49 protein-coding genes, 4 tRNA genes and 1 riboswitch are annotated in these 40,848 nt (G+C 47.8%); of the genes, 2 read left to right on the top strand and 51 right to left on the bottom strand.

The window, feature by feature from the left end; translation table 11 throughout:
* Window positions 1–319: 319 nt before the first annotated feature.
* The 32 genes from ACR0QT_RS11980 to ACR0QT_RS11825 form a co-directional block, all read right to left on the bottom strand.
* On the bottom strand, window positions 320–856 hold the full coding sequence (locus ACR0QT_RS11980) for a bL17 family ribosomal protein (RefSeq protein WP_177977835.1): 537 nt from the start codon (window positions 854–856) through the stop codon (window positions 320–322).
* A 126-nt stretch (window positions 857–982) separates the two neighbouring features.
* Window positions 983–1,942, bottom strand: coding sequence for a DNA-directed RNA polymerase subunit alpha (locus tag ACR0QT_RS11975; protein WP_308451370.1), 960 nt, complete (start codon window positions 1,940–1,942; stop codon window positions 983–985).
* 155 nt (window positions 1,943–2,097) lie between these two features.
* Window positions 2,098–2,691 carry a 30S ribosomal protein S4 gene (gene rpsD / locus ACR0QT_RS11970; protein ID WP_308451368.1) on the bottom strand — a complete coding sequence of 198 codons (594 nt, stop codon included), beginning with the start codon at window positions 2,689–2,691 and terminating at the stop codon, window positions 2,098–2,100.
* Between the two features lie 18 nt (window positions 2,692–2,709).
* Window positions 2,710–3,111, bottom strand: a complete 402-nt coding sequence (gene rpsK / locus ACR0QT_RS11965; RefSeq protein ID WP_177978761.1) for a 30S ribosomal protein S11 — start codon at window positions 3,109–3,111, stop codon at window positions 2,710–2,712.
* A 91-nt stretch (window positions 3,112–3,202) separates the two neighbouring features.
* A complete protein-coding gene (gene rpsM / locus ACR0QT_RS11960; RefSeq protein ID WP_177978763.1) occupies window positions 3,203–3,571 on the bottom strand; it encodes a 30S ribosomal protein S13 in 369 nt (122 codons plus the stop codon).
* Between the two features lie 35 nt (window positions 3,572–3,606).
* Window positions 3,607–3,720, bottom strand: a complete 114-nt coding sequence (rpmJ, locus tag ACR0QT_RS11955) for a 50S ribosomal protein L36 (protein WP_003497809.1) — start codon at window positions 3,718–3,720, stop codon at window positions 3,607–3,609.
* Between the two features lie 151 nt (window positions 3,721–3,871).
* Window positions 3,872–4,090: a translation initiation factor IF-1 gene (gene infA / locus ACR0QT_RS11950; protein ID WP_021869270.1), complete on the bottom strand. Its 219-nt coding sequence runs from the start codon at window positions 4,088–4,090 to the stop codon at window positions 3,872–3,874.
* A gap of 298 nt (window positions 4,091–4,388) precedes the next feature.
* Entirely contained in the window at window positions 4,389–5,138 is a 750-nt protein-coding gene (gene map, locus ACR0QT_RS11945) for a type I methionyl aminopeptidase (RefSeq protein WP_432630962.1), read from the bottom strand.
* A 3-nt stretch (window positions 5,139–5,141) separates the two neighbouring features.
* Window positions 5,142–5,786, bottom strand: a complete 645-nt coding sequence (locus ACR0QT_RS11940; protein WP_432630961.1) for an adenylate kinase — start codon at window positions 5,784–5,786, stop codon at window positions 5,142–5,144.
* Window positions 5,787–5,910: 124 nt separating this feature from the next.
* The gene (gene secY / locus ACR0QT_RS11935; protein WP_432630960.1) at window positions 5,911–7,227 is read right to left on the bottom strand and encodes a preprotein translocase subunit SecY; all 1,317 of its coding nucleotides are present in this window, start codon (window positions 7,225–7,227) and stop codon (window positions 5,911–5,913) included.
* Window position 7,228: 1 nt separating this feature from the next.
* The gene (rplO, locus tag ACR0QT_RS11930) at window positions 7,229–7,669 is read right to left on the bottom strand and encodes a 50S ribosomal protein L15 (RefSeq protein ID WP_177978771.1); all 441 of its coding nucleotides are present in this window, start codon (window positions 7,667–7,669) and stop codon (window positions 7,229–7,231) included.
* Between the two features lie 26 nt (window positions 7,670–7,695).
* Window positions 7,696–7,878, bottom strand: coding sequence for a 50S ribosomal protein L30 (gene rpmD / locus ACR0QT_RS11925; RefSeq protein WP_177978773.1), 183 nt, complete (start codon window positions 7,876–7,878; stop codon window positions 7,696–7,698).
* A 13-nt stretch (window positions 7,879–7,891) separates the two neighbouring features.
* The gene (gene rpsE / locus ACR0QT_RS11920; protein WP_177978775.1) at window positions 7,892–8,401 is read right to left on the bottom strand and encodes a 30S ribosomal protein S5; all 510 of its coding nucleotides are present in this window, start codon (window positions 8,399–8,401) and stop codon (window positions 7,892–7,894) included.
* A 16-nt stretch (window positions 8,402–8,417) separates the two neighbouring features.
* Window positions 8,418–8,786 carry a 50S ribosomal protein L18 gene (rplR, locus tag ACR0QT_RS11915; RefSeq protein WP_177978777.1) on the bottom strand — a complete coding sequence of 123 codons (369 nt, stop codon included), beginning with the start codon at window positions 8,784–8,786 and terminating at the stop codon, window positions 8,418–8,420.
* Between the two features lie 17 nt (window positions 8,787–8,803).
* Complete coding sequence (gene rplF, locus ACR0QT_RS11910) at window positions 8,804–9,346, bottom strand: 50S ribosomal protein L6 (protein ID WP_177978779.1); 543 nt, start codon at window positions 9,344–9,346, stop codon at window positions 8,804–8,806.
* Between the two features lie 142 nt (window positions 9,347–9,488).
* Entirely contained in the window at window positions 9,489–9,890 is a 402-nt protein-coding gene (rpsH, locus tag ACR0QT_RS11905; RefSeq protein WP_177978781.1) for a 30S ribosomal protein S8, read from the bottom strand.
* 192 nt (window positions 9,891–10,082) lie between these two features.
* Window positions 10,083–10,268 carry a type Z 30S ribosomal protein S14 gene (locus ACR0QT_RS11900; protein ID WP_002566501.1) on the bottom strand — a complete coding sequence of 62 codons (186 nt, stop codon included), beginning with the start codon at window positions 10,266–10,268 and terminating at the stop codon, window positions 10,083–10,085.
* A 15-nt stretch (window positions 10,269–10,283) separates the two neighbouring features.
* Complete coding sequence (gene rplE, locus ACR0QT_RS11895) at window positions 10,284–10,823, bottom strand: 50S ribosomal protein L5 (RefSeq protein WP_177978783.1); 540 nt, start codon at window positions 10,821–10,823, stop codon at window positions 10,284–10,286.
* A gap of 22 nt (window positions 10,824–10,845) precedes the next feature.
* Window positions 10,846–11,145 (bottom strand): 50S ribosomal protein L24, encoded by a 300-nt coding sequence (rplX, locus tag ACR0QT_RS11890; protein WP_432626862.1) that lies wholly within the window; start codon window positions 11,143–11,145, stop codon window positions 10,846–10,848.
* A gap of 13 nt (window positions 11,146–11,158) precedes the next feature.
* Window positions 11,159–11,527 carry a 50S ribosomal protein L14 gene (gene rplN, locus ACR0QT_RS11885; protein WP_177978786.1) on the bottom strand — a complete coding sequence of 123 codons (369 nt, stop codon included), beginning with the start codon at window positions 11,525–11,527 and terminating at the stop codon, window positions 11,159–11,161.
* A 20-nt stretch (window positions 11,528–11,547) separates the two neighbouring features.
* Complete coding sequence (gene rpsQ / locus ACR0QT_RS11880) at window positions 11,548–11,802, bottom strand: 30S ribosomal protein S17 (RefSeq protein ID WP_349061731.1); 255 nt, start codon at window positions 11,800–11,802, stop codon at window positions 11,548–11,550.
* Between the two features lie 15 nt (window positions 11,803–11,817).
* Entirely contained in the window at window positions 11,818–12,024 is a 207-nt protein-coding gene (rpmC, locus tag ACR0QT_RS11875; protein ID WP_177978790.1) for a 50S ribosomal protein L29, read from the bottom strand.
* On the bottom strand, window positions 12,014–12,451 hold the full coding sequence (gene rplP / locus ACR0QT_RS11870; protein ID WP_177978792.1) for a 50S ribosomal protein L16: 438 nt from the start codon (window positions 12,449–12,451) through the stop codon (window positions 12,014–12,016). Before rplP ends, rpmC begins: the two co-directional genes overlap by 11 nt.
* Window positions 12,451–13,107: a 30S ribosomal protein S3 gene (gene rpsC, locus ACR0QT_RS11865; protein WP_432630959.1), complete on the bottom strand. Its 657-nt coding sequence runs from the start codon at window positions 13,105–13,107 to the stop codon at window positions 12,451–12,453. Before rpsC ends, rplP begins: the two co-directional genes overlap by 1 nt.
* A gap of 13 nt (window positions 13,108–13,120) precedes the next feature.
* Complete coding sequence (rplV, locus tag ACR0QT_RS11860; protein WP_177978804.1) at window positions 13,121–13,507, bottom strand: 50S ribosomal protein L22; 387 nt, start codon at window positions 13,505–13,507, stop codon at window positions 13,121–13,123.
* Between the two features lie 30 nt (window positions 13,508–13,537).
* Complete coding sequence (rpsS, locus tag ACR0QT_RS11855; RefSeq protein ID WP_177978806.1) at window positions 13,538–13,816, bottom strand: 30S ribosomal protein S19; 279 nt, start codon at window positions 13,814–13,816, stop codon at window positions 13,538–13,540.
* Between the two features lie 19 nt (window positions 13,817–13,835).
* A complete protein-coding gene (rplB, locus tag ACR0QT_RS11850; RefSeq protein WP_177978809.1) occupies window positions 13,836–14,681 on the bottom strand; it encodes a 50S ribosomal protein L2 in 846 nt (281 codons plus the stop codon).
* 151 nt (window positions 14,682–14,832) lie between these two features.
* The gene (rplW, locus tag ACR0QT_RS11845; protein ID WP_177978811.1) at window positions 14,833–15,132 is read right to left on the bottom strand and encodes a 50S ribosomal protein L23; all 300 of its coding nucleotides are present in this window, start codon (window positions 15,130–15,132) and stop codon (window positions 14,833–14,835) included.
* Window positions 15,132–15,752 carry a 50S ribosomal protein L4 gene (gene rplD, locus ACR0QT_RS11840; protein ID WP_177978813.1) on the bottom strand — a complete coding sequence of 207 codons (621 nt, stop codon included), beginning with the start codon at window positions 15,750–15,752 and terminating at the stop codon, window positions 15,132–15,134. The genes rplW and rplD overlap by 1 nt, the downstream gene beginning before the upstream one ends.
* Window positions 15,753–15,780: 28 nt before the next feature.
* On the bottom strand, window positions 15,781–16,416 hold the full coding sequence (rplC, locus tag ACR0QT_RS11835; RefSeq protein WP_177978815.1) for a 50S ribosomal protein L3: 636 nt from the start codon (window positions 16,414–16,416) through the stop codon (window positions 15,781–15,783).
* 52 nt (window positions 16,417–16,468) lie between these two features.
* Window positions 16,469–16,786, bottom strand: coding sequence for a 30S ribosomal protein S10 (rpsJ, locus tag ACR0QT_RS11830; protein WP_118533463.1), 318 nt, complete (start codon window positions 16,784–16,786; stop codon window positions 16,469–16,471).
* Between the two features lie 882 nt (window positions 16,787–17,668).
* Entirely contained in the window at window positions 17,669–19,042 is a 1,374-nt protein-coding gene (locus tag ACR0QT_RS11825; protein WP_432630958.1) for a cell wall-binding protein, read from the bottom strand.
* 407 nt (window positions 19,043–19,449) lie between these two features.
* Between ACR0QT_RS11825 and ACR0QT_RS11820 the strand changes: the two genes are divergently transcribed.
* Window positions 19,450–20,310, top strand: a complete 861-nt coding sequence (locus tag ACR0QT_RS11820) for a class I SAM-dependent methyltransferase (protein WP_432626857.1) — start codon at window positions 19,450–19,452, stop codon at window positions 20,308–20,310.
* A gap of 150 nt (window positions 20,311–20,460) precedes the next feature.
* Here the strand turns inward: ACR0QT_RS11820 and yajC are convergent, their stop codons facing one another.
* The 6 genes from yajC to ACR0QT_RS11790 all read right to left on the bottom strand — a co-directional run bounded on the left by yajC (window position 20,461) and on the right by ACR0QT_RS11790 (window position 26,729).
* Entirely contained in the window at window positions 20,461–20,733 is a 273-nt protein-coding gene (gene yajC, locus ACR0QT_RS11815) for a preprotein translocase subunit YajC (RefSeq protein WP_177978860.1), read from the bottom strand.
* A gap of 33 nt (window positions 20,734–20,766) precedes the next feature.
* The gene (gene tgt / locus ACR0QT_RS11810) at window positions 20,767–21,900 is read right to left on the bottom strand and encodes a tRNA guanosine(34) transglycosylase Tgt (protein ID WP_432630957.1); all 1,134 of its coding nucleotides are present in this window, start codon (window positions 21,898–21,900) and stop codon (window positions 20,767–20,769) included.
* Window positions 21,897–24,059 (bottom strand): protein translocase subunit SecD, encoded by a 2,163-nt coding sequence (secD, locus tag ACR0QT_RS11805; RefSeq protein ID WP_432630955.1) that lies wholly within the window; start codon window positions 24,057–24,059, stop codon window positions 21,897–21,899. The genes tgt and secD overlap by 4 nt, the downstream gene beginning before the upstream one ends.
* A gap of 64 nt (window positions 24,060–24,123) precedes the next feature.
* Window positions 24,124–25,524, bottom strand: coding sequence for a thioether cross-link-forming SCIFF peptide maturase (scfB, locus tag ACR0QT_RS11800; protein ID WP_432630954.1), 1,401 nt, complete (start codon window positions 25,522–25,524; stop codon window positions 24,124–24,126).
* A 114-nt stretch (window positions 25,525–25,638) separates the two neighbouring features.
* Complete coding sequence (scfA, locus tag ACR0QT_RS11795; RefSeq protein ID WP_177978829.1) at window positions 25,639–25,785, bottom strand: six-cysteine ranthipeptide SCIFF; 147 nt, start codon at window positions 25,783–25,785, stop codon at window positions 25,639–25,641.
* 386 nt (window positions 25,786–26,171) lie between these two features.
* Window positions 26,172–26,729, bottom strand: a complete 558-nt coding sequence (locus ACR0QT_RS11790; protein ID WP_432630952.1) for a VanZ family protein — start codon at window positions 26,727–26,729, stop codon at window positions 26,172–26,174.
* A gap of 262 nt (window positions 26,730–26,991) precedes the next feature.
* Between ACR0QT_RS11790 and ACR0QT_RS11785 the strand changes: the two genes are divergently transcribed.
* Window positions 26,992–27,483 carry a VanZ family protein gene (locus ACR0QT_RS11785; RefSeq protein WP_432630950.1) on the top strand — a complete coding sequence of 164 codons (492 nt, stop codon included), beginning with the start codon at window positions 26,992–26,994 and terminating at the stop codon, window positions 27,481–27,483.
* Between the two features lie 286 nt (window positions 27,484–27,769).
* Here the strand turns inward: ACR0QT_RS11785 and ACR0QT_RS11780 are convergent, their stop codons facing one another.
* The 13 genes from ACR0QT_RS11780 to ACR0QT_RS11720 form a co-directional block, all read right to left on the bottom strand.
* Window positions 27,770–29,293, bottom strand: a complete 1,524-nt coding sequence (locus tag ACR0QT_RS11780) for a 4Fe-4S dicluster domain-containing protein (RefSeq protein ID WP_308451359.1) — start codon at window positions 29,291–29,293, stop codon at window positions 27,770–27,772.
* Window positions 29,294–29,478: 185 nt separating this feature from the next.
* Complete coding sequence (locus tag ACR0QT_RS11775; RefSeq protein WP_432630949.1) at window positions 29,479–30,678, bottom strand: MalY/PatB family protein; 1,200 nt, start codon at window positions 30,676–30,678, stop codon at window positions 29,479–29,481.
* Window positions 30,679–31,329: 651 nt separating this feature from the next.
* Complete coding sequence (gene metK, locus ACR0QT_RS11770) at window positions 31,330–32,517, bottom strand: methionine adenosyltransferase (protein ID WP_432630948.1); 1,188 nt, start codon at window positions 32,515–32,517, stop codon at window positions 31,330–31,332.
* Window positions 32,518–32,615: 98 nt separating this feature from the next.
* Window positions 32,616–32,755: riboswitch (SAM riboswitch) on the bottom strand.
* A 185-nt stretch (window positions 32,756–32,940) separates the two neighbouring features.
* Window positions 32,941–34,248: an ATP-binding protein gene (locus ACR0QT_RS11765; RefSeq protein WP_432630947.1), complete on the bottom strand. Its 1,308-nt coding sequence runs from the start codon at window positions 34,246–34,248 to the stop codon at window positions 32,941–32,943.
* A gap of 164 nt (window positions 34,249–34,412) precedes the next feature.
* Window positions 34,413–34,643 (bottom strand): HPr family phosphocarrier protein, encoded by a 231-nt coding sequence (locus tag ACR0QT_RS11760; protein WP_432630946.1) that lies wholly within the window; start codon window positions 34,641–34,643, stop codon window positions 34,413–34,415.
* 471 nt (window positions 34,644–35,114) lie between these two features.
* Window positions 35,115–36,650, bottom strand: coding sequence for a response regulator transcription factor (locus ACR0QT_RS11755; RefSeq protein ID WP_432630945.1), 1,536 nt, complete (start codon window positions 36,648–36,650; stop codon window positions 35,115–35,117).
* Complete coding sequence (locus tag ACR0QT_RS11750; protein ID WP_432630944.1) at window positions 36,625–38,349, bottom strand: cache domain-containing sensor histidine kinase; 1,725 nt, start codon at window positions 38,347–38,349, stop codon at window positions 36,625–36,627. The genes ACR0QT_RS11755 and ACR0QT_RS11750 overlap by 26 nt, the downstream gene beginning before the upstream one ends.
* The gene (locus ACR0QT_RS11745; RefSeq protein WP_432630943.1) at window positions 38,336–39,682 is read right to left on the bottom strand and encodes an ABC transporter substrate-binding protein; all 1,347 of its coding nucleotides are present in this window, start codon (window positions 39,680–39,682) and stop codon (window positions 38,336–38,338) included. The genes ACR0QT_RS11750 and ACR0QT_RS11745 overlap by 14 nt, the downstream gene beginning before the upstream one ends.
* Window positions 39,651–40,067 carry a DUF3783 domain-containing protein gene (locus ACR0QT_RS11740; RefSeq protein ID WP_432630942.1) on the bottom strand — a complete coding sequence of 139 codons (417 nt, stop codon included), beginning with the start codon at window positions 40,065–40,067 and terminating at the stop codon, window positions 39,651–39,653. Before ACR0QT_RS11740 ends, ACR0QT_RS11745 begins: the two co-directional genes overlap by 32 nt.
* 156 nt (window positions 40,068–40,223) lie before the next feature.
* Window positions 40,224–40,297: transfer RNA gene (locus ACR0QT_RS11735), tRNA-Asp, on the bottom strand.
* Between the two features lie 31 nt (window positions 40,298–40,328).
* Window positions 40,329–40,402, bottom strand: a tRNA-Ile gene (locus tag ACR0QT_RS11730).
* 21 nt (window positions 40,403–40,423) lie between these two features.
* Window positions 40,424–40,495 (bottom strand) — tRNA-Glu (locus ACR0QT_RS11725).
* A 26-nt stretch (window positions 40,496–40,521) separates the two neighbouring features.
* A tRNA-Asn gene (locus ACR0QT_RS11720) sits at window positions 40,522–40,594 on the bottom strand.
* Window positions 40,595–40,848: the final 254 nt, after the last annotated feature.

Raw genomic sequence — 40,848 nt, 5'->3', positions numbered from 1 at the left:
TTAAATTGGTCGGTAAATGAGGGAGGCTTATTTGGCATGCCCAAAAACAGGATGTATCAGAGCTGTATATAAAAATGGCTCCAACGTCAACAATCGGGCGGGATTTCAAAGAATCCCACCCCAACTATTGACATAGAGCCGGAAGAAAATACAGGGATTCTGCCCCTTATAAAGAGGATTTTGGTAGATTTCCTACCAAACAAAAAAGCCTGCCTGAAAGAATGACTCTCTCACGCAGGCTTTCTTTGCAAAACCGATCAGTTAGACTGACAGGTCTCTATGCGAAAATCTACACTCGGATTCTCATGCAAGCGGTCTATTAAACCAGCTCAAGCAGAACCTCCATAGCGCCGTCACCGTGACGAAGACCGATCTTTACCAGACGGGTGTAACCACCGTTACGGGAAACGTACTTCGGAGCGATCTCATCGAACAGCTTTGCCGGAAGATCAACACTCTTGGTGTTCTTCTTCTTGCCTGCTGCTGCGGTCGGAACCTCAGTTACATCGTACAGAACCTTCAGCATCTGACGACGAGCGTGAAGTCTGGACGGCTTATCCTTCTTGATCTCCTTCTGAACCTCATCATAAACGGTAACCTTCTTGCCGTTTACAACTTCCTTTACGCGCTTGCCGTTCTCGTCCTTGCGAGCAACCTTAGCGGTAACGGTAACAGTCTCGAAGTTGTCTTTCTCTTTAACAGCCAGAGCGATCAGACCCTCAGCAACCTTGCGGATCTCCTTTGCTCTTGCCTCGGTGGTAACGATCTTTCCATGATACAGCAGAGCTGTAACCTGGCTACGGATCAGTGCCTTTCTCTGATTGGAAGTTCTTCCAAGCTTTCTGTAACCTGCCATTTTATTTTCCTCCATATAATGTGGAGTGCAGCCTCATGCACATCGGACTTACCGGGCCGCAGCATCCAAGATATTTTTCGTACCCGCCCCTGCCCTATGGACTTACGGGGTATGGCACATCGTTTCTTATTCCTCGCTAGGATTCAGCTGAAGTCCCAGCTCTTTCAACTTGGCAAGAACTTCCTCAAGGGACTTTCTTCCCAGGTTACGAACCTTCATCATATCCTCCGGAGTTCTGTTGCACAGTTCCTCCACGGTGTTGATGCCGGCACGCTTTAAGCAGTTGTAGGAACGAACGGAAAGCTCCAGTTCGTCAATGTTCATTTCCAGAACTTTTTCCTTCTCGTCATCTTCCTTCTCTACCATGATCTCAGCGGTCTTGGCATTCTCGGAAAGGTCGATGAAGAGGTTCAGATGCTCGCTGAGCACCTTAGCCGCAAGGCTGACAGCCTCATCCGGAGCAAGCGTTCCATTGGTGTAAACATCCAGAGTCAGCTTATCGTAATCGGTAACCTGTCCCACACGGGTGTTCTCGATGGACATATTGACACGCTCAACCGGGGTGTAGATGGAATCTACTGCGATCACGCCGATCGGAAGATCCTCGCCCTTATTCTTGTCAGCGCTCACATAGCCACGGCCCTTGGTGATTGTCAGCTCCATGTAGAAGCGACTATCAGCACCGCCACTCAGTGTTGCGATGACCTGATCCGGGTTCATGATCTCGATGTCCGGGTCAGCCTGAATATCAGCAGCAGTGATCACGCCCTCGCCCTCATGCTCAATGTATGCGGTCTTGACTTCGTTGCTGTCGCTGTTATTCTTAATAGATAAGCTCTTGATGTTCATGATGATCTCAGTTACATCTTCCTTTACGCCAGGAATAGAACTGAACTCATGCAAAACTCCGTCGATTTTCACCTGACTGACAGCTGCGCCCGGTAAGGAAGAAAGCATAATCCTTCTCAGGGAGTTGCCCAATGTGGTGCCGTAGCCTCTCTCAAGCGGTTCAACTACAAACTTGCCATATTTCTTGTCATCTGAAATTTCAACAATCTCAATGTTTGGTTTTTCAAAATCGAACACGATTATAGCCCCTCCTTCTGGGTATATGATTCGAGGGATTTCTGTATTCCGTAAAATCGCTTTTTCCGTGTTGGAAAAGAAAGCCCTTTAGACAAAGCACAGCCAGAACCTCTCGGCCTGGCTTTGCCCTGTATTCAGGCTCACGCGCTTACATCTTACTTGGAGTACAGCTCGACGATAAGCATCTCGTTTACCGGAACATCAATCTCTTCTCTGTTCGGCAGTTCCTTAACGGTACCGCGCAGGTTCTCCTGGTCAACCTCGATCCAGGCCGGAACCAGACGTCCTGCAGTTACTTCCAGGATGTCTTTGTATCTCTGAGAGGACTTAGCCTTCTCTTTGATCTCGATTACATCGCCAGCCTTTACCAGGTAGGACGGAATGTTTACGCACTTGCCATTAACAAGTACATGCTTGTGATCAACGATCTGTCTGGTCTCACGTCTGGTGCGGCCGAATCCCATACGGAATACAACGTTGTCCAGTCTTCTCTCCAGAAGGATCATCATGTTCTCACCGGTCTGACCTTCCATCTTCTCAGCTCTGGTGTAGTAGTTGCGGAACGGCTTCTCAAGAACACCATAGATGAACTTTGCCTTCTGCTTCTCGCGCAGCTGTAAGCCATACTCGCTAACTTTTCTGTTGGCTCTCTTTAACTCTCTGTTTGACTTCTTATCAATTCCTAAATAAATCGGATCCAGACCAAGAGATCTACATCTTTTAAGAACAGGAACTCTATCTACTGCCACTTTTCGTACCTCCTAAGATTAAACTCTTCTACGCTTTGGCGGACGGCAACCGTTATGCGGAACCGGGGTTACGTCCTTAATGCTAGTTACTTCAATACCGCATGCAGAAAGTGCGCGGATTGCTGCTTCACGGCCTGAACCAGGTCCTTTAACCATAACGTCAACAGACTTTAAACCATGTACGATAGCTGCTTTGGCAGCAGTCTCTGCAGCCATCTGAGCTGCATATGGAGTAGATTTCCTTGAACCTCTAAATCCCAGACCACCGGCACTTGCCCAAGACAATGCATTACCCTGTGCATCGGTTAAGGTAACGATTGTATTGTTAAAAGAGCTCTGGATATGTGCCTGTCCGCGTTCAACGTTTTTCTTTACACGCTTTTTTGTCACTTTTTTAGTAGTGGACACTTTTTTAGCCATTTTAAACTAACCTACTTTCCTTTCATCTCGAATCCTGTTTCCTGTTTTTAAAACATGCAACCTGATTCTACTACTTGTTTCTTGAAACTAATTATTTCTTCTTGTTTGCAACGGTCTTACGCGGACCCTTACGAGTTCTTGCGTTGGTCTTTGTCTTCTGACCACGAACCGGCAGACCCTTTCTGTGACGGATTCCACGATAGCATCCGATCTCCTGGAGTCTCTTGATGTTCATAGCGATCTCTCTGCGAAGGTCACCCTCTACAGTCTGAGTCTCAGCGATAACTGCTGCGAGCTTCTTTACTTCGTCATCAGTCAGATCTTTAACACGAGTGTCCGGATTAACACCTGCAGCTGCAAGAATACGGTTAGAACTGGTTCTGCCGATTCCGTAGATGTAAGTCAAGCCGATTTCCACACGTTTTTCTCTTGGTAAGTCAACACCTGAAATACGAGCCATTTGCGTCGTACACCTCCTATTACAATTATTGTCTATTAACCTTGTCTCTGCTTGTGCTTAGGATTCTCACAGATTACTCTGATACTGCCTTTGCGCTTGATGATTTTGCACTTTTCGCAAATCGGTTTTACCGACGATCTCACCTTCATGGCAAATCTCCTTTCTACTGAATAAGCCCCGGAAAGTGTTCCCTCACGGACGCACTTGTCCCGGCATCTCAACAAAGTCGCCATGACATTATAACATCATGGCGTACTTTATGCAAGTGGTTTTTAGAAACTTTTTTAAAAAAATTTCAATTTATTTGTCTCTCCAAATGATACGGCCCTTGCTCAGATCATACGGGGACATTTCGAGCGTTACCTTATCGCCCGGAAGAATACGAATGTAGTTCATTCTCAGCTTACCGCTGATGTGAGCCAATACCTGATGACCATTCTCCAGTTCTACCTGAAACATGGCATTCGGCAGTTTCTCAACAACCGTACCCTCAATCTCAATAACATCTGCTTTAGACATGTGCTCTGCCTCCTTTTTTATTTCATGATTTCATGATTGTTCTGTTTCTATATTCACAGTTCTGATCGCTTTCGCATGGGATCATTCTATCGAGTCCATTCGAATCCATTCGGATCTATTCTGATCCATCTAAATTCAGCTGAATTCATTTGAAATCATTTAAATCCTTTTCGGTAGCCTCCCCTCTGGAAAAGAAAACTTACTTCATTCCCCAGAGGGAAGCGACCAAAAATCTTTCGACTGAATTTCGGAAACTCTCTTACCCGGAGATCTCACAAGGAGATCTTACAGGAAAATCTTACAGGGAGAGGATCTCCGGCTCGCCGTCCGTGATCAGAATCGTGTTCTCATAATGTGCAGACAGGGAGTGATCTTTCGTCACAACCGTCCACCCGTCACTCATCCATGATACCTGCCAGGTTCCCGCATTGATCATGGGTTCTACCGCCAGTGTCATTCCCGCCTGAAGGCGGATGCCTTTCTTCTTGCGTGCAAAGTTCGGTACTTCCGGATCTTCGTGAAGATGACTTCCGATTCCATGACCTACCAGATCTCGCACCACTCCGTATCCGAAGCTCTCCGCATATGCCTGAATTGCAGACGAGATATCGTTCAGATAATTGCCTGCCTTCGCCTGGCGGATGCCCTCAAAGAAAGATTCCCGGGTCACATCAATCAGTTTCTGTGCCTTCGGATCAACCACTCCGACTGCATGCGTTCTCGCCGCATCCGAGTGATATCCCTCGTAGATCACACCGGCATCGAGGCTGACGATGTCGCCCTCATGGATGATTCGGTGGCTATTCGGGATTCCGTGAACGATCTCATCGTTGACCGACACACAGATAGAAGCAGGATAACCATTATAATTCTTAAAAGAAGGAACACAGCCATGACTGCGGATCAGCTCCTCACCCAGACGGTCGATATCCAGAGTGGACATTCCCGGCTTCAGTGCCTTTCCAAGTTCCTCATGCACACTCGCCAGAATTTTTCCAGCTACGCGCATTCGCTCAATTTCTCTCGCAGATTTTATGGTCACCGGCATAATTTACGCTCCCAGGACACTCACGATGTCCTCAAATACTTTGTTCAGATCCTGCGTTCCGTCAACGGTAACGAGGATTCCTGCCTTGCCGTAATAATCGATCAGCGGTTTCGTCTGATCATGGTAAACAGTCAGACGCTTCTGAACCGTCTCCGGCTTGTCGTCGTCACGCAGAACAAGTCCCTCTCCACATACATCGCAGACATTCTCTTTCTTCGGTGCATTGTATACAATGTGGTAGGTCGCTCCACATGCGAGACATGCGCGTCTTCCTGCCATACGGGTCACGATTGCCTGATCCGGTACGTCGACATTGATCGCATAATCGATGCTCTCACCGCGCTCTGCGAGTGCCTTTGTCAGGCTCTCTGCCTGCGGAATCGTGCGCGGGAATCCGTCAAGAACGTATCCCTCTGCACAGTCTTCCTGACTGATGCGGTCAAGCAGCATTCCGATCGTTACATCGTCCGGAACGAGCTGTCCCTGATCCATATAGGATTTTGCTTTCATTCCAAGCTCTGTACCATTCTTGATGTTGGCACGGAAAATATCCCCTGTTGAAATGTGAGGAATGTGATATTTCTCTGCAATCTTCTTTGCCTGAGTGCCTTTTCCTGCACCCGGAGCTCCCAGCATGATAATCTTCATCTCTGCTTATCCTCCAATTTATGATGTTGAGGTATTCCTCCTCAATACATTGATGCTTACGAAATGCCATTTCCCATATGAAAAAAAGCTGCTGCCTATCCGCAGCAGCTCTTCTCACGAACGCTTAATCATTCAAAAAGCCCTTGTAATTCCGTACAATCAACTGTGACTCAATCGCCTTGATGGTTTCCAGAATAACGCTGACAATAATGATCAGAGATGTTCCCATAAAGGACATTCTGTTCACAGAGAACAGCCCGGAAATCATAATCGGAATCACACTGATCACAATCAGACCAGCAGCTCCGACCAGGATAATATAATTCAGGATCTTGTTCAGGTAGTCGGAAGTCGGCTTACCCGGACGAACTCCCGGAATAAATCCACCGGATTTCTTCATATTGTTTGCCACTTCCAACGGATTGAAGGTGATGGAGGTATAGAAATATGCGAAGAGCACAATCAGTACCAGATAGATCACCAGACCGATGGAATACTTGGGCATCTCCGGTCTGAACCAATAAGAGGAATTCAGAACCATCAGAATCTTGCCCGGAATTGTCGTGTAATCCGGTTTGAAGAACTGAGCAATCACAACCGGGAACGACATGATGGAAGAAGCAAAGATGACCGGCATAACGCCTGCGGTGTTAACCTTCAGCGGAATGTTGGAAGCCTGACCTCCAACCATCTTTCTTCCTACCATTTTCTTAGAATACTGAACCGGAATTCTGCGCTCGCCATCCTGCAAAACAACTGTAAATACCACCATTGCGATGATAAGTGCCAGAATAATGACAAGTGTCGTCACAAGGACACCAATATTTTTCCCTCTCAGGAACTTGGTGTAAATGGTATTCACATCCTCCGGAAGAGAGGAAACGATGTTGAAAAGCAGAACGATGGATATACCGTTGCCAACGCCCTTATCCGTGATTCGCTCACCGATCCACATCAGGAACGCACTTCCCGCAGTCATCGTGACAACTGCAATAATCACGCTCCAGACATCGAACTTAATCAGCAGACCCTGTCCGCCGAAGCCGACAGCCATGGCAATGGACTCAACCAGAGCCAGACCAACAGTCAGGTAACGGGTGTACTCTGCGATCTTTTTTCTTCCGTCCTCTCCCTCACGCTGCATCTCTTCGAGCTTCGGAATCGCAATCGTCAGAAGCTGAACGATAATGGATGACGTGATGTAGGGAGTAATGCTTAACGCAAAAATAGACATGGAGGTAAAAGAACCACCTGTCATCGTGTTGAAGAAACCAAAAGCATCATTGGACTGATTCGCGAAGAAATTCGCGAAAAAGTCCGTTCTCACTCCTGGAATTGGCAGTTCGGAACCGAATCGGATCACTACCAGCATCAAGAAGGTGAAGATCAGTTTTTTTCTGATCTCCACAACTCTCCATGCATTTTGGAGCGTTTTCAACATATTAGATCACCTCGCAGGTTCCGCCTAATGCCTCGATCTTAGCCTTTGCACTCTCGCTGAATGCATCAACCTTAACGTTGAGCTTCTTGGTTAACTCACCGTTACCAAGGATCTTAACGCCATCTCTCGGATTCTTAACGATTCCGGTCTCCAGTAAAGACTCAACGGTAACCACTGCATCGTTCTCGAAGCACTCCAGAGCGCTTACGTTGATGCCAACGATGGTCTTCGTGTTGCGGTTCTTAAATCCTCTCTTCGGAAGACGTCTGTACAGCGGCATCTGACCACCCTCGAAACCGATTCTCGGTGCTCCAGAACGTGCCTTCTGACCCTTATGGCCCTTACCAGCAGTCTTACCGTTGCCTGAACCGTGACCGCGTCCTCTTCTGAAATTATCGCTGTGCTTGGAACCTACAGCAGGCTGTAAATTGGATAAATCCATTGCAGTACACCTCCTTACTTCAGTAATTAGATCTCTTCTACTTTAACTAAATGCTTAACGTGCCAGATCATACCTCTAACAGCGTCATTGTTCGGAAGCTCAACAGTCTTGTTCAGCTTCTTCAGGCCAAGAGCCTCAACGGTAGCTTTCTGCTTCGGGATTGCACCGATCGGGGACTTGACTAACGTAACTTTTAACTTATCTGCCATTTTACTGTCCTCCTTAGCCTAAAATCTCTTCTACGGATTTGCCGCGAAGCTTTGCATACTCCTCCGGAGTCTTAAGCTGAGTCAGGCCGTTAATTACTGCCAGAACAACGTTGGTCTTGTTGTTAGAACCCAGAGACTTTGCACGGATGTTCTTGATACCAGCCAGCTCCAGTACGGAACGAGCCGGGCCACCAGCGATGATACCGGTACCTTCCGGAGCCTTCTTCAGCAGTACGCTGGAGCTACCGAATTTTGCCAGATGATCATGAGGAATGCTCTTGTTCTCATCAACCGGGATCTCAACCAGGTTCTTCATAGCTGCCTCTTTACCCTTACGGATTGCTTCCGGAACCTCGCCAGCCTTACCCAGACCTGCGCCTACGTGGCCATTGCCATCTCCTACTACTACCAGAGCAGAGAATCTCATGGTACGTCCGCCCTTAACGGTCTTAGATACACGCTTGATTGCTACTACATTGTCATTTAACTCGAACTGATTCGGGTCAATAATTGTACGCTTCATGCCGTTCTCCTCTCTACTAGAATTTCAGACCAGCTTCACGAGCTGCATCTGCAAGTGCCTGAATCTTACCCTGGTAAATGAAACCGCCTCTGTCGAATACAACTTCCTCGATTCCCTTTTCCAGTGCTCTCTTAGCGATCAGAGTTCCAACATAGGATGCTGCAGCCACATCATTGGTGTGCTCCAGCTCAGCTTTTGCTGCCTTCTCTGCGGTGGATGCTGCAACCAGAGTATTGCCGACTGAGTCGTCAATAATCTGAGCATACATGTGGTTGTTACTTCTGAACACAGCCAGACGCGGTCTCTCTGCAGTGCCTGCAAAGCGATTACGTAATCTGGTATGCTTTTTAACGCGGATTTCGCTTCTTGATTTCTTACTAACCATCTTCGTACTCTCCTTAATTATTTCTTACCAGTCTTACCAACTTTGCGTCTGATCGTCTCATCCGCATACTTGATGCCCTTGCCCTTGTACGGCTCCGGAGCTCTCTTGGAACGAATCTCTGCAGCGTACTGGCCAACTTTCTCTTTATCGATACCCTTAACCGTGATCTTATTCTGTCCGTCGAGAACGGTCTCCAGACCCTCCGGGTCCTCCATCTCTACCGGATGAGAATAACCAAGGTTCAGAGTTAATTTCTTACCCTGCTTGGATGCTCTGTAACCTACACCGTTAACCTCAAGAACCTTCTCATAACCAGCAGTAACACCAACTACCATGTTGTTGATCAGGGTTCTGGTCAGACCATGAAGAGACTTCATCTTCTTCAGATCGTTCGGTCTGGTTACTACGATATGTCCATCCTCTTCTTTGATGTCCATCTCTACTGGAAGCTCTCTCTCAAGAGTTCCCTTCGGACCTTTTACAGTCACTTTATTATTCTCAGCAATCGTAACAGTTACACCTGCCGGGATTGCGATAGGCATTCTTCCGATACGTGACATGCCACTTACCTCCTACTTAAATTTTCGGAAAACGCTTTCTTGCGTCTTCTGTTTTCAGTTACATCATATATCCGCTTCCTCACTCAGAAAACGGATGCGAAATACCAGCGGTCTTCGCGGAGATCTCAGTTTTAAGCTGAAATTACCAAACGAATGCCAGAACCTCGCCACCTACACCTAAACGACGAGCTTCCTTATCGGTAACTACGCCCTGGTTTGTAGAAATGATTGCGGTACCAAGTCCACCGAGAACTCTCGGCAGATCCTCTTTGTTTGCGTAAACACGCAGACCCGGCTTAGAGATTCTCTTAATTCCGGTGATGATCTTCTGATTCTTGTCTGCGCCGTACTTCAGCGTGATGTGGATGGTCTTGAATGCGCCGTCCTCTACGATGTCGTACTTCTGAATATAACCCTCGTTAACCAGGATGTCAGCGATAGCGAGCTTCATCTTGGAAGAGGGAACATCTACGGTATCATGTTTTGCAGTGTTTGCGTTACGGATTCTGGTAAGCATATCTGCAATCGGATCGCTCATAGTCATGGTAGATAATTCCTCCTTGTATATACTGATTGGTTTCCTTGTCTGGACCTACACCCCAGTCAACCAAGCGCATCCGTCGCCATAACGGCTCGGACTCGCTAAGTTTCGGGATGGGCTTTCAGCGATCGCTCTACTAAGTTCATCCTTTGCCTTATAGCACAGATTCACTAAGTTTCGCGATGGGCCTTCAGCCTACCAGCTTGCCTTCTTTACGCCCGGGATCTGGCCCTTGTATGCCAGTTCTCTAAAGCAGATACGGCAGATGCCATATTTTCTTAAATAAGCATGCGGACGTCCGCAGATTCTGCAACGATTGTACTCTCTGGTGGAGAACTTTGCAGGACGCTGCTGCTTGATCTTCATTGAAGTCTTAGCCATGGATCTTTCCTCCTATTATTTTGCAAACGGCATATTGAATAATGTCAAAAGTTCACGAGCTTCCTCATCGGTCTTGGCAGTGGTAACGAAGATGATATCCATACCTCTTACCTTGTCAACTTTATCGTATTCAATCTCAGGGAAGATCAGCTGCTCTTTGATGCCCAGAGCGTAGTTTCCTCTGCCATCGAAAGCGTTCGGGTTCACACCGCGGAAGTCACGTACACGCGGCAGAGCCAGGTTGATCAGACGATCAGCGAACTCATACATCTTCTCGCCACGCAGGGTAACCTTACATCCGATCGGCATACCCTCTCTGATCTTGAAGTTTGCGACAGACTTCTTTGCCTTGGTGGTAACTGCCTTCTGGCCAGTAATCAGCTCTAAGTCTCTTACTGCAGAATCCAGAACCTTGGCATTCTCTTTTGCTTCACCAACGCCCATGTTGATAACGATCTTATCAAGCTTCGGGACTTCCATGATGTTCTTGTATCCAAATTTTTTGATCAGAGCGTCAACGATCTCGTTCTGATACTGTTCTTTTAATCTTGCCAACTCTCGTTCCTCCTCTCTGCAATTAGTCGATTACTTTACCGGTTGCCTTTGCGACGCGGACTTTCTTGCCGTCCTTCATCTCAAAACCAACTCTGGTTGCCTTGCCATCAACTACCAGCATTACGTTGGAAGCGTCGATTGCAGCCTCGTGCTTTACGATGCCGCCCTGCGGATTTCCTGCATTCGGCTTCGTGTGCTTGGTAACCATATTACATCCTTCAACAACAACCTTACCGTCCTTAACCTGAAGAACTTTACCGGTCTTGTCTTTATCTTTTCCCGTGATAACCTTTACCAGGTCGTCTTTCTTGATCTTCTGCACAGTGGACACCTCCTTACAGTACTTCCGGAGCCAGAGAAACGATCTTCATGAACTGCTTCTCACGAAGTTCTCTTGCAACCGGCCCAAAAATACGGGTTCCTCTTGGGGTCTTGTCATCCTTAATAATTACTGCTGCGTTCTCATCGAACTTGATATAGGAACCGTCTTTACGACGTGCGCCCTTAACGGTACGTACAACAACGGCCTTAACAACATCGCCCTTCTTTACAACGCCACCTGGTGTTGCATCTTTAACGGAAGCGACGATGACATCGCCAATATTAGCATATCTTCTGGTAGATCCGCCCATAACACGAATGCACAGTAACTCTTTTGCTCCGGTGTTATCAGCAACCTTCAGTCTTGTTTCCTGCTGAACCATGCCTGATACTCCTTCCTGCTTTACTTCGCCTTCTCGATAATCTCAACCAGTCTCCATCTCTTGTCCTTAGACAGCGGTCTGGTTTCCATAACTTTAACGGTATCGCCCTTACCGCACTCGTTGTTCTCGTCATGAGCTTTCAGCTTAACGGTCTTCTTCACGATCTTGCCGTATAAGGGATGCTTAACGTGGTCCTCAATAGCAACTACGATGGTCTTATCCATCTTATCGCTTACGACCTTACCAACGCGGGTTTTTCTTAAATTTCTTTCCACGGTCATTTTTCCTCCTTATGCCAGCTTGGACTTCTCAGTAATAACAGTCTGAATCCGGGCAATGTTCTTGCGAACCTCTTTGATCCGGCTGGTATTGTCCAACTGATTGGTTGCATTCTGGAATCTCAGGTTAAAGAGTTCCTTCTTTGCTGCTACTAACTCCTCGTTCAGCTCAGCAGCAGACTTAGCCTGTAAACTTTCTACGAACTTATTAGTTTTCACTGTTATCACCGCCTTCTAACTCTGCTTTGGAAGCAATCTTACATTTGCAGGGTAACTTGTGCATGGCAAGACGCAGAGCCTCACGAGCAGTCTCCTCAGAAACGCCAGAGATCTCGAACAGTACGCGACCCGGCTTAACAACTGCTACCCAGTACTCTACTGCGCCCTTTCCGGAACCCATTCGGGTCTCAGCCGGCTTTGCGGTTACCGGCTTATCCGGGAAAATCTTGATCCAGACTTTACCGCCACGCTTGATGTAACGGGTCATAGCTACACGAGCTGCCTCGATCTGATTGGACTTGATCCAGCACGGCTCAGTTGCTACCAGACCGAACTCACCATAGTTAATCTTATTTCCTCTTAAAGCCTTACCAGCCATAGTTCCACGGAACTGTTTGCGGCGCTTTACTCTCTTCGGCATTAACATTATTTATCGCTCCCTTCCTTTTTTCCTCTAGTCGGAAGTACCTCGCCTTTGTAGATCCAAACCTTAACGCCAAGCTTGCCGTAGGTGGTATCTGCCTCAGCGAAACCATAGTCAATATCTGCTCTCAGGGTCTGCAGCGGAATAGTTCCCTCGCTGTAGAACTCGGTACGTGCGATATCCGCACCGCCAAGACGTCCGCCAACAGCGGTCTTGATTCCCTTGATTCCGGTCTTCATGGAACGGCCCATGGTGGACTTCATTGCACGACGGAAGGACACACGGTTCTCCAGCTGCTGTGCGATGTTCTCAGCAACGAGCTGAGCGTCACGATCCGGTCTCTTGATCTCTTTGATATCGATGAATACCTTTTTGTCGGTCATCTTCTGAACTTCAGCTTTCAGCTTCTCGATCTCAGAACCACCCTTACCGATAACTACGCCCGGCTTTGCGGTGAAAACGATGATCTTAACTCTGTCAGAAGCACGCTCGATCTCGATCTTGGAGATACCAGCGCTGTACAGCTTCTTCTTGAGGAAGGTACGGATGTTGTAATCTTCTACCAGGTTGTCTGCGAAGTTGCCTTCTGCATACCACTTGGAATCCCAGTCTTTAATAACGCCGACTCTGACGCCGTGCGGATTAACTTTCTGTCCCATAATTGCCTCCTATTTATCTCTCATTCAGAACAACGGTGATGTGGCTCATTCTCTTCTCGATTCTGTAAGCACGTCCCTGTGCTCTCGGGTGTACTCTCTTCATGATCGGGCCGTTGTTTGCATAGCATTCTTCTACGTAAAGCTTAGCCGGGTCCATGTTGTTGTTGTTTACTGCATTTGCAACAGCAGACTCAAGCAGCTTCCGAATCAGGGAAGAAGCATATCTGGGATTATAAGTTACAATACCAAGTGCGGTCTGCACATCTTTGCCTCTGATGGCATCTAATACGAAGCAAGCCTTCTGAACGGATACACGAGCGTAAGACAGCTTTGCGCTTGGTCTGGTATCCTTCTGGGCATTTCTTTCTCTCTTAATCTGACTTCTATGTCCTTTAGCCATTGCTAAATTACCTCCTTTCGCTCATGCCGATTAACGTTTGGTCTTCTTCTCGTCTTTACCATGTCCTCTGTAGGTTCTGGTAGCTACGAACTCACCGAGCTTGTGGCCTACCATATCCTCGGTAACATATACCGGAACATGCTTTCTACCGTCATGAACTGCAATTGTATGTCCAACCATCTGCGGGAAGATAGTAGAACGACGAGACCAGGTCTTGATAACCTGCTTCTGTCCCGATGCGTTCTGCGCGTCAACCTTTTTCAGCAGGTGCGCGTCAGCAAATGGTCCTTTTTTTAATGAACGTGCCATAGGTGTCTTCCTCCTTCAATTATTTAATGGTCTTGCCGTTACGTCTTCTTACAATCAGCTTATTAGACTGCTTGTTCTTCTTGCGGGTCTTCAGTCCCAGAGCAGGCTTGCCCCAAGGAGTGCACGGACCCGGACGGCCGATACCAGTCTTACCTTCACCACCACCATGCGGATGGTCATTCGGGTTCATAACGGAACCGCGAACGGTAGGACGAATTCCCATATGGCGTTTTCTTCCAGCCTTACCGATATTAACCAGGTTGTGCTCGCCGTTACCTACAACACCGATAGTTGCGCGGCATGCGATCGGAACCATTCTCATCTCGCCGGACGGAAGTCTCAGAGTAGCGTACTTACCTTCCTTAGCCATCAGCTGTGCAGCGTTACCAGCGGAACGAACCAGCTGACCACCCTTACCCGGGTACAGCTCGATGTTGTGGATCTGAGTACCAACCGGAATGTTAGCCAGCGGTAAGCAGTTACCTACTTTAGCCTCAGCCTCAACGCCACTCATAACCTTCATTCCGTCGGTCAGACCAGCCGGAGCAAGGATATAAGCCTTGGTTCCATCTGCATAGCAGATCAGTGCGATGTTAGCGGTTCTGTTCGGATCGTACTCGATACCGATTACAGTTGCCGGAATACCGTCTTTGCTGTTTCTCTTGAAATCGATGATTCTATATTTTCTTCTGGAGCCACCTCCACGATGTCTCACAGTGATCTTACCCTGATTGTTACGTCCTGCATTCTTCTTTAAAGAAGTAACCAGAGACTTCTCCGGAGTGGTCTTCGTGATCTCAGCGAAGTCAGAACCGGTCATATGTCTTCTGGACGGTGTATATGGGCGGTATGTTTTAATTCCCATGACGTTCTCCTTTCAAACTTTCACACGCTTCGCAACAGTTCCACGTGTTTCCTTATCACGGCACAGTATAGTCTCGTAATCATCACTACGCCGTATATTTTACATAAGTTCATCGCTTGGCGGATTCGCCTTGCGATGAATTTTCAATGTCTTACAGACCAGCGAATACCTCGATCTCCTTGCTATCCTCAGTCAGCTGAACGATAGCTTTCTTGGTTGCTGCGGTCTTACCGAAGGTCATTCCTCTTCTCTTGTTCTTGCCTTCGTTGTTCATGGTATTTACACTCTTAACCTTGGTGCCCGGGAACATCTTCTCAACGGCATCCTTGATCATAGCCTTGTTAGCATCGGTGTGTACCAGGAAAGTATATTTCTTCGTAGCCATTGCGTTCATGCTCTTCTCGGTGATAACCGGCTTGAGAATGACATCAAAATACTGAACGTTTGCCATTATGCGTACACCTCCTCGATGTTTGCGACAGCAGTCTTGGTAGCTACTACTGTGTTGTACTTCAGAATGTCATATACGTTGATCGTATTAACATAAGCAGTCTTTACAGACGGGATATTCTTAGCGGACTTAACTACGTTCTCGCTGTCCTCGCCGATAACAACCAGAGCCTTGGAAACCTTCAGGTTGTTCAGAACGGTCTGGAACTTCTTGGTCTTGATCTCGTCAAGCTTCAGCTCATCAACAACGATGAACTTGTTCTCCTGAACGCGGGTGGTCAGTGCAGACTTCAGAGCTGCTCTCTTCTCCTTCTTGTTCAGGGTGATGGTGTAGTCTCTCGGAACCGGAGCAAATACGGTACCGCCGCCCTTCCACTGCGGAGATCTGGTTGAACCCTGTCTTGCATGACCGGTTCCCTTCTGTCTCCACGGCTTTCTTCCGCCTCCAGATACCTCAGAGCGGGTCTTTGCCTTCTGAGTGCCCTGACGCTTGTTTGCAAGCTGAGCAACTACTGCAAGGTGTACCAGGTGCTCATTAACTTCAACACCAAACACCGCATCGTTTAAGTCGATCTTGCCGACTTCATTACCTTCCATATTGTAAACAGATACGTTTGCCATCTGTGTGTTCCTCCTTTCTCGTCAAGGCTTACTTGCTAGCCTTCACTGTTTCTTTCAGCGTTACTAAAGATTTCTTCGGTCCTGGAACAGCGCCCTTAACCAGAATCAGATTGTTCTCAGCATCAACTCTGACAACCTGAAGATTCTGAACGGTAACCTGCTTGCTGCCCATGTGACCCGGCATTCCCTTACCCTTGAATACCTTACTCGGATCGGAACATGCACCGTTGGAACCCTGATGACGATGGAACTTAGAACCATGAGCCATCGGTCCTCTGTGCTGACCAAATCTCTTGATCGCACCCTGGAAACCTTTTCCCTTAGAAACAGCAGTTGCATCGATCTTATCGCCAGCAGCGAAGATGTCAGCCTTGATCTCGTCCTTTACGGAGTAATCTTCTGCGTTCTCAAAACGGAACTCTCTGATAAATCTCTTATAAGAAACACCAGCCTTGTCGAAGTGTCCCTTTACCGGCTTGCTAACCAGTTTCTCTCTCTTGTCAACAAAACCAACCTGTACGGCCTTGTAGCCATCGTTCTCCATGGTCTTAACCTGCGTTACTACGCACGGACCAGCCTGAAGAACCGTTACCGGAACCAGTACACCGTCTTCGTTGAAGATCTGGGTCATTCCGACTTTGGTAGCTAAGATAGCTTTCTTCATTTCATTTCCTCCTTACAGCGGATTACCTTTTTTTGGCAATCATACTAAAGTCTTATTTCTGCTTCATTTTGATATCGATATAAACACCAGCCGGCATTTCCAGCTTAGACAGTGCATCTACGGTCTTCTGGCTCGGGGTGGTGATATCAATCAGTCTCTTGTGAGTTCTCTGCTCGAACTGCTCTCTAGAATCTTTGTACTTGTGTACCGCTCTCAGAATTGTTACAACCTCTTTCTTGGTCGGTAACGGCACCGGTCCGCTCACCTGTGCTCCTGTTTTCTTTACGGTCTCGATAATTTTTCCGGCAGACTGATCAACCAGCTGGTGATCGTAAGCCTTTAACGTGATTCTCATTACTTGACTTGCCATAAAAAAAGTCGCCTCCTTTTCGCACTTTTCATTCGAAGTACGACAAGCGGTGACTGTACACTTCTCCGTGTGTGTCGCCCTGGACCCACACTGCGTTACTGCATTACTCTATCTCTCGATACTTAATCTCGATCTTAATTACAGCTGTTCAATTTGTACAGTGACTTGTCGTCAGTTTCCTAACTTGACATTCGCTCCGCGGAAAACCTACCTCATCCCTAGGTAGCAACCTCTCGTTTCATCGCTATCATGTCACAGCTTCCCTATAATAGCATGTCTTTTTGGAAATTGCAAGCGGTTTTTTAATTATTTTTATGTTTTTTTATATGTACACGCTTGCCGGGCAACTTCCGCCGGAAAGACGTATATCAAGATTATTATAGGAGAAATCCTGTGATCCTGTTCATTATCTTTTTATGGGGATATTTGGGGGGAATTAGGAATTTATTAAGGGGCGCTCGGTCTGAGTAAAGCCATGCAAACACGCTCTCGCTCCGGGTTCGACGTAACGGTGCATAAGACTGCAAAATACGCAGTCTAAACACCGACGTCTCACACGGGTTTGCACTGTCTTTCTCAACCTCGCGCCCTGCTACGATTACTTACAATAATACAGGGTGAATGTTTTCTTCTCTCTGTGTATAAATATTCGCCCTGCAACAACATTGCTGATGCCTACAAAACACTTATGATTTTACAGTGGCTAGCGCGACGTAGGCAAAAAAGGATGGGCAAACCCGTGTGAAACGCTGGTGCTTAGATCGCGTACTCTGCGATCTTACGCACCACTGCGTTGAACCCGGAGTGAGAACGAGTTTGCACACCTTATTTCGCCGGAGACGCGCCCCATTATATACTAATGCTACTTACACCCGCTTCGCCTTACTCGCTCCAAGCGCTCCACTCTGGCTCTCTCGGCTCGGTGTAATCGCCTCCGCTGACCGTCTCGTCATCTTCCTTCACAAGGATTCCACTGCTGTTCGTCTTATACTTTGTGCCTGCCTTGTCCTTCACCGTCGTATTCTTCACAATCTTTCCCGCGGTATTGACGACATAATTATTATAGCGACTTCCCTGTGGAATCGAGAACACGGTATACTGATCTCCGCTGTCGGCTTTCTGAAGTTTTCCCATATAATATAGAGAATTGTCCTTCACTCCGGTGTATCCCTCTCCGCCCGAAGCGAAATAATAATTCACCTGATCACCAGCCTCATCGAGCGTAAACTTTCCTTTTAAGAGACAGCTCTGACTGCGATCCCCGAAATAATAGGCGGTGTAGGAATCCCCATCACTTCCCGAGTAAACTTTCTGGACACCGTAAACCGGCACTCCTCTCTCATCAAACAGGTAGGTATTGCCTCCGATTTTTGAAAAATCATTTTTCTTGGCACTTCCGCGCTCCGGTCCCGTCTTCGGCACACCCTTACTATTGAAATAAAACCACTCGACATCGTGGTCATATTGTCCCTGAAGATCCTCCGGCGGATTGATCGAGTACCATCCCGTTTTAACCTGACCGTTATCATCCACATAGCGATAATCCGCAATGTTGTCAGAATCTGATCCGGTCACGCAAACCCAGCCGGTCTGCATCGCACCGTACTCGTCAAGACAGTAGTAAGAACCTCCTATTTTCTTCTGGCTGATGTTGTCCTTCTTCTCATCCGGCAAAACTTTCTTTCCCGTGCTTCCAAAATAATACCATTTCTTGCCATCATCCGTCTCCCAAGGTGCCGGACGCTTATAACTGTCCTTCTCATCTTCCGGCGGGTCGAGTTTCTGCCAGCCGGTGAGCATAACACCATTTTCATCAGAATAATATCGGTTATCATCAATCCAGCCGGTCTGCATCACGCCCTTCTCATCAAAATAATACCACTTTCCGTCGATTTTCTCCCACTTGCTCTTTACGCACTTTCCACTCTGATTAAAATAGTAGTAATCGTATCCGGATGCCTTGGAAGAATTTGCAACCTGAAGCCACTTGCCAGAAATTCGAATTCCATTTTCATCCACATAGCTGTTGTCATCATCGACCCAGGAGCTGACTGCCATCTGTCCGTTGCTGTCGAGATAGCGCATCGCTCCGTCTGCGCCCTGACGCCACGCATTTGTCACACGAGTATCGTTTACTCCATAATATACCCAGGTTCCATTTTCCTGCGCCCACCCGGAAGCCCACGCAGGTACTCCAAAACTGATCGATAATGCTGTCGCGAGCATCACCGCAGTCAAATATTTTTCTTTTCTCATACTTTTTCCTCTCACGTTATTTTATCCTTATTATACACGTCCATCTTTGAGTGGTAAATGCAAAACTGTCATTTTCCAGTCAGAATCCCTGCGATTCTCCGTTCCATTCCATATATAAAAAAGAATGTGCCCTGGCACATTCTCGCGCCGAGGCGCGGTTGCTTCGGCAACGATCAACAAGATTGTATAAAGGTGATGTAGCCAAAACAAACAATCAATGCTATAATAAAGCAATCGCAAATTGATAGGCGAACAGATTCTTCTATAATTATATTGACTATATTACTTTATTATATAGAAGTGATGTTTCGGCTTCCGGCAGAATACTCCGATTTAAAAAGCGAATAGAAAACGAATGATTTTACCGCAAGAGAAAATGCGGTTCTCAAAGAAAGGCAGGATATACTATGTGGTTAGCAGATAACTGGAAAGATTATCAGGTAATCGACTGCTCCAGAGGCGAAAAGCTGGAGCGTTGGGGAAATTATCTCCTCGTTCGTCCGGACCCGCAGGTCATCTGGGACACTCCGCGCGAGCACAAGGGTTGGAGACATATGAACGGTCATTATCACCGCAGTGCAAAAGGTGGCGGTGAGTGGGAATTCTTCGATCTTCCGGAGCAGTGGACGATCGGATACCGTGGACTCACCTTCAACTTAAAACCGTTCAGTTTCAAGCACACCGGTCTCTTCCCGGAGCAGGCAGCAAACTGGGATTGGTTTGGTGACAAGATCCGTCAGGCAAATCGCCCGATCAAGGTCTTAAATCTTTTTGCATACACCGGCGGTGCAACCCTCGCAGCTGCAAAGGCTGGCGCTTCCGTCACCCACGTCGACGCTTCCAAGGGAATGGTTGCCTGGGCGAAGGAGAATGCCGTTTCCTCCGGTCTTGCAGACGCTCCGATCCGCTGGCTTGTCGATGACTGCGTGAAATTCGTAGAGCGCGAGATTCGCCGTGGCAATCACTACGACGCGATCATCATGGACCCGCCGTCCTACGGCCGTGGACCGAAGGGTGAGATCTGGAAGATTGAGGACGCTATCCACTCCCTCGTCAAGCTGTGTGCACAGCTTCTCTCCGACGACCCGCTGTTCTTCCTGATCAACTCCTACACAACCGGTCTCGCTCCGGCTGTTCTGACCTACATGATCTCTCTCGAGGTCGTTTCCAAGTACGGCGGTCATGTGGATTCTCAGGAGATCGGTCTCCCGGTAAAAGAAACCGGTCTTGTTCTTCCGTGCGGTGCATCCGGAAGATGGGAGAAATAAATCCCTTTATATAAATATAGTATAAAAAAGAATGTGCCCCGGCAATTTCCTATCATATAAAAAAAGTGGTTCAGGCAACCGTGATGGTTGTCCGAGCCACTTTTCTTTTTTTGTACATCCCGCATTTCATGCAGGCGATTCTTATGATTCTTATGCCTCCGGCTTCTCGATCTGAACGATCGCTGCCTTCTGCATCGGAATACGGCAGTTCTTGTTATTTCCAAACTCTACGATTACCGTATCGTCTGTCATATCGATGATCACACCGTAAAAACCACTGCTTGTCAGAACGGTATCGCCTACTGCTACGGAAGCAATCAGCTCTTCCTGTTTCTTCTTCTCTTTCTGCTGTGGGCGAATTGCCGTAAAATACATCAGAGCACAGAAGAAAATAATATAACCCACCAGAAGCGGCATAGACATTCCTGTTGCCTGTAACATGATACAAACTCCTCCTTATTCTCCCGCTTCCATTCCTGCCAGCTTTTCTGCTTTATAGGCTGCATAGCGGTGCTGTTCGATCGCTTCGCGAATCTCCGTCATCATTGTATTATAAAAGTACAGATTATGCAAGACACATAATCTCATTCCGAGCATTTCTTTCGCCTTGAACAGATGACGAATATACGCTCTGCTGTAAGAACGGCATGCCGGACACTGGCATCCCTCCTCGATCGGACGAGGGTCCAGCTCGTATTTCTGGTTCAGCAGGTTCAGCTTTCCATGGTTCGTATATACATGGCTGTGACGACCATTTCTTGACGGATATACACAGTCAAAGAAATCCACGCCTCTGTCCACTGCCTCCAAAATGTTCGCAGGTGTTCCGACACCCATGAGGTACGTCGGCTTGTTCTGCGGAAGATGAGGAACGGTCACATCGAGGATGTGATACATCTCCTCATGTGTCTCTCCGACTGCAAGTCCACCGATTGCATAGCCGTCAAGATCCATATCTGCGATCGTCTTTGCATGAGCAATTCGGATCTCGTCGATCACACCACCCTGATTGATACCAAACAGGAGCTGTTCTTTGTTGATCGTATCCGGAAGAGAATTCAAGCGAGCCATCTCTTTCTTACAACGCTCAAGCCATCTCGTCGTCCGTTCTACTGAATTCTGAATGTAAGCGCGCTCTGCATGGCTCGGCGGGCACTCATCAAATGCCATCGCGATCGTGGAAGCGAGATTCGACTGAATCTGCATGCTCTCCTCCGGTCCCATGAAGATCTTGTGACCATCGATATGAGACTGGAAGTAAACGCCTTCCTCCTTGATCTTTCTTAAACCTGCAAGGGAGAAAACCTGAAATCCGCCGGAGTCCGTGAGGATCGGGCGATCCCAGTTCATGAACTTGTGCAGACCGCCAAACTGTTTAATCAGCTTGTCGCCAGTGCGCACATGCAGATGGTAGGTATTGGAAAGCTCCACCTGAGTACCGATCTGGCGCAGGTCATCGGTGGAAACTGCGCCTTTGATCGCAGCCACCGTACCCACATTCATAAACAATGGCGTCTGAACGGTTCCGTGGACGGTCTCCACCTCAGCACGCTTTGCGCGACCGTCCGTAGTAATCAGTTTGTATTTCATTTCTTTGCCTTTGCTTTCTTTGCTTGTGCCTTCGCCTCAGCCACCTTCTTGTTCTTCCGAACTGTCAGCTCATACCAGAGGGAACCGGACAGGCATACGGAAGAATAGGTACCGCACACAACGCCAACCATCAGCGGAAGTGCGAACTCACGGATGGAGGAAACTCCCATGATGTAGAGAGCCAGAACCATCACAAATGTGGTCAGAGAAGTGTTGATGCTTCGGGTCAGAGTCTCAGTGATACTTGTGTTGACAACCTCCTCGAGCGTTCTCTTGCCCTGAACTGCCAGATTTTCACGGATACGGTCGAAGATTACGATCGTCGCATTGATCGAGTATCCCACAATCGTCAGAACGCAGGCAATGAACGTAGATCCAACTGACCATCCAAACAGTGCATAGCAGGAGACAACGACAAGAACGTCGTGCATCAGTGCGATAACAGAGCTTGCTGCCAGACGAATATCGCGGAAACGAGCCCAGATGTAGAGAAGCATCAGAACGCCTGCGATTGCGAGTGCAACTGCGGCATCGCGCTTCATCTCCGTGCTGACTGCACCGGAAATGCTCTCTGCCGTGATCTTGCTTCCGTCCACGCCAAACTCATTGACGAGCTCTTCCTCGAGAGCCTGTCTCTGATCGACATTCAGCGTCTTCGTCTTGATGATAACCTCACTTGTTCCTGCAACCTTCTGTGTCTGCACATCGGCATCTCCGGTCACTTTCTCGACAACCGGAACTACCTTTGTGGAAATATCCTCGAGAGACATCTCCTCATTAAAAGTCACGCTCGTGGAAGTACCACCGGTGAAGTCCATGCTGTAATGGAAGAGATGACCCGTCTTGGAATTGTTGATTCCCATGCCAACTCCGCCTGCCAAAAGGATCAGAACAGAGATTGCGAAGACTGCCTTACGGATCTTTAAGACATTGTAAACCTTCTTCGTCGTCTTACTGCCGTAGAGCTTCGGGCTCTGAAGTCCGAGTGCGTAGAAGGCATAGAGAGCTCCTCTCGTCACAACGAGGGCGGTAAACATTGACAGAACGATACCGATTGCCAGAGTCGTTGCAAATCCCTTTACGGTACCAGAACCGCGGAAATACAGTACAACCGCTGCGATCAGCGTCGTCACATTTCCGTCAACGATTGCGGAGAGTGCTTTTGCAAATCCGGCCTTGATCGCATTCTGAACCGAGTGGCCCAGACCGATCTCCTCCTTAATACGCGTAAAGATGATGACATTTGCATCTACTGCCATGCCGACAGACAGGATGATTCCTGCGATTCCCGGCAGGGTCAGAGTCACCTCAAAGGCTGCGAGCAGAAGAACAACAAGTCCCACATACAGGGTCAGAGCAATCACTGCTGACAGACCCGGAAGCAGGTAAACAACAAGCATGAATACAACAAGGATTGCAAATCCGACTGCACCTGCCTTCAGGCTCGTCGAGATTGCTTCCTGTCCCAGCTTTGCACCTACTACGTTGGAACGCAGTTCTTCAAGTTCGAGAGAAAGGGAACCGATACGGATCGTGGATGCCAGGTTCTCAGCTTCCTCATAGGAAGCCATTCCATCGATCTGGCACTGTCCTCCGGTGATTGCCTCGCGGACAACCGGAGCGGAGTAAACCTGTCCATCGTAAATGATCGCGATTCTCTTTCCGACATTTGCTGTCGTTGCATCTGCGAACGTCTTTGTTCCCTCGTCCGTAAATGTCAGGCTTACGACATAACTCTTCTGACCATTTTTCTGATCGATGATTCCTGCCTTTGCAGTTGCCACCTGATCTCCGGTCAAGAGCACATTTCCGCTCTCATCGGTAAAGGTCAGGGAACCCGGCTTTCCGAGTTCTTCCAGAATGGCATTTGCATCGCTCACACCCGGAATATCGATGTTGATTCGATTACTGCCCTCCTGGTAAACCTCAGCCTCGGTGCTGTAATTCTGCACTCTCTGCTGAAGTTTGTAGATGGTATCGGACATCTCCTCGGAAGAAGGATTGTCCTCTACCGCCTGATAGGTGATGCTGACACCACCGGCAAGGTCCAGTCCGAGCTTCACATCTCCAACGGTCTTATAACCGAGAAATCCGAAGCCAACGACTGCCACCAGCAGAATCAGCAGACCAAGCAGGCCCTTTGTCTTGCTGTTCTTCATGTTGTCTCCTTTCCGCCGTCAAAGGATTCTCCTCTCCACGGCGACTGCTCCGACTGACAATTCTTTAGTCCTCGTCAGCGAGTGCAGCTTTAATCATAATCGCACACTCAATTCTCTTCTTCTGCATTTCGCATCCGATGTCATAAGTGTCCGTGATTTTTCCGTGGAAATTGTAGGAGTTTGCTGCACATCCGCCACTGCAATAGAAGCGAGCGAAGCAATCCCGACATTTTTCCTTTGCATATACGTTACAGAGCTTGAACTCGTCGCGAATGTCCTCGCGAACGATTCCGGTATCCACATTTCCCATGAGGAACTTCTCGTTGCCTACAAACTGGTGGCACGGATAGAAATCTCCCCACGGAGTGACTGCAAGGTACTCGGTTCCTGAACCACAACCGGAGAGGCGCTTTGCCACACACGGTCCCTGAGACAGATCAATCATAAAGTGGAAGAAGTTGAATCCTTTTCCCTCTTTCTTGCGCTTTAAATACTCTACTGCCAGACGATCGTACTCCTCAAGAATCTGCGGGAGATCCTCCTCGCGGATTGAGTACGGCTCTTCCGGTGCTGCGACAACCGGCTCCATAGAGAGCTGTTCAAATCCGAGATCAGCATAGTGCTTTACATCCTCGCTGAAATCAAGGTTGTTGCGGGTAAAGGTTCCGCGCACATAGTAATCTCTGTCCTCACGGCTCTTTGCAAATTTCTGGAACTTCGGAACGATGATGTCGTAACTGCTTCCGTGACCGTTTCTTGTCGGACGCATGCGATCGTTGACTTCTTTTCGTCCGTCCAGACTCAGAACAACGTTTGCCATCTCACGGTTGCAGAACTCCATGATCTCATCGTTTAAGAGTACACCGTTTGTTGTCAGAGTGAAACGGAATTTCTTGTTGTGTGCCTCCTCCTGGGAACGACCGTACTCAACAAGCTGTTTGACCACGTTCCAGTTCATGAGCGGTTCTCCGCCAAAGAAATCGACCTCCAGATTTCTGCGGTTTCCGGAGTTCGCGATCAGGAAATCCAGAGCCTTTTTGCCGACCTCAAAGCTCATCAGAGCACGACGACCGTGGTACTCGCCCTCCTCCGCAAAGCAATAACGGCATGCCAGATTACAGTCATGCGCGATATGCAGGCACAGCGCCTTTACGACGGTCTTTCTCTTCTTGAAATCGGTCACATAGTTGTGATAAATGTCCTTTGTATACAGTTCCTCTGCGTCGATCAGCTCCTGAACCTCACTCAGAGCCTCCTCAACATCTGCCTCCGGATATGCCTCAGACAGCTTCTGCTTTGCCTCTGCACGAGCCTCTGCCGGAATCGGCATTGCGGACTCAATCTCGCCCATTGCCGGCTCAAGCATGGCAATCGCATCATAAACCACATCGTCCACAACATGAACCGATCCGCTGGCAATGTCCATCACGATGTTGTAACCATTATTTTTATACTGATGAATCACTTATATTCTCCTTACTATTCTGAACGGCACGCAAAAGACCCCTATCATCATACATCAATAGGGGTCTTTCTCATCCGCCTTATCGCGTTGTGACACCTGAAACTTCAGGCAGTCTTATCTGTTTGCGTTCTCGCAAGCCTGGTTGCCTACGGTGCAGGAAGTCTTACATGCAGACTGGCAGGAAGTCTGGCACTCTCCACATCCGCCCTTCTTCATGGACTCCTTCAGGGTCTTATTGGTTAAAGTCTTAACGTGCTTCATATCTCTCGCCTCCTATATTCGTTCAAGTATTGCAATTCTATCAGATTATATCATATCTGCCCGAGGCGTGCAAGTGTAAAGTTGCGGTGAGGTTATTCTCTTATACGCTCCTCATGACGAAAGAAGTCCTGCTGAAGTCCTGCAAACCTGGTGATGCTTTGTCTAGGGTCAGGTATTTCTCCATACGCTCCTCATGGCGAAAAAGATCCTGCAAACTCGCTCTCGCTCCGGGTTCGACGCAACGGTGCATAAGGTCGCAAAGTACGCGACCTAAACACCGGCGTCTCACACGGGTTTGCAGGATCTTTTTCGCCCTCGTCGCTAAGATAATACTGATAAAAACAATATACCATGAAAAAAATTACAAACATAATAAAATGAATCTATTACTTAAATAACATTTTTTGAGCAATCTGGTAAACGAGCCAGCCACAGACCATTCCGATTGTGTTTGTCATAATATCATCGACCTGAAAAAATCCTCTCTGTGTCACAAGCTGAGTACATTCAATCATTAAACTGCTGAAAAATCCAATTATTGTACATACAAGCATTTGGTGGGAAATCCTCATTTTACCAAGACCTCGCCAAATTTGAGGAAGGAGGAATCCATATGGCATAAAAAGAAGGACATTTTCTACAACAAAAGCATTTGCCATCGGACCACCAAAAGTTTCAAACAGTTCCAGGCTGACCTTTGTTCTCGATCCAGCCTCGCGCTCAAGAAGAGTGATCTGAACGAGCATCATCAGATACATTGCCATACACGCTTTCCAAAAAAGCTGTCGTTTCGTTTCCTGGTTTAACATTCCTCTTCTCTTAACAATCGACCGCCTGAGACTATAATAAATCAGCGCCAAAACAGCCGTTACAGGAAGAAAACACGCCTGCTCCAGAATATCTTTCCAAACATACTTCCACATGTTTTCCACCTTGCCTTTCATATCCATTTTTCCTATTGCTTCATCCGACTAGCGGTTTCACAAAAAGAATGTGCCTTGGCATATTCCTATGCCCTGCCAACATTTCCCGAAAACTGTAACTCATCCTATCATACCAGCCAGCGGAACGCAAGAAAAAAGAAGACATTTCTGTAATCCATGCTATAATGTTGTTGCTGTACAAAAATCCATTATAGTTTGTGCAAGGCATGATCGATAACGTCTTGTTGCTGTATATGGATAAAAAGAAAGGACTTTGATTTTCATGACAACAAATAAAAAAAGAACTTTAACATTCTCGGAATTCCGATTCTGGATTCCTGCCCTCATCATGGCTGGACTTATCTTTTTCTTTTCCAGTCAACCGGGTGAAGATTCTTCTAAACTGAGCGGATCTCTTCTTCACGAGATTTTGCTTGCGATCTCTCGCTTTTTCCCGAGTGATCCGAATGCAGAACCGAATCTCTTATTGCTTGCCCGCTTAGAATTCCTTCTACGAAAAACCGCCCATGTGACCGAGTACACGATCCTCTATCTGACCGTTCTCTTCGGTCTCTCCCCGCGCAAACTGCCACGAAAGAGATGGGCGCTGACAGCATTTCTGATCACAGTCTGCTATGCCTGCACCGATGAATTTCACCAGTACTTCGTCCCGGACCGCTCCGCGAGAGTCACCGATGTCATGATCGACAGCATCGGCTCATCGATTGTTACACTCTCACTGATCGCCAGTACTCTTTTTAAGAAAAATGCCTGATTATGCGTAGCAGGGCGACGTAAGACGAAAATGATCCTGCAAACCCGTGTGAAACGTCGGTGTTTAGGTCGCGTACTTTGCGACCTTACGCACCGTTGCGTTGAACCCGGAGCGAAAGCATGTTTGCAGGACTTATTTCGTCGTCGGAGCCCCTTAATATCAATCCTACTCACAAAAAAACAGGGCGGGAGATTCGCATAAATCGAATCTCCCGCCCCATTTTATATGATTTCTTTTGTTCGCCTATCTCATTCCCGGCTATTTGCAATTCTAAAATAAATTCAAATTAATCTACCAGCTTATCAAGCTCTTTTACATGCTCGGTCTCGTTGGAAGTCTTGTGGTTTGCCTTGGAAGCGTACTGGTTGACTGCAACCTGAGACTTCTTGATCGGCTGCATCGTACCTGCACCTGCCACACATCCACCCGGACATGCCATACCCTCAAGCAGATAGCCGTTGTACTTTCCAGCACTTGCCATCGTCAACAGCTTTCGGCAATCCTTCAGGCCCTCTGCATTTGCGATCTTGATCTCTCTATCCGGGAACTTCTCCTTGATGACATTGACAACAGACTGTGCAACACCACCTGCAACTGCGAAGTTACGTCCATCGGTCGAAGCATCGTTGACACCGTTCGGATCTTCCTCGATCGTCTCGAGATCTACATGCTTTGCATCAAAGACGCCAGCCATCTCCTCAAAGGTCAGAACGAAGTCCACATCGCTTCGAATATCGGTACGCATTGCCTCAAGCTTCTTTGCTGCGCACGGTCCAATGAAGACTACCTTTGCATTCTCATTATGACGCTTGATCAGTCTTGCCGTCAGAGTCATCGGAGTCAATGCCATCGAGATGCTGTTTGCATTCTTCGGGAAGAGCTTCTTTGCCATCATTGACCATGCCGGGCAGCAGGAAGTTGCCATGAATGGCAGTTTCTCCGGAACTTCATTTACAAAGTCAATTGCCTCCTGAGTTGCGCACAGATCCGCTCCGATTGCAACCTCAAATACATCCGTAAATCCGAGTGCCTTCATTGCTGCACGCAGTTTTCCCGGAGTTACCTTCGGTCCAAACTGACCTACGAATGCCGGCGCAACCGCTGCATAAACCCGCTCACCAGACTGAATTGCACGGATAACCTGGAAGATCTGGGACTTGTCCGCAATTGCTCCAAACGGGCAGTTTACAAGACACTGACCACAGGATACGCACTTCTCATAATTGATATCTGCCTTGCCATTTGCATCAGATCCGATTGCATCCATTCCACAGGCAGCGGCACACGGACGCTCCTGAACGATGATTGCATTGTAAGAGCAGACGGTTGCACAGCGACCACACTTGATGCAGGCATCCTGATCAATGTGGGAACGACCGGTTGTGCGGTCAAGGCTGACTGCATTCTTCGGACATACCTCTACACACGGATGTGCCAGACATCCCTGACATCCCTCTGTCACCGTCACACGCTTCGGTGCACAAGCATTACATGCAAACTTGATGACATTGATCAGTGGCGGGGTGTAGTAAGTCTCCGGACGGTCAGCTGCCTCAATGTTGTCAGAAATCGGTGCATGCTCTGCTGCGCCTCTTGCCGGAAGACCCATTGCCAGACGAAGACGCTCTCCAACGATTGCTCTCTCCAGAAATACATCATTTCGGAAGTTTCCTACCTCACCCGGAATGATCTTGTACGGCAGTTCCTCAATGCGCTTGTCTACCGGCCATTCGGTATGATAAGCCATGCGGGCTACCTCTCTGAATATTCTATGACGGATTTCCTGGATTCGTGTCTCGACTCCTCTCATTCTCTTCTCTCTCCTCCTGATAATTGACCCTGTTCGTAACTGTTCAATACCTTCACAGTTACTCATGTTTATTTTTTAACGATTATTTTTCTCATTTGTATTATATCAGTGGAAAGTAAAAAATCAAACAGTAAATGACAATTTTTCTCATTGTTCTCAAAAATACACATCAGAGAACAGCTGAATTAGAATACATACTGGTTTAAACGCTCAAATGCCTTCTCAATCTGGCTCTTCGGGGATGCTAAATTCATGCGGATACTGCAAGAACCGTGGAATGGACGTCCATCCTGCCATGCAACACCGACATCCCAGCCAGCCCGGAGCAGTTCATCAAGGCTCTTCTGGTGCTTCTCACACCACTTCGTACAGTCGAGAAACAGCATGTAAGTTCCCTGCGGTTTAGACACCTCCACGCCGTCGAAATGATCCCAAATATAGTCACACGCATAATTGACATTCTCGGACAATACCTCACACAGTTCATCGACCCACTCATATCCCTCCGGGCGATAAGCTCCAATCAGGGCATACATACTCATCAGATTCATCTCATTATAATGGCACTTACTGCTCTGTGCCAGAACACGATCTCTCAGATAGTCGTTATAAATGATGTGATAGGAACCAATCAGGCCTGCAAGGTTAAATGTTTTCGATGGCGCATAGAGTGCAATCGTTCGATTTCTCGCATCCTCGCTGACCGACTGGGTTGGCGTATGTTTACTTCCATTAATCATGAGATCTGACCAAATTTCATCGGAAATTACGATGCAGGAATTGCGCTTGTACACTTCCATTGCCTTCTCAATCTCCTCTTTTTCCCACACACGACCACACGGATTATGTGGATTGCAGAAAACTGCCAGATGAATTCGATTCTTCTGAATCTTCGTCTCCATATCCTCATAATCCATCCGCCAGACTCCATTCTCATCTTTCTTTAACGGAGAGAGAATAATCTTACGTCCTGAATTCTCAATACATCTTGTAAATCCGATATAAGTCGGGCTGTGGAGCAGAATCGCATCCCCCGGTGCACTGAATGCTGAGACCGCAGAGATCAGTCCGCCGAGCACACCGTTTTCATATCCGATGTGTTTCTTCTCAAGTCCCTTCACTCCATTTCGCGTTTCCTGCCACTTGATAATCGAAGAAAAATACTCCTCTCTCGGATCAAAATATCCAAATGCCGGATGACCTGCCCGCTCAATCATCTCCTGCTGAACAGTCGGAACTGTCGCAAAGTTCATATCTGCCACCCACATAGGGATCGCATCAAAGCCCTCCTTCGGCGCCCCCGGAGCCCCCTCTTTTCCAAGCAAATCCACTGCAATCGCATCTTTTCCATGCCGATCCATCACGGTCATAAAATCGTATTTCATCGTCTTTTCTCCTCCTTCGCCACGAGTACCCCAACCCCAATTAATATCCTCACCAAAGAGGACATCTATTCTGAGTTATATATTTTTTTATCATTCCATTATACGTTATCACATCTCCTCCACGAAATCCAGCCGAATATACACACAATAAATACGCCTTAATTCCAAGCAAATATAAGTACAATAAACCTGCGCTGTAATGGTTATTCTCACAGATATAAAAATCCCATATGACACAATAATGGGAACAGATTTTGCCAATTTAAAATGCAAAGTATCAACAAACTCCACTTCCATTTATACAACACATGAGCTTAGCGCCGTAAGGTGAGAAAGATCGTGTCAACCCCGTGTGAGACGCTGGTGTTTAGATCGCGTATTTTGCGATCTTACGCACCACTGCGTCGAACTCGGAGCGAGAGCGCGGTTGCACGACTTTACTCACCGTCGGCGCCCCGCATATACACATATACACACAATCCATACAAATAAAACTAAATTAAAAAAGCAGGAAAAGCCCTCAGACTTTTCCTGCCATAATTCTTACTTTTATTACGTTTCTTATTACTTTACCTTTTACTTTACAGCCTTAATCCAATGCTCGCAGAGCGTATAAAATAAAAGCACCAGCATCCGATCGGATTTACAATCTTACAGATACTTCTTCAGAGCCTCTACCTTATCCAGTCTCTCCCACGGCAGATCAACATCGGTTCTTCCGAAATGGCCATAAGCTGCGGTCTGGCGGTAAATCGGGCGACGAAGGTCGAGCATCTTGATGATTCCTGCCGGACGCAGATCAAAGTTCTCACGAACGATCTCAACCAGCTTCTCATCGCTGAGCTTTCCGGTTCCGAAGGTATCTACGCGAACAGACATCGGATGTGCAACACCGATTGCATATGCAAGCTGGATCTCGCACTTGTCAGCCAGTCCTGCTGCAACAAGGTTCTTTGCTGCATAACGAGCTGCGTATGCTGCGGAACGGTCTACCTTTGTGCAGTCCTTTCCAGAGAATGCGCCACCGCCGTGACGAGCATATCCACCGTAGGTGTCTACGATGATCTTACGTCCGGTCAGACCGCTGTCTCCGTGAGGTCCACCGATTACGAAACGGCCGGTCGGATTTACATAGTACTTCGTGTTCTCGTCTACCATTCCGGACGGAAGAACTACATCGAATACATACTTACGGATATCCTCATGGATCTGCTCCTGGGTTACATTCTCATCATGCTGGGTAGAAAGAACAACGGTATCCAGACGGATCGGCTTGCCGTTCTCATCGTACTCTACGGTTACCTGAGTCTTTCCATCCGGACGAAGATACGGAAGAGTTCCGTTCTTGCGAACCTCGGTCAGACGTCTTGCGAGCTTGTGAGCCAGAGCGATCGGGTACGGCATGTACTCCTCAGTCTCGTTAGAAGCATAACCGAACATCATACCCTGATCTCCTGCACCGATTGCATCGAGGGCATCATCATCCATTGCATTTTCCTTTGCCTCAAGTGCCTTGTCAACACCGAGAGCGATATCGGAAGACTGCTCGTCAAGTGCAACCATAACGCCACAGGTATCGCAGTCAAAACCATATTTTGCACGGTCGTATCCGATCTCACGAATCGTCTCACGAACAATTTTCTGAATATCGACATATGCATTTGTGGTAACCTCTCCCATTACCATGACAAGACCGGTCGTACAGCAAGTCTCACATGCTACACGGCTCATCGGGTCCTTCTCCATCAGAGCATCCAGAATCGCATCTGAAATCGCATCGCACATTTTGTCCGGATGGCCTTCGGTTACAGACTCAGATGTAAACAGTAACTTTTCCATGAAAATCCTCCTACGTTAAAATATTAAACTTTGTTGAAAACAAAAGAAAAGTCCGTAGCAATCATACTGCGGACTTGATATTCTTTGCACATCAAATCCTCTTATTGCTCGATTTCTCGCTCAGGTTGGCACCTTCCCAACGCTCCTGCCTGATCGCACCGCTTGGAGGTTCAGACATTTCATTCGGGGTTGCCGTGACTTCATAGATCCTTTGTATCTCCATCACTCTGAATAAGGGATTACGCACTTTTCGATTGTTATTTAGATTGTTCCGTGAATAATACTAGCAGATTCCCATATCACTGTCAAGGATAATCTTTCGCAGTTTCGACCTTTGAAAATCAATACGGTCACAATTCACAAGAACCTCCCGGTTACCGTTCATGCATCGCACAAACGGCAACCGATTTTTTCTTATTTTTCTTAGGAACGGGTTCCGATCAGGTAGTTGATGAACTGCTGAGCGGTACGTCCGGAAATTCCGCCGTGGCTTAACTCCCACTTGTTTGCCTCTGCACACAGCTCCTCGTCGCTGATTGTCAGTCCTGCCTTCTTTGCAAGTCCGATGACAATTCCGAAGTACTCCTTCTGGGTCGGCTTTGAGTAGTTGATCGTCACACCGAAACGATTTACGAGGGACAGCTTCTCCTCCATCGTATCGGAACGATGCATGCCGTTGTCGCTCTCCACGTCATCGCGGTCGCTCCAGTTCTCCTTGATCAGATGACGACGGTTCGAGGTTGCATAGATCAGGATGTTGTCCGGACGAGTCTCCACACCACCCTCGATGACAGCCTTGAGGAACTTATACTCCACCTCAAACTCCTCGAAAGACAGATCGTCCATATAGATGATGAAACGGTAGTTGCGGTTCTTGATCTGTGCGATCACGGAGGACAGGTCGCGGAACTGATGCTTGTAGATCTCGATCATGCGCAGACCCTGACCATAGAACTCATTGACAATCGCCTTGACACTCGTGGACTTTCCGGTTCCGCTGTCACCGAACAGAAGCACGTTGTTTGCCTTCTTACCCTCAACGAAGGCGAGCGTATTGTCGACAAGTTTCTTCTTCTGGATCTCATAACCGATCAGATCGTCAAGCATAACGGTATCCATGTTGTTGATTGCACAGAACTTCGCCACTCCGCTCTCATCCGACTGGATTCGGAATGCCTTGTTCAGACCGAACATGCCGACACCGTAGTCCTTGTAAAATCCGGTCACTGCATCAAAAAACATATCCTCGTTCTGCGCCTGCTCGAGCTTCTCGCTGAGTGCCTGAACCTTCTCGCTGACGTTCTTGTTGTACATCAGATCTTTCTTGCCGATCGCCTTATAATTGGAAATGCGGGAGAAACAGTCGACTCCGAGATACTCCTCAAGCGGTCCGAAATCATAGGCAAACAGATCCATAAATGCGCGGAAATCGCCCTTTGCGAATGCATTGACGCTTCCATCGCTTGCTCCTACCTTCTCACAGGTAATGCTGAACGGATTTTCATTCGTGATCAGCAGAAATGTCAAATAGTTGTGCCACAGATTCTTGTCAAATCCATAATCCGTCGCAACCTGAAGCAGATGTTTCATCTGGGTAAATACGCGGGTCACAAGCTCCTCTTTCGTCTGGCTCTTGTCATCCATCTTTCTCGTGATATCCGCAAGCTCCATCAGAATGGAATCCTTCGGCATATCTCCGTAAATCAGCAGTCTGGAAACAATTTTGTACATTTCTCTCTCCTCCGTCCCTGTCTCTACTCACTTTTTTCGCTAGAAACTTTTAACAGTTTAGCACATCTACGCGCAAAAGAAAAGAAGCAGAATAGCTTTCACTATCCTGCTCAGTATGGGGAACAATAAATTGATAATGGCTTGTTAATAAATAACTGCGTTTTTTATGCTGCAAGGAACTGCTTGATGTCACTGCGAAGATCCTCACAATGGTCTGCGTAAACCTTTAAGTTCACGATGTGGTTGAATCCCAGATTCATGATTCCCAGAAGAGATTTTGCATCCACAACAATGCTTCCGCGACTCAGATCCATGTTGTACGGATACTTCTCTACTTTGCTGATAAAATCAAGAACATCGTTCGGATTCTTAAAGGTTACGTTCATTTCGCTCATGATAAACTCATTCTCCTTTTTGGTTTTCTTATCTGACAGTCTAACCAGATTTTTTCGTTCTATTCGTCTTCCTCACTCGGATTGTCATTCTGGTTGATTTTTCATTCTGTGCATATTCTATACATTGTTTATTCATCGCGGAAAGTGCTTTCATCAGATCCGATCCAGCTCTTTTATCCTTTTTCTGGACTTTGCATCCTGCTCATCTGGAATTCGGTATCTCTCTGATCTCTCCTTACCGTCTATGGATATTCTATCACGCTAAAATATTCTGGAAAGAGGAAATTTCTTAAAAAGGAGTAACTATTTAAGATTTTTCGTCAATTTATGTCAGAAAATGTCGCCAAAAACACCTGATTTTCCCATTTGTAACCGCTTCCAAATCAATTTTTTCCTCCTCCGCCCCCATTTGGATAAAATTCAGGAGGAAAATTTTCATTTCCACACAAACAAAAACGTGATCAAACAGCTCTAAGAAGAGAAGTTCTTCCGGAATTCTGCTGGAAGGACTCCGACCTCCTCCTTAAACACCTTGCTCATGTATTTCGGGTCGGAATACCCCACCATGTCCGCAATCTGGTTCAGCTTGAGCTTTGAATGAAGAAGCAGTTCCTTAATCTTTTCAATTCGATAACGTCGAACCGTCTCGGTAAACGACATTCCGGTTTCCTTCTTGAACTGACTGCTCAGATACTCGTCTGAGACTTTCAGCTTCTGCGCGAGCTCCTCGAGCGTGATTCCCTGGCTGTAATACTCCTCAATCAGAAGTCTTGCTCGGTGAACGAGGTCGCTGACCGTCTCACTCTTCTCCGCCACTGCCGTCTTCTCATAGAGCTGTTCCATGATTGCGCGAATTTCATTCCATGTCACTGCCTGCGTGATCGAGCCGACGATCTCCTGCGCCGAGCCAAGTCCCGCTGTCCTCCCGAGCGTCTTTGCAAGGTTCAGGATTGCCATGCTGAAACGGATACAGGCCTCACGGATCTCATTCGGGTGACAGCTTCCATTTCGGTACATGCGGATGAACTGTTCCAGCGCCTCCAAGAATCCCTCCTGATTGCGCTCTGTGATCATCTTGCGCATCTTCTCCTCCACCTCAAGCGGATATTTGAGCGGAACCGGATGCATCTGGCGAAGATTTTCCCTCGTCAGAAGCGTTCCCCTCGGAAAACTCAAGTTCCATTCCCGGTCGGTAATCAGCTCTTCATAGGCCTCCTGAAGCCCTGCCATCCCTTCACTCTGCGTCCAGAGAAAGACCGGAATCGGGCTGAGTGCCCGACAGATCGCCGGAATCAGCATTTCGACATACCTCTTCTGAATCTTTTCCCTATTCTGACAATGATAGAGAATGACGAGAATCTGATGCTGACGCACCGACTCAATGATTGTACTCGAGTAGTCGGCAACCCGCCCCGTGTACGTCTCCACAATCTGTCTGACCTTTGACACCTGACGGTCATAATTCGTCCCCATCCAGATGGAGAAGACCTCGAGAGGGTCTTTGATGTCAAGCCCGTACTCCCGCAGAGTCAGTTTGTTGAGCTCCTCATCGACCGGCACTTCCGCCAGCATACAGCCCTTAAAAATCTGGGGAAGCGAGAGGAATTTTTCCTGCATATTCTCGATTCCTCTCTCCTTTTCCAGCGCATTTCGGATGTTCCAGAGCGTCTCCCGAAGCTCCTGAATCTTGATCGGCTTGAGCAGGTAATTGTCAATGTTCATGCCGATTGCCCGCTTCGCATAGTCAAAATCCGAATACGCAGTCAGAACAACAGCCCGCCCCGTATATCCGTCCTTTCGGAGATGCTCGAGCATATCAAGCCCATTCATCTCCGGCATCTCAATATCCATAATCACGAGATCCGGCTCCGTCTTCTGCACAAGATGCAGTCCCTCAAGTCCGTTTCCCGCTGTCCCAACAAGCTCATATTCCGGGTCCAGCTTTTTGATAATCTTCGCCAGACCGTTGCGGATTGAGCTCTCATCTTCCACTACTGCAATCTTCATCTGTTTTTTCCTCCCCCCGGATTGCTTTCACAAACAGATGCACTGTCGTTCCGATATCCGGACGACTCTCAAAATAACAAGTTGCATCTTCCCCATAATACAACTCGAGTCGTTTTCTCACATTGTAAATCCCGACATGCCCCTCCATCCGTTTCGTCGGATCGTTGAGAATCCGAAGCGTCTCCTTCGGGATTCCCTTTCCATTGTCCCGGATCATGATATAAATCTGATCCTCAATCCGTCGAATTCGGATCGTCAGACGGCACACCCCTTCCTTCTGATACCCGCCATGCTTGATCGCATTCTCCACAAACGGCTGAAGAAGCATCTTGTGAATCTGACATCCTTTCAACTCCTCCGGGACATCCGTCTCCACCTCGAGCGGTTGCTCGATTCGCTCTTTCTGAAGCATCGTGTACTGGCTCAGCCAGTAGAGTTCCTGCCCAATCGACACAAGTCCTCCCGGATTCCGAATCGAGTAGCGCAAAATATCCGCGAGTGCGCAGACCATTCCGCTGATCTCGTACTCATCGCGCTCAATCGCCTTCCAGTTGATCGTATCGAGCGTGTTGTAGAGAAAATGCGGGTCAATCTGTGCCTCCATCGCGGAGAGCTCAGCATTTCGCTGTTCTTCCGCCGAGGTCTTTAGCTTCTCAATCAGATCTCCGGTCTTCTCCACCATCTTATTAAATCCACTGACAATCATGACCACCTCACGTGGAAGTTTGCCATTGCTGGGAACGCGAACAGAGAAATCTCCCTTCTCGACATCGATCATCGCCGACTCAATCTGTTTGACCTGAAGAAAGATCGGCTTAAAGATCAGGTAAACCGCGATACTTCCCTCAATCAGAAATCCGAGCGTCATCACCATCATCAGCGTTGTCTGATGGCTGATCAGTCGCGAAAACTCTCTCATCGAATAGTAATCGTAGAGTCTCCAGCCTGTCACCGCATTGTCTGTGCTCAGGACACTGATTCCGGACGTCGAAATCTCTGAGATTTTTTTTCCGATCTCCTCCCGATTCTCCGACGCAATAATCTGATCTCCCTCGCAGATATAAAGTCTTGACTCAGGCTTCGATGGAATCGCCTCCCAGAGCACTTCCTGATCAAAACTCAGAATCACGGTTCCCAAATCGCGGTGGATATCCCGGTAATCAACAATCTTGCGTGCAATCTGAAGCAGATGTCCACTTCCATCTTCACTCTGGTCAAGGCTCACGCCACCGTGAAAATGAACTCCGCCGTCCATATCCGGCTTCACCAGATGCCCCGCCCATGTGCTGTCCATCGAAGAGGCACTGACGCGGTCATAGAAATACTTTTGTCCGCCCGCCGTCACAAGCGTCACGCCCTCCACTTCCTCATTTCGGTTGCACAGGCGTTTTAACTGACGGCGAATCTGATTACTGTTTGCATCAAGCACATCCCTCTTATTGTTGATCTGCTGTACGAGAACGACGAGATCCTCATCGGTACAGAAATCGGAGAGCACACTGTCATAGCGCTCCATCATCATGTTGAGCATCTGATCCGCCGTCTCAATCTCCCTCTGCATCTCCGTCTCAACGTTCGACTTTAAAATCTCCCCGATTCTCGCCTGCATCACAAAAATCAGAATCAACAGGGGAAGAACAATGGTGATAGTCTCTGCCATCACCAGTGAACTGCGAAGTGATCGATTATTCCCCCTCATGATATTCCTCCCTGATCTGAGCAATTCGATCTGCCAGTTTCTTCCAGGAATCCTGTGGTTCCTTCTGCAAAATTGTCTGATTCACCGTCTCTGCAAGCGCGATTGAGATCGCCGGCCAGTACTCGACCCTCTCCCTGATTCTCGCATGCTTGAGACCATACAGATCCTTTCTTCTCTCCGGATTCTTCTCCATCTGCCACTCGAGTACATCCCGGCGCGGTGCCAAATATCCGGCAGATTCCAGGTACGATTTCATCTGCTCCGGCTGTGAGAGAAAACGGACAAAGTCAACTGCCTTCTCCCGGTTCTTTTGATCCGGCACAAGAAGAACCTCTCCGCCAATCACACTCGTCCGATCCGTCGCACCCGGAATCCGGATCTGTCCATAGCGCAGCTGAGGATTCTGCTTAAAATAATACTCCATCTTTCCGGATGCCGCAAAAATCATCGCGATATTTCCCTTGCTGAACTGGCGCGCCACATCCGACATTGTCATATTCGCCGTGCTTCGGCTGACTGCCCCACTCTGCACAAGTTCTCTCAAAAACTGATAGGCCTGCTCTCCCTCCGGGGTATTCAAGTTCTTCATATCCGCCCCAAATCCCCAGATGATCGGCAGAAAGCTGTATGTCGTCTCCTCACTGATCAGCCCGGCAAACCCACATCCATAAATCTGTCCACTCGTCATCGTCTTTGCGGCACTCAAAAACTCCTCAAATGTCTCCGGAGGCTTCACACCGGAACGCTGTAAAATTCCCTTGTTGTAATAGAGCGTCAGACAGTTTAAACCTAACGGAAATCCGATCATTGTGCCATCCTCCGCCTCACACAGCTCCACAGCCTGATCGAGATACTCGTCCCAGTCGATGACCTCCGACAGATCCACAAGCGGACTCATCCGCTCAAAATACCGGATATCACTGCAATCCGCGAGAATCAGATCCGGAACTTTCCCATCCTCACTTGCAAGTGCAAGTGTCTTTCTGAAATCCTCATCCGGCACATACTCCGGATCAATGATCACCTCATCCTGGGACGCATTGTACTCATCCGCAAGCTGGGTCAGCTTCTGGCGCATCGCCGGAATGTCCCAGTAATGCCAGAGAACCAGCCGTGTCTTCGCCTTTGGCACGACTTCCTCCTCACCGCCACAGGAAGTGAGCATCGCACCGACGACAAGAAGCATCAACGCGCCAAAAAGCCTTCTGCCAAATCGTTTTCCCATCCGCTTTCCGTGCTGTATCTGCTTTCCGTGCTGTATCTGCTTCCCGTGCTGTATCTGCTCTCTGCTCTGTGCCCGCTTACTGCTCTGTATTCTGATGCATTCTCTCATGTTCTGCGCCGATCTCCTCATAAAGATGATAAAAGCTCCATCCGACGTTGCTCTCCGTCACAATCGCTTTTAAATCGATCTTCTGGACTTTTGCACGGCGCATTCCAAGAAGCAGTTCATCGAGTCGGCTTCCCGAAAAATTGTGCATGACGAGAACTTCCTGATCGATCGCTCCCACAGCTGAATCCGTCTGCACCTTGCCATCTTCTGTCTGAAATCCCTCAAGACCGAGAAGAGATCCGATCGTCTCGCCAAACTGCTCCTCGCTCACATTGCGAATCCGGATTCCCATCCGCACAAGTACACCCTTCAACTTTGTCGCATTCTTGTTTCCCGCAGGGGAATAATACAGAACCGTCTCTCTACTGCCTCTCGTCACTGCCATCTCTTTCCTCCAACACTCTTCCCAAATTTATTTGTTGCCCCATACATCCACTCACCGGTTCTGCAAAAATCACACGAAGCCGACGAGTCATTGCTCTTTTTATGGTAACACAAAAAGCCTGAAATTTCCATCAGGAAACTCCAGACTCTTCAAAAACGACCCGGATGGGGTTCGAACCCACGACCTCCGCCGTGACAGGGCGGCGCTCTAACCAGCTGAGCCACCAGGCCAGATTATAAAATTGTTTGTTTGCGGTTGCAATGGACCTTCGGGGACTCGAACCCAGGACCGACCGGTTATGAGCCGGTTGCTCTAACCAACTGAGCTAAAGGTCCGCACTCTTTGGCATTGCCAAGTGACCCCAACGAGATTTGAACTCGTGTTACCGCCGTGAAAGGGCGATGTCTTAACCGCTTGACCATGGGGCCGAAATTTCTGGTCTCCATGGACCTAGCTCCCCGAGTAGGACTTGAACCTACGACAGCGCGGTTAACAGCCGCGTGCTCTACCGACTGAGCTATCGAGGAATACTCTGTATTGCTCTTTGTTGCTGTGTTGTCGTGAACAACGAGGTTATTATATGATAGATTATTTATTTTGTCAACACTTTTTTCAAAGTTTTTTTTTATTTTTTAAAAAAGTGGTTCTATACTGAATGTTGGGGTGTGTTGAAAAACATACTTCCAACATTCTTTTTGTTGTAATAAAATACATCTATAAGAAGCCTCCCAAATCATTTTACCGACCAAAGTTTAATGTTACGGAGGTGACCCCTTATAGA

The organism is Brotaphodocola sp. (genome assembly GCF_050873365.1).
Classification (GTDB): domain Bacteria; phylum Bacillota; class Clostridia; order Lachnospirales; family Lachnospiraceae; genus Brotaphodocola.
This window is presented reverse-complemented; position numbering and strand designations above follow the sequence as displayed.

What these genes read in the sequence shown, in the direction of transcription:
- ACR0QT_RS11980 (WP_177977835.1), bottom strand. Translation starts at nt 856, where the DNA reads ATGGCAGGTTACAGAAAGCTTGGAAGAACTTCCAATCAGAGAAAGGCA.
- rpsK (WP_177978761.1), bottom strand. Translation starts at nt 3,111, where the DNA reads ATGGCTAAAAAAGTGTCCACTACTAAAAAAGTGACAAAAAAGCGTGTA.
- rpsM (WP_177978763.1), bottom strand. Translation starts at nt 3,571, where the DNA reads ATGGCTCGTATTTCAGGTGTTGACTTACCAAGAGAAAAACGTGTGGAA.
- rpmJ (WP_003497809.1), bottom strand. Translation starts at nt 3,720, where the DNA reads ATGAAGGTGAGATCGTCGGTAAAACCGATTTGCGAAAAGTGCAAAATC.
- infA (WP_021869270.1), bottom strand. Translation starts at nt 4,090, where the DNA reads ATGTCTAAAGCAGATGTTATTGAGATTGAGGGTACGGTTGTTGAGAAA.
- map (WP_432630962.1), bottom strand. Translation starts at nt 5,138, where the DNA reads ATGCCGGTGACCATAAAATCTGCGAGAGAAATTGAGCGAATGCGCGTA.
- ACR0QT_RS11940 (WP_432630961.1), bottom strand. Translation starts at nt 5,786, where the DNA reads ATGAAGATTATCATGCTGGGAGCTCCGGGTGCAGGAAAAGGCACTCAG.
- secY (WP_432630960.1), bottom strand. Translation starts at nt 7,227, where the DNA reads ATGTTGAAAACGCTCCAAAATGCATGGAGAGTTGTGGAGATCAGAAAA.
- rplO (WP_177978771.1), bottom strand. Translation starts at nt 7,669, where the DNA reads ATGGATTTATCCAATTTACAGCCTGCTGTAGGTTCCAAGCACAGCGAT.
- rpmD (WP_177978773.1), bottom strand. Translation starts at nt 7,878, where the DNA reads ATGGCAGATAAGTTAAAAGTTACGTTAGTCAAGTCCCCGATCGGTGCA.
- rpsE (WP_177978775.1), bottom strand. Translation starts at nt 8,401, where the DNA reads ATGAAGCGTACAATTATTGACCCGAATCAGTTCGAGTTAAATGACAAT.
- rplR (WP_177978777.1), bottom strand. Translation starts at nt 8,786, where the DNA reads ATGGTTAGTAAGAAATCAAGAAGCGAAATCCGCGTTAAAAAGCATACC.
- rplF (WP_177978779.1), bottom strand. Translation starts at nt 9,346, where the DNA reads ATGTCACGTATCGGAAGAATGCCTATCGCAATCCCGGCAGGTGTAACT.
- rpsH (WP_177978781.1), bottom strand. Translation starts at nt 9,890, where the DNA reads ATGACTATGAGCGATCCGATTGCAGATATGCTTACCAGAATCCGTAAC.
- ACR0QT_RS11900 (WP_002566501.1), bottom strand. Translation starts at nt 10,268, where the DNA reads ATGGCTAAGACTTCAATGAAGATCAAGCAGCAGCGTCCTGCAAAGTTC.
- rplN (WP_177978786.1), bottom strand. Translation starts at nt 11,527, where the DNA reads ATGGTTCAGCAGGAAACAAGACTGAAGGTTGCTGATAACACCGGAGCA.
- rplP (WP_177978792.1), bottom strand. Translation starts at nt 12,451, where the DNA reads ATGTTAATGCCGAAGAGAGTAAAGCGCCGCAAACAGTTCCGTGGAACT.
- rpsC (WP_432630959.1), bottom strand. Translation starts at nt 13,107, where the DNA reads ATGGGACAGAAAGTTAATCCGCACGGCGTCAGAGTCGGCGTTATTAAA.
- rplV (WP_177978804.1), bottom strand. Translation starts at nt 13,507, where the DNA reads ATGGCTAAAGGACATAGAAGTCAGATTAAGAGAGAAAGAAATGCCCAG.
- rpsS (WP_177978806.1), bottom strand. Translation starts at nt 13,816, where the DNA reads ATGGCACGTTCATTAAAAAAAGGACCATTTGCTGACGCGCACCTGCTG.
- rplB (WP_177978809.1), bottom strand. Translation starts at nt 14,681, where the DNA reads ATGGGAATTAAAACATACCGCCCATATACACCGTCCAGAAGACATATG.
- rplW (WP_177978811.1), bottom strand. Translation starts at nt 15,132, where the DNA reads ATGGCAAACGTTCAGTATTTTGATGTCATTCTCAAGCCGGTTATCACC.
- rplD (WP_177978813.1), bottom strand. Translation starts at nt 15,752, where the DNA reads ATGGCAAACGTATCTGTTTACAATATGGAAGGTAATGAAGTCGGCAAG.
- rplC (WP_177978815.1), bottom strand. Translation starts at nt 16,416, where the DNA reads ATGAAGAAAGCTATCTTAGCTACCAAAGTCGGAATGACCCAGATCTTC.
- rpsJ (WP_118533463.1), bottom strand. Translation starts at nt 16,786, where the DNA reads ATGGCAAGTCAAGTAATGAGAATCACGTTAAAGGCTTACGATCACCAG.
- ACR0QT_RS11825 (WP_432630958.1), bottom strand. Translation starts at nt 19,042, where the DNA reads ATGAGAAAAGAAAAATATTTGACTGCGGTGATGCTCGCGACAGCATTA.
- ACR0QT_RS11820 (WP_432626857.1), top strand. Translation starts at nt 19,450, where the DNA reads ATGTGGTTAGCAGATAACTGGAAAGATTATCAGGTAATCGACTGCTCC.
- yajC (WP_177978860.1), bottom strand. Translation starts at nt 20,733, where the DNA reads ATGTCTATGCCGCTTCTGGTGGGTTATATTATTTTCTTCTGTGCTCTG.
- tgt (WP_432630957.1), bottom strand. Translation starts at nt 21,900, where the DNA reads ATGAAATACAAACTGATTACTACGGACGGTCGCGCAAAGCGTGCTGAG.
- secD (WP_432630955.1), bottom strand. Translation starts at nt 24,059, where the DNA reads ATGAAGAACAGCAAGACAAAGGGCCTGCTTGGTCTGCTGATTCTGCTG.
- scfA (WP_177978829.1), bottom strand. Translation starts at nt 25,785, where the DNA reads ATGAAGCACGTTAAGACTTTAACCAATAAGACCCTGAAGGAGTCCATG.
- ACR0QT_RS11790 (WP_432630952.1), bottom strand. Translation starts at nt 26,729, where the DNA reads ATGAAAGGCAAGGTGGAAAACATGTGGAAGTATGTTTGGAAAGATATT.
- ACR0QT_RS11785 (WP_432630950.1), top strand. Translation starts at nt 26,992, where the DNA reads ATGACAACAAATAAAAAAAGAACTTTAACATTCTCGGAATTCCGATTC.
- ACR0QT_RS11780 (WP_308451359.1), bottom strand. Translation starts at nt 29,293, where the DNA reads ATGAGAGGAGTCGAGACACGAATCCAGGAAATCCGTCATAGAATATTC.
- ACR0QT_RS11775 (WP_432630949.1), bottom strand. Translation starts at nt 30,678, where the DNA reads ATGAAATACGATTTTATGACCGTGATGGATCGGCATGGAAAAGATGCG.
- metK (WP_432630948.1), bottom strand. Translation starts at nt 32,517, where the DNA reads ATGGAAAAGTTACTGTTTACATCTGAGTCTGTAACCGAAGGCCATCCG.
- ACR0QT_RS11765 (WP_432630947.1), bottom strand. Translation starts at nt 34,248, where the DNA reads ATGTACAAAATTGTTTCCAGACTGCTGATTTACGGAGATATGCCGAAG.
- ACR0QT_RS11760 (WP_432630946.1), bottom strand. Translation starts at nt 34,643, where the DNA reads ATGAGCGAAATGAACGTAACCTTTAAGAATCCGAACGATGTTCTTGAT.
- ACR0QT_RS11755 (WP_432630945.1), bottom strand. Translation starts at nt 36,650, where the DNA reads ATGAAGATTGCAGTAGTGGAAGATGAGAGCTCAATCCGCAACGGTCTG.
- ACR0QT_RS11750 (WP_432630944.1), bottom strand. Translation starts at nt 38,349, where the DNA reads ATGAGGGGGAATAATCGATCACTTCGCAGTTCACTGGTGATGGCAGAG.
- ACR0QT_RS11745 (WP_432630943.1), bottom strand. Translation starts at nt 39,682, where the DNA reads ATGAGAGAATGCATCAGAATACAGAGCAGTAAGCGGGCACAGAGCAGA.
- ACR0QT_RS11740 (WP_432630942.1), bottom strand. Translation starts at nt 40,067, where the DNA reads ATGGCAGTGACGAGAGGCAGTAGAGAGACGGTTCTGTATTATTCCCCT.